Source organism: Streptococcus sp. V940, from assembly GCF_054353495.1.
In genome coordinates this window covers 1052787-1110457 of record NZ_JBTHHZ010000001.1, presented here as the reverse complement: position 1 = coordinate 1110457, position 57671 = coordinate 1052787, and the positions used below count along the sequence as shown (strand labels likewise).

The following is a 57671-nucleotide window of genomic DNA, read 5'->3' as shown; positions in this document are numbered from 1 at the left end:
ATCTCAAAGCTGTGCTTTGAGCAATCTGCAGCTCGATTCCTAGTTTGTTCTTTGATTTTCATTGAGTACACTATTTTCGATTTAATAGATCAAAAAACGAACAAATGTCATGTTTGTTCGTTTTTGCTTGAATGATTAAATTTACAGAGAAAAAACTAAAATATAGAGTAATTTTCCTTATGGGAATATGCTATAATAGAGAAAATAAATACAAGAGGTTTATCATGACAAAACTATACGGAAGTTTGGAAGCAGGCGGTACAAAATTTGTCTGTGCTGTCGGAGATGAAAACTATAATGTTGTAGAAAAGGTACAATTTCCTACAACAACACCTATTGAAACAATCGATAAAACCATTGAGTTCTTCTCAAAATTCGACAATCTTGCAGGACTTGCCATTGGTTCATTTGGTCCAATTGATATCGATAAAAACTCAAGAACTTACGGCTTTATCACAACAACTCCAAAACCTAACTGGGCAAATGTAGACTTGCTTGGTGCTCTTCGTCGCGCTCTAAACGTGCCAATGTACTTCACAACAGACGTAAACAGTTCTGCCTACGGTGAAGTGGTTGCTCGTAATAATGCCGGCGGTCGTATCGAAAACTTGGTTTATTACACAATCGGTACAGGTATCGGTGCAGGTGTTATCCAACGTGGCGAGTTTATTGGCGGTGTTGGTCACCCTGAGATGGGTCATTATTATGTGGCTAGACACCCAATGGATATTGAAAAAGAATTTAAAGGTGTTTGTCCTTTTCATAATGGATGTTTGGAAGGATATGCAGCTGGTCCAAGTTTGGAAGCTCGTACAGGTGTTCGTGGGGAAAACATTGAACTCAACAACTCTGTCTGGGATGTTCAAGCCTACTACATTGCTCAAGCCGCAGTGAATGCGACTGTAACTTTCCGTCCAGATGTCATCGTCTTTGGTGGTGGGGTTATGGCTCAACAACATATGCTTGACCGTGTACGTGAGAAATTCACAGCCCTACTCAATGGCTACCTCCCAGTTCCAGATGTACGTGACTATATCGTGACTCCAGCTGTTGCTGGCAATGGTTCAGCTACACTAGGAAACTTCGTTCTTGCTAAGAGCGTTGCAAAATAAGAATGTAGTAAAACTCCCAACTGAGAAAGTTGGGAGTTCTGTTTTAGTCTTTTTCTATTTTTGTTTCCTGATGGAAAATATTTTGCCAAGTTTCGTGACGGCGCCAGATGCTGGTATGAATGGTATCACCGACTTGGTAGCGGATGAGTTTTGTTTTCTGACTGATAGAAGTTAAATGAAGCTCCTTGATAGCAGAGGTCAGTTCTTTTTCCGCCTTATAGGCATCCTTGTCCAGTTCTTGTCCGTCCTGGCGAATATAAATGAAGTCTTCTGCAAGTAACTCTTCCAGTTGATTTCCTTGGTCGATTAGTTGCTCTCTCATGAGCAATTTTTTATAGACATTATCTAGGATTTCATCCTCAGGGATTGGTGCTGGTTCGATATGAATATCTGTATCAAAGACACCAAATCGTTCTGTCAGCATAGATTCGACCTGGTCCGCAATTTCGTGACTTTCAAAAACAGACAGATCTGGGTTCATTTCCAGAGTGATGTCCAGATAAATATTGCTTCCGTAGGTACGACCCCGTTGTGATTTGACCTTGCTAATCTTAGGGATTTCCATGATAGCCTTTTGATAATCTTCGAGCAAGTGTTCATCAAAACCATCAGAAAGGCTGAAGGATGACTCGATAAAGATATCATAAGCAGTTTTAAGAATAAAGAAGGTAATGATAATTGCAACCAACTTATCCACGATTGGATAATTAAAGCTACTAGCCAGGATAGCAATAGAAGTTCCAAGAGATGTCACGGCATCTGATAAATTATCCTTAGCTGCTGCCTTGAGGGCCTTTGATTTAGCTTGCTTACTCAGATGGGTATTGTAGAGATAAACGGCAAACATGATGATGGCAGAGATGACTCCCAGAGTCGCCCCAAGTGGGTCAATGACCGTTTGCTCTCGGCTGAGTATCTTTTGAATGGTGTCCCGTAGAACATCAAAGCCAACGTAAAACATGATGATGGAAGTGATGAGACTTGCCAAATCCTCTATTTTCCAGTGGCCGAAGCGATGATCTCTATCAGCCGGTTGGCGAGCCAAACGAATCCCGATGAGAAGGGCTACATTTCCAACGATATCTGAAACGTTGTTAAAACCATCAGCTACCAAACTGGATGAATGGAGCAAGTGTCCTGTTGCTAGCTTAGCTGCAGACAAGAATAGATAGGTCAAGATGCTGATAATCGCACCGCGCTCAGCTAATTTTAAGTTTGAAACCGATTGATTCATCTAACTCCCCTTCTAGCATTTTAGTATTCTTTCATTATACTGGTTTTCCAAGGAAAATTCAAATGTGGGAAGTAAGTTAAACACACCTCAAAACTTGAAAACTTTTGAAATTCTGATATAATAGGATTACTCAAGGGAGTAGCTGGCGGGAAACCGCGATAGTGTCGTCATTACGAATTATTTCCGGCACTATATTAAACAGCGAGACTTGTTTTTTTAAAAAACAGGTCTCTTTTTTTGTAAAAAGAGGCCAAAAAGGAGGAGACTGTTTTGTCAAAAGAACAAAATAAAGACTTGTTTTACACACAAACCTCAGAAGAAGTCCTAAAGAACTTGGACTCATCTATCGAAGGTTTGTCAACTGCTCAAGCTCAAGAACGCTTAGCGACTTATGGTCGTAATGAGTTGGAAGAGGGAGAGAAACGTAGCCTACTAGCTAAATTCCTTGATCAATTTAAGGATTTGATGATTATCATCTTGCTTGCGGCAGCGGCACTTTCTGTGATTACAGAAGGAATGGACGGTCTAACGGATGCCATTATCATCTTGGCAGTTGTTGTCTTGAATGCTGCCTTTGGGGTTTACCAAGAAGGGCAAGCAGAAGCAGCCATTGAAGCTCTGAAAAATATGTCTAGCCCGATGGCTCGTGTTCGTCGTGATGGTCATGTTATTGAGATTGACTCAAAAGAATTGGTGCCTGGGGACATCGTCTTGCTAGAAGCTGGAGATGTGGTGCCTGCCGATATGCGTTTGCTTGAAGCTGCGTCTCTTAAAATCGAAGAAGCTGCTCTTACTGGTGAGTCTGTACCGGTTGAAAAGGATATTACTCAAATGGTAGAAGCAGATGCAGGTATCGGGGATCGTGTTAACATGGGTTACCAAAACTCAAACGTAACTTACGGTCGTGGTATTGGTGTCGTGACTAACACTGGTATGTATACAGAAGTTGGTAAGATTGCAGATATGTTGGCTAATGCTGACGAGACAGAGACACCATTGAAGCAAAGCTTGGAACAATTATCTAAGGCCTTGACTTACTTAATCATTGTGATTGCAGTGATTACCTTCTTGGTTGGTGTCTTTGTTCGTGGAGAACATCCATTAGAAGGCTTGATGGTGGCGGTTGCTCTTGCAGTAGCGGCTATTCCAGAAGGGCTTCCTGCCATTGTAACCATCGTTCTATCATTGGGAACAACAACTCTTGCAAAACGGAATTCAATCGTCCGTAAATTACCAGCGGTTGAAACGCTTGGTTCAACAGAAATCATTGCATCTGATAAAACAGGTACCTTGACCATGAACCAAATGACGGTTGAAAAGGTTTATACCAACGGTCAATTGCAAAGCTCTGCAACAGAAATTGCTGCTAACAACAATACGCTACGTATCATGAACTTTGCCAACGATACCAAGGTAGACCCATCTGGCAAATTGATCGGTGATCCAACGGAGACTGCTCTTGTACAGTTTGGTTTGGACCACAACTTTGATGTTCGTGAAGTCTTGAAGGATGAACCACGTGTGGCTGAATTGCCATTTGACTCAGACCGTAAACTTATGTCTACTATTCATAAAGAATCTGACGGTTCTTACTTTATCGCTGTCAAGGGTGCACCTGACCAATTGCTCAAGCGTGTGACACGTATCGAAGTCAATGGGGAAGTTCGCCCCATCACAGAAGAAGATAAACAAGCTATCCTTGCAACCAACAAAGACTTGGCTAAACAAGCCCTCCGTGTCTTGATGATGGCTTATAAGACAAGCGCCGAAATTCCAACCTTGGAATCTGAAATTGTTGAATCTGACCTCATCTTCTCTGGTTTGGTCGGCATGATCGACCCTGAGCGCCCAGAAGCTGCAGAAGCTGTTCGTGTCGCTAAGGAAGCGGGTATCCGTCCAATCATGATCACGGGTGACCACCAAGATACAGCAGAAGCTATTGCCAAACGTCTCGGAATCATTGATCCAAATGACACAGAAGACCATGTCTTCACGGGTGCTGAGTTGAACGAACTTTCTGATGAAGAATTCCAAAAAGTCTTCAAGCAATACTCTGTTTATGCCCGTGTATCACCTGAGCACAAGGTTCGTATCGTGAAAGCATGGCAAAAAGAAGGTAAGGTTGTTGCCATGACAGGTGATGGAGTTAACGATGCGCCATCACTTAAGACAGCTGACATTGGTATCGGTATGGGGATTACAGGTACAGAGGTTTCTAAGGGAGCTTCTGATATGGTCCTTGCCGATGATAACTTTGCAACCATTATCGTAGCGGTAGAAGAAGGACGTAAGGTCTTCTCAAATATCCAAAAATCAATCCAATACCTCTTGTCTGCCAATATGGCTGAAGTTTTCACCATCTTCTTTGCAACCTTGTTTGGTTGGGATGTGCTTCAACCAGTGCATTTGCTATGGATTAACCTAGTAACAGATACTTTACCAGCTATCGCTCTTGGGGTAGAGCCTGCTGAACCAGGTGTTATGACCCACAAACCTCGTGGTCGTAAGTCTAACTTCTTTGATGGTGGTGTTTTCGGAGCAATCATTTATCAAGGAATCTTCCAAACTATGCTAGTTTTAGGTGTTTATGGTTGGGCTCTTCTCTTCCCAGAGCACCAAAGTCATACTGAAATCCATGCGGATGCCCTTACCATGGCTTTTGCAACGCTCGGTTTGATCCAATTGCTCCATGCCTTTAACGTTAAGTCGGTTTACCAATCAATCTTTAAAGTGGGACTCTTTACCAACAAGACCTTTAACTGGTCTATCCCAGTTGCCTTTGTCCTCTTTGTGGTGACGATTTTAGTTCCTGGATTTAATAATCTCTTCCACGTGTCACACTTGAGCTTGACGCAATGGATGGTTGTTGCCGTAGGAGCGCTTATGATTGTAGTCCTTGTTGAGATTGTCAAAGCAGTTCAACGAGCGCTTGGAAAAGATAAAAACGCTATTTAAGCATTATGAAAGTCATCTTCGGATGGCTTTTTGTTTTATATAAAGATAAACTGAAATAATACTCAATGAAAATCAAAGAGTAAACTAGGAAGAGAGCCGCAGACTGTACTTGAGTACGGCAAGGTGAAGCTGACGTGGTTTAAATTTGATTTTCGAAGAGTATAATTTTGTGCTATAATCAAGTAGACTGATATGGTATGGAGGAAAGAATCTTGGAAAAGAAAATTGTAAAAGATATCTTGTTTTTGTCGCAGGTATCCCAGCCTGCTAGTCAGGAAGATTTATCCCTAGCAAAGGATTTGCAGGATACCCTATTGGCTAATCGAGAAACCTGTGTTGGACTAGCGGCCAATATGATTGGGGTACAAAAACGTGTCATTATTTTTAATATCGGAATGATTCCTATGGTTATGTTTAATCCAGTTCTCCAATCTTTTGAAGGAGCATACGAGACAGAGGAAGGTTGTTTGTCTTTGACAGGTGTCAGACCTACAACTCGGTATGAGAAGATTACAGTAAGCTACAGAGACATCCATTGGCAAGAGCAAGCCATTACCTTGACAGGATTTCCGGCTCAGATTTGTCAGCATGAATTGGATCATTTGGAAGGGATTATCATATAGGCTTTGTATCCTAGATCAGGGTACATCCTTCAAGCTTAAGGAAACAACCTCGTTTTTCTTGCACTCTTGTTTGAAATTTGTGATAATAAATGAAAGAATAATAAATGGAGGACAGTCAAATGGGATTTTATCTGATGATTGGTTCGATGTTGCTTGGTCTTTTCGCTTTGAAGATAGGATTTTCTCACCTAAAGGAGAAAAAGGTTACTCTGTCATCTATCTTGGCAAGCTGCCTTGGGACAGCACTAGTTCTCTTTGCAATCTGGTTAGGATTGCCCAAATAATGAAAGAAGCCTCGGTAGTCACCGAGGTTTTTAGGTACAAATCCTTGGTAGTCCTAAAAAAATATGCTACACTAACACTATGAAAATTCTAATCCCAACCGCAAAAGAAATTAATACCGAAATCCCTAGTTTAGAGGCTAAACCGTTGCGTCCTGAAAGTCAGGCAGTGCTGGATGAATTGGCCAGATATTCTGCCCAAGAGCTGGAGAACTTTTACAAAATATCTGCCGAAAAAGCACAAGAAGAGTATGTCCATATTCAAGCCTTAAAAAATGGAACTGCGACAAACTATCCAGCCTTGCACCTCTTTGATGGACTTATGTATCGCAACATCAAACGGGAAGATCTCACCAAAGAGGAGCAAACCTATCTGGAGAAACACCTCATGATAACGTCAGCTCTCTATGGTGTGATTCCAGCCTTTGAACCGATTGCGCCTCATAGACTGGACTTTTTGATGAAGCTTAAAGTTGCTGGGAAAAGCCTGAAAAGTCATTGGAAGGTGGCCTATGAGGAGTCAATGAACGACCAAGAGTTAATCTTTTCTCTCTTGTCATCAGAGTTTGAAACTGTCTTTCCTAAAGAAATCCGTGAGAAAATGGTGACCTTTAAGTTTATGGAAGAGCGAGATGGTAAACTTAAAATCCACTCAACTATTTCTAAAAAAGCTAGAGGGGCTTTCTTAACAGCCTTGATGGAAAATCAGGTAACGTCGGTTGAAGAGATTAAAAAGCTCAGCTTTGCGGGTTTCAATTATCGAGAAGACTTGTCTAGTGAGAAAGAATTGGCTTTTGTAAAATAGATTGAAAATAGAGAGAGTGGGACAGAAATCGGTAATTCGTTAGAATTCGATTTCGTCGTCCCACCTCCGCACAGTTGAGTAGGGCTGTAAAAGCTGATGAAATCAGCGTAGTTAGAGCCCACTCAACCACTGCGTCTTGCTCGACAATCCAAAGACAATTGAGAGGCTAGGACTTTTGTCCCAGCCCTTTTTTGTAATTTGGTGCTCCTATTTTTAGTTTAGAATGGTAGGAATTTTCTCACAATTTTGGTATAATAGGACTATTAGAAAATTTCGAGGAGACAAACATGTCAGTTAAGATTGCTTTACTTGGATTTGGTACAGTAGCCAGTGGTGTGCCATTCTTGCTAAAGGAAAATAGAGAAAAAATTGTTCAAGCAGCCCAGTCAGAAATTGAAGTAGCTAAAGTTTTGGTCAAAGACGATCAAGAGAAAGCCCGCTTGCTTGAAGCAGGAAATGATTTTAATTTTGTAACAAATATCGATGAAATCTTGTCAGACAAAGACATCACGATCGTTGTTGAGTTGATGGGGCGTATCGAACCTGCTAAAACCTTTATCACTCGTGCCTTAGAAGCAGGTAAACATGTCGTGACAGCCAACAAGGACCTTTTGGCAGTTCATGGTGCAGAATTGCTTGAGGTAGCCAAAGCTCACAATGTTGCCCTATACTACGAAGCAGCAGTTGCTGGAGGAATCCCAATTCTTCGTACCTTGGTCAACTCACTAGCATCAGATAAAATCACACGTGTTCTTGGTGTTGTCAACGGAACATCTAACTTCATGATGACCAAAATGGTAACAGAAGGTTGGTCTTATGAAGATGCTTTGGCAGAAGCCCAACGACTTGGCTTTGCTGAAAGCGACCCTACCAATGACGTTGATGGGATTGATGCAGCCTACAAGATGGTCATCCTCAGTCAGTTCGCCTTTGGGATGAATGTCAAGTTTGAAGATGTGGGTCACCAAGGGATTCGCAACATCACTCCAGAAGATGTAGCAGTAGCTCAAGAACTTGGTTATGTTGTAAAACTAGTTGGTTCTATCGAAGAAACGGCTTCTGGTATTGCTGCTGAGGTTACGCCAACCTTCCTTCCTAAAGCACATCCACTTGCAAGTGTTAATGGTGTTATGAATGCTGTCTTTGTGGAGTCTATCGGTATTGGCGAGTCTATGTATTATGGACCAGGTGCTGGTCAAAAACCAACTGCAACAAGTGTTGTGGCTGATATTGCCCGCATCGTTCGTCGTCTGAATGATGGAACAATTGGAAAAGCCTTTAATGAATACAGCCGTCCAGTAGTCTTGGCTAAGCCAGAAGATGTCAAAGCTAACTACTATTTCTCAATCTTGGCTCCAGATTCAAAAGGACAAGTATTGAAATTGGCAGAGCTCTTTAACGCAGAAGATATTTCCTTCAAGCAAATCCTTCAAGATGGTAAGCAAGAAGGCAAGGCTCGTGTTGTCATCATCACTCATAAAATCAACAAGGCGCAACTTGAAAATATTACAGACGCTTTGAAGGCGGTAGCCGAGTTTGAACTTCTCAACACCTTCAAGGTTTTAGGAGACTAAGATGAAGATTATTGTACCTGCTACAAGTGCCAATGTGGGTCCTGGCTTTGACTCGGTTGGCGTAGCTGTAACTAAGTATCTAGAAATTCAGGTTTGTGAGGAACGTGAAGAATGGATGATTGAGCATCAATTAGGCAAATGGATTCCACGTGATGAACGTAATCTTTTGCTAAAGATTGCTCTACAAATTGTTCCAGACCTACAACCCAGACGCCTGAAAATGATTAGTGATATTCCACTTGCGCGTGGACTAGGTTCATCGAGCTCGGTCATCGTTGCTGGGATTGAACTGGCAAATCAACTCGGAAACTTGAAGCTAAGCAAACATGAAAAATTACAATTGGCGACTAAGATTGAAGGGCATCCTGATAATGTTGCACCTGCTATCTATGGTAATCTGGTCATTGCAAGCTCAGTCGAAGGTCAGGTTTCAGCAGTAGTGGCGCCTTTTCCAGAGTGTGCCTTCCTAGCCTACATTCCGAACTATGAATTGCGAACACGAGATAGTCGTGGTGTCTTGCCTAAGAAACTTTCTTATAAAGAAGCTGTTGCAGCAAGTTCTATCGCCAATGTGGCTATCGCAGCTCTACTGACAGGAGATATGGTCAAAGCAGGCCAGGCGATTGAGAGTGACCTTTTCCATGAGCGTTACCGTCAAGAACTGGTGAGAGAATTTGCGACCATCAAGAAAGTTGCCAAGAGAAATGGTGCTTATGCGACCTACTTGTCTGGTGCTGGTCCGACTGTTATGGTCTTGGCTGATCCTGACAAGATGCCTAAGATTAAGGCTGAGCTTGAAAAGCAACCGTTCAAAGGCAAGCTTCATGAGTTGCAAGTAGATACACAAGGCGTTCGCGTCGAAGAAAAATAAACAGAACAATGGGATGGGGAAACTCTCTATTAGAGGGCTTCCTGTCCTTTTTTTGAAAATGAAACATGGGATATGAAATGTTTCCCAGTTTTGTCGACCGCTGGATGGTCAAGGAGGATTTGAAATGGCAGAAATATATTTAGCAGGTGGTTGTTTTTGGGGCTTAGAAGAGTACTTTTCACGTATTTCTGGAGTGCTGCAAACAAGTGTTGGTTATGCTAATGGTCAAGTAGAAACCACCAATTATCAATTGATCAAAGAAACAGATCACGCAGAGACTGTGCAAGTCGTCTACGATGAAAAGGTGGTATCGCTTCGTGAGATCTTGCTCTATTATTTCCGAGTCATTGATCCTTTATCTGTCAACCAACAAGGCAATGACCGTGGTCGTCAGTACCGCACAGGGATTTATTACCTAGATGAAGAGGATTTACCGACTATTAATACAGTAGTTCGTGAACAAGAACTCCTCATCGGTCGTAAAATTGCAGTAGAAGTGGAGAAGCTTCGCCACTATATCTTAGCTGAAGACTATCACCAAGACTACCTCAAGAAAAATCCTGGAGGCTATTGCCATATCGATGTGAGAGATGCTGAGAAACCACTGATAGATGCCGCCAACTATGAAAAACCGAGTCAGGCAGTTTTACGAGAAAGTTTATCAGAAGAGTCCTATAGAGTAACGCAAGAAGCTGCGACGGAAGCTCCTTTTAGCAATGCCTACGACCAAACTTTTGAGGAAGGAATTTATGTCGATATCACGACTGGCGAGCCCCTCTTCTTTGCCAAGGATAAGTTTGCCTCAGGCTGTGGTTGGCCAAGCTTTAGCCGTCCTATTTCCAAGGAACTCATTCATTACTACCAGGACTTGAGTCATGGAATGGAACGTATCGAAGTTCGTTCACGTTCAGGAAATGCACACTTGGGACATGTCTTTACAGACGGACCTCAGGAACTAGGTGGTTTACGCTATTGTATCAATTCTGCATCCTTACGATTCATTGCTAAGGATGAAATGGAAGAAGCCGGCTACGGCTACCTGCTTCCATATTTGAACAAGTAAAAAGAGAGAGTGGGACAGAAATCGTTCATTCGTTAGAATTCGATTTCGTCGTCCCACCTCCGCACAGTTGAGTAGGGCTGTAAAAGCTGATGAAATCAGCGTAGTAGAGCCCACTCAACCACTGCGTCTTGATCGACAATCCAAAGACAATTGAGAGGCTAGGGCTTTTGTCACACTCTCTTCATGTTGAAATAGAAGGGACTCATGAAACACTTACTTTCTTACTTTAAACCCCATAAACAATAAGAAAAGTTGCCTTCGGGTGACTTTTTTGTTACAATAGCTAGAAAAATTATCCAGTATAAATACTTATATAGAAAAGGAGTCTAGGGATGAAAGTCTTTCAGCATGTAAATATCGTGACTTGTGACCAAGATTTCCACGTCTATTTGGATGGGACTTTAGCTATTAAAGAATCCCAAATCGTCTATGTTGGCCAAGAGAAACAAGAAATCTTAGATCAAGCTGAACAGCTTATAGACTATCAGGGTGCTTGGATTATGCCTGGCTTGGTTAACTGCCATACTCACTCTGCCATGACAGGCTTGAGAGGGATTCGTGATGACAGCAATCTCCACGAATGGCTCGAGGATTATATCCGGCCAGCAGAAGCAGAGTTTACACCAGAGATGACCACAAAGGCTGTCAAGGAAGCTCTGACAGAGATGCTCCAATCAGGGACAACAACCTTCAACGATATGTATAATCCCAATGGTGTGGATATAGAGAAGATTTATGAGGCAGTTAAGGCTTCCAAGATGCGTTGCTATTTTTCTCCGACCCTCTTTTCTTCAAAAACTGAGACGACGGATGAGACGATAGCTAGAACTCGAGCTGTCATCGAGACGATCAAAGGTTATCAGGATCCAAATTTCAAGGTGATGGTGGCCCCTCATTCGCCCTACAGCTGTAGTCGAGAATTACTTGAAGCAAGTCTTGACCTAGCAAAAGAAGAAAACATCCCCCTCCATATCCATGTAGCTGAGACACAGGAAGAGTCAGGCATTATCCTGAAACGCTATGGCAAACGCCCATTAGCCTTTCTAGATGAGCTCGGATATTTAGATTATAAAGCTGTCTTTGCTCACGGTGTTGAGTTAAATGAAGCAGAAATTACCCGCTTGGCAGATTCGCAAGTCGCTATCGCTCACAATCCTATCAGCAACCTCAAGCTAGCCTCAGGGATTGCACCAGTCGTCCAACTTCAAAAGGCAGGAGTAGCAGTTGGTATCGCAACAGATTCCGTTGCTTCTAACAACAACCTCGATATGTTTGAAGAAGGGCGTACGGCAGCGCTCTTACAGAAAATGAAGAATGGTGATGCCAGCCAATTTCCGATTGAAACTGCCCTCAAGTCTCTGACGATCGAGGGTGCTAAGGTGTTGGGAATGGAAGATGAAATTGGTAGTCTAGAAGTCGGCAAGCAGGCTGATTTCCTCGTCATCCAACCCCAAGGGAAAATCCATCTCCAACCTCAAGAAAACATGCTGTCTCACCTCGTTTATGCCGTTAAATCCAGTGATGTTAATGATGTCTATATCGCTGGTGAGCAAGTCGTAAAAGACGGACAAGTGCTGACTGTTAACTTGTAAAAAGTAGTATAAATTTACGAAATCTCATAGGAAATCTCTTGTGAGGTTTTTAAATTTTTGCTAGAAATCAGGCGAGTAGATGTCTTGCAGAAATATATTGATACTAAATTAGAGAAACACCTATTAGATAAAAAAAAAAAATTGTGGTATAATAATAAGATGCAAAAAAAGGAGTAACTATGGACATTTCAGAAATTCGTCAAAAAATTGATGCAAATCGTGAAAAATTAGCTTCTTTCAGGGGGTCTCTTTGACCTCGAAGGATTAGAGGAAGAAATTGCCATTTTGGAAAACAAAATGACAGAACCTGATTTTTGGAACGATAATATTGCGGCCCAAAAAACGTCGCAAGAATTGAACGAACTCAAAAATACCTATAATACCTTCCACAAGATGGATGAGTTGCAGGATGAAGTTGAGATTTTACTGGACTTTTTGGCAGAGGATGAATCCGTTAAGGATGAGCTAGTTGAGAAACTCTCTGAGTTAGACCAGATGATGACTAGCTACGAAATGACCCTTCTCTTGTCAGAGCCCTACGATCACAACAACGCCATCCTTGAAATCCATCCTGGTTCAGGGGGGACAGAGGCTCAAGACTGGGGCGATATGCTCCTTCGTATGTATACTCGCTATGGAAATGCCAAAGGCTTCAAGGTTGAGGTCTTAGACTACCAAGCAGGTGATGAGGCAGGAATCAAGTCAGTAACCTTGTCTTTTGAAGGACCAAATGCTTATGGTCTTCTCAAGTCTGAGATGGGAGTTCACCGTTTGGTTCGAATCTCACCATTTGACTCTGCTAAACGTCGCCACACCTCATTTACTTCTGTAGAAGTTATGCCAGAGTTGGATGATACCATCGAAGTTGACATCCGAGAGGATGATATCAAGATGGATACCTTCCGTTCAGGTGGAGCAGGTGGACAAAACGTCAACAAAGTTTCAACAGGTGTCCGTTTGACCCACATTCCGACAGGCATCGTCGTAGCATCAACTGTTGACCGTACCCAGTACGGGAACCGTGACCGTGCTATGAAGATGCTTCAGGCAAAACTCTACCAGATGGAGCAGGAAAAGAAAGCTGCTGAGGTAGACTCGCTCAAGGGTGAGAAAAAGGAAATTACATGGGGAAGCCAAATCCGCTCCTATGTATTTACGCCTTATACAATGGTAAAAGACCATCGTACAAACTTTGAAGTAGCGCAAGTAGATAAGGTAATGGATGGAGACCTAGATGGTTTCATCGATGCTTATCTGAAATGGCGTATCAGTTAAAAGAAAGGAAGTCACATGTCAATCATTGAAATGAGAGATGTTGTCAAAAAATACGACAACGGGACAACAGCCCTACGTGGCATCACTGTAAATATCGATGCAGGAGAATTTGCCTACATCGTAGGACCTTCAGGTGCTGGTAAATCAACTTTTATCCGTGCCTTGTATCGTGAGGTCAAAATCGACAAAGGAAGCTTGCAAGTTGCAGGTTATAACCTCGTTAAAATTAAAAAGAAAGATATTCCGTTCTTGCGTAGAAACGTTGGAGTAGTCTTTCAGGATTACAAACTTTTGCCAAAGAAAACCGTTTATGAGAACATTGCTTACGCCATGGAGGTTGTTGGTGAAAGTCGTCGTAACATCAAAAAACGTGTTATGGAAGTCTTGGACCTTGTCGGTTTGAAGCACAAGGTTCGTTCATTCCCAAATGAACTTTCAGGTGGTGAGCAACAACGTATCGCCATTGCGCGTGCTATCGTAAACAATCCTAAGGTTTTGATTGCCGACGAACCAACAGGAAACTTGGACCCAGATAACTCATGGGAAATCATGAACCTCTTGGAACGTATCAATCTTCAAGGAACAACTGTTTTGATGGCGACCCACAACAGCCAAATCGTAAATACCTTGCGCCACCGCGTTATTGCCATCGAGAATGGTCGCGTGGTACGTGATGAAGCGAAAGGAGAGTACGGATACGATGATTAGTAGATTTTTCCGCCATCTGTTCGAAGCTTTAAAGAGTTTAAAGCGTAATGGATGGATGACCATTGCTGCTGTCAGTTCAGTAATGATTACCTTGACCTTGGTTGCTATCTTTGCTTCAGTTATCTTCAATACTGCGAAATTAGCAACTGATATTGAAAACAACGTCCGTGTCATGGTTTATGTTCGTAAAGACGTTGAAGACAACAGTGAAACCATTGTAAAAGAAGGCCAAACAGTCACGAACAATGACTACCACAAGGTCTATAACGCCCTTAAAGCTCTGCCAGCTGTAAAAAATGTAACCTTCTCAAGTAAAGAAGAGCAGTACCAAAAGCTGACTGAAACTATGGGTGATGAGTGGAAGGTGTTTGAAGGAGATGCAAACCCTCTTCATGATGCCTACATCGTAGATACCAATTCACCAAGTGATGTAAAACCTGTAGCTGAAGAAGCTAAGAAAATCGAAGGTGTCTCTGAAGTTCAAGACGGTGGTGCCAATACCGAACGTCTCTTCAAGTTGGCTTCCTTCATCCGTGTATGGGGATTGGTCATCGCAGGACTCTTGATCTTCATCGCAGTCTTCTTGATTTCAAATACCATCCGTATTACTATTATTTCACGTAGCCGTGAAATCCAAATCATGCGTTTGGTTGGTGCCAAGAACGGTTACATCCGTGGCCCATTCTTGCTAGAAGGTGCCTTTATCGGATTGTTGGGAGCAGCTCTTCCATCAGCATTGGTTTACTTTGTCTATAACCGAGTGTTCCAATCTGTCAACCCATCCTTGGTTGGTCAAAACCTATCTTTGATTACACCGAATACCTTTATTCCATTGATGATCGGTCTCTTGTTCCTCATCGGAATCTGTATCGGTTCACTTGGTTCAGGAATCTCAATGCGTCGATTCTTGAAAATCTAAGTCAAATAACTGGATAAAACACATAAAAAAGTGGGATGTCATCAAGACTTCACAGCTCTTGATGCCCCGCTTTTTCTTTTGGTCTAGGTGCTCAGTCGCTTGCCAATTTTGGGTAAAGAGTGTATGATAGGAAAGGAACTTTTTACTAATATGAAAAATGAACAATGAATGAGGAAAAGATGAAACAATTTTTGGAAAAAGTGAGCATACTCTCCCTATCGTTAGTATTGATCACATCGTTTTCTATTTCTAGTGCCCTACCCGCCATGTTTGACTATTATCAGGGCTATTCGACTGGTCAGGTCGAACTCTTGGTCAGCCTCCCATCCTTTGGGATTATGGCCATGCTTTTATTGAACGGAGTTCTAGAGCGTATTTTTCCTGAACGCCTCCAGTTGACCTTGGGACTTTTAATCTTGTCAATCAGCGGAACTGCACCTTTCTGGTATCAGGGTTATTACTTTGTCTTTGCAACCCGCTTGCTATTTGGGCTTGGAGTGGGAATGCTCAATGCCAAGGCTATTTCGATCATCAGTGAACGCTATCACGGCAAAACCCGTATCCAGATGCTTGGTTTTCGTGGATCGGCTGAGGTAGTAGGAGCATCTATCTTGACGCTGGCAGTCGGGCAATTGTTAGCATTTGGCTGGACAGCAACCTTCCTAGCCTATGCAGCAGGCTTGGTAGTCTTGGTGCTCTTTCTTCTATTTGTCCCTTACAACAAGGAAGAAATTCACGAGTCCAAGCATCAGACAGAAGAAGCAGTAAGATTGACTGCTTCTATGAAAAAGCTCATTTTCTTCCTTGCTATTGCAGCCGCAGTGATTGTATGTACCAATACGGCTATCACCTTCCGTATCCCTAGTCTCATGATTGAGGCAGGGTTTGGAGATGCTCAGTTGTCCAGTTTGGTACTTAGTGCCATGCAGTTGATTGGGATTCTAGCTGGAATCAGCTTTTCTTTCCTGATTTCGACCTTCAAAGAAAGACTTCTATTGGTCGCTGGTGTCACTTTTGGTATCGGGCAAATCATCATCGCTCTTGCTCCATCACTCTGGGTAGTCGTTGCTGGTTCTATCCTGGGAGGCTTTGCCTACAGCATCGCTCTGACGACAGTCTTTCAGTTGATTTCTGAGAGAATCCCTGCAAAACTCCTCAATAAAGCAACTTCCTATGCGGTTTTGGGATGCAGCTTTGGGGCATCTTTAACGCCATTCGTTCTCTCAGGGATTGGTCTGGTGACACAGGATGGTCGTATGACCTTTATCATTCTAGGGGCATGGATGATTGCCACTTCGGTCTTTGTTTCCCTTTTATTGAAAAAAGAAGCCTAACAAAGAAAAAAACTCAAGGAGAATCCTTGAGTTTTTTTGTGTATTAGCCAAACATCTGCCAAAAGTAATCGATGATGTAGGTCAAGCCATAAGTGTAAACGACCAGGGTAAAGGGCTTGGTCAGGATGATAATGGTCATATACCGCTTGAAGCTCATCTTGGTCAGAGCTGCCAACATGCAGAGAAAATCAGCTGGACTAACTGGCCAAATCATCATAAAGATAAAGAATCGGTCAAAGCGATTGCCCTCATCTAACCAACCGATATACTTGTCATAGGTACGCTTGCTGACCATGGACTGGACAAAGGGTGCTCCGTAGAGACGCACCAAGTAAAAGATAATCGCACAACCAATGACAATACCGATATAGTTGTAGATGGTCCCGATGATATGCCCATAGATAAAGACACCTGCAACAGAGGTTAGAGCTCCTGGAATGATAGGAACAACTGTCTGCAAAATCTGTAAAAAAATAAAGAGTGGTGGCCCCCAGATACCCGCCTGTTGGATAAAGGCAGATAGGGTTTCCTTGGAGTGCAAGATACCCGCCTGATAGGCCCAGATACAGAATATTACAGTACCAACTCCACCGACGATGGAGGAAATATGAATGGCTTGCTGTAGAAGGGGAGAAACAGCTTTCATTTCTTTCTCGTGTGACATGTAAACTCCTCTTGTGTAGTATGATTCTACTATACCATATTTTAGGGAGAAAGACTACATGGGATACTTCGTGTGACTTTGCCTCAAGTATGGTAAAATGGAATAAGAAAATGATAGCTTAGAATGAGGAAAATCATGTTAGGATTGAAGTTTAATGGCACTTGGCGCAACTACCAAAAACAGGTCTTGGACAATTTCCAAGAATACCAAGCAGATGGTCATGTCCACTTGGTGGCAGCACCAGGTTCAGGAAAAACAACCATAGGAATCGAGTTGATAGCCCGCTTTGATAGGCCTGCCCTAGTTTTGGTGCCGACGGTGACCATCCGGGAACAATGGGTGGATAGGATTCGCCAGGCCTTTTTAGAGGATGAAAACCAGATCACAAGTCTCGTGTCTCAAAATCTCAAGGACATGAAGCAAATCACCATCGCCACCTATCAAGCCTTTCACAGTGCTATGCAACAGGTGCAATCTCAAGAAGATAACGGCGAGGTTGAGGACTTTGTAGGCTTTGACCTGCTTGCCAGACTCAAAGAAAGGGGGGTCGAAACCCTCTGTCTGGACGAATGCCATCACTTGAGAAATGAATGGTGGAAAAGTCTAGAAGACTTCCGTAAAAACTACCAGCAACTGCAAGTCATCTCTCTCACTGCGACACCGCCTTATGACAGTGAACCAGAACTATGGGATCGCTATCTCCAGATGTGTGGCGAGATTGACCAAGAAATCACAGTTCCAGAACTGGTCAAGGAAGACACTCTTTGCCCTCATCAGGACTTTGTCTATATCTGTTTTCCGACTAAGGAAGAGGACAAGCGCTTGGAAGAGTTTGAAGACACCAAGTGGCAGTATGTCAGCCAACTAGTCGTTGATCCTGACTTCCAAGATTTGATTCGGAGTTCCAAGGTCCTCAAAGGGGAAATTTCTGCGGATATGCTCCTTGAGGATCCCAAGTATCTCTCAGCGCTCCTCATTTATCTACAGGCTCAAAAACAGGAAATTCCCAAGCATCTACGAGACTTACTAGGTGCTGAAGGCTTGCCTGCTCTTAATTACTATTGGCTAGAAGTTCTATTGCAAGGCCTTCTCTATCAGACTCCTGACTGGTATGAGGATCCGCAGGAGACAAAGAAAAAGATAGAAGCTGAACTGAAATCAAGAGGGTTGATTGAAAAACGTCAGGTTTTCTTGGTCAAATCCAAGGCCAATGACCAAATCCTCAACCAATCTCTAGGAAAACTAGCTGGGATTGCATCTATCTTTGAAACCGAGTATGCTAGTCTAGGTCAGGACTTGAGACAGTTGGTCTTGGCGGACTATATCCGTAAGGATTTTGCCAGTTATCTGGGAGATGACCAAGCACCAATCACGCAGTTAGGTGTCCTCCCTTACTTTGAAACCATTCGCAGAAGTGCACAAAAGCAAGGCTTGTCTGTCCCTATAGCAGTCCTTTCAGGTAGTGTCGTGATCATACCCGCGAGTGTCAAGGCAGAACTCGAAGAACTCATCCCAACTACCAATTTAACCTTCTCTGCCATCGGAAAACTCGATCAAGGTGCCTATCTCCAGGTAGGCTTTCCATCCAGCTTTAAGGGGATGGTCGCAGCAGTGACTGAGCTCTTCCAACGTGGTTCTATCCAGGTCTTGGTCGGAACCAAGTCTCTCTTGGGAGAAGGATGGGATGCGCCTTGCGTCAACTCTCTCATCCTCGGAAGTTTTGTCGGAAGCTTTATGCTCAGTAATCAAATGCGGGGCCGTGCCATCCGTATCTGGCCAGGACATCCAGATAAGACCAGCAATATCTGGCACCTAGTAGCCATCAAACCTTACAAAAATCCAGCCTTTTCTAATGAAAATCAAGAAGAACAAGACCTCAATCCATATCAGGACCTGCAAACCCTTGCCCGTCGTATGGACCATTTCCTCGGCTTATCCTATAAGGAAGATACCATTGAAACAGGTCTGGATCGCTTGAACTTTCCTGAGTTCCCATTTAAGAAAAAGAACCTTGAAGACTATAACGAGAAGATCATGGAACTATCCAAGGATCGTGCCTCCCTTCGTAAAAAATGGCAGGAATCTCTCATCGTTGCAGATAAGATTGAGATTGTCAATGAAGTTGCGACCGACAGTAAACGAATCCCTCTGCTTGCCCTAGCGGATGCTGAAAAGTGGCTTCGCTACGCTCTGATGGTATTTGCCATTAGTCTCCTGGCTTATGTCGTTCGACTAACCTTCTTTGCCTTGCCATGGTTGACAGCTCTTTGTGTCCTCTTCCTAGCTATCACAGCCTTTCGCTTTTACAGCTACAAGAGTCCTTATAAACGCTTGCGCCAGATCGGTGAAGCTATTCGCAAAGCCATGGTGACTGCCGGACATTTGTCTGATGACCAGTCGCGCGTGCAAGTCGATGAGGACAAGGACAGCTTTAACGTCTTTGCCTATCTAAAAGGTGGCAGTATGCGAGACAAGGAACTTTTTTCCAAGGCCTTAGGAGAGTTCTTTGCCCCAGTGGACAATCAACGCTACCTCTTAGTCGCTCAAAAAGCACCAGCAGGTCAGTCCAAGTATTTCGTAGTGCCTAGCCTCTTTGAAAAACGCAAGGAAGATGCCCAGCTCTTCCAAAATGCCGTCGCACCACACATAGGCAATTATCAACTCGTCTACACCCGCAACGAAGCAGGCAGAAAAATCCTGCTCGAAGCCAGACTCAAATCCCTAGCCAACAAAAATGACCGCATCATCACTAAGAAAAAGGTCAAAAGTGCTTTGAAATAGAAGGAAGTGAGCGTTTTCTTCTAGGAATATGATATAATAATAGATAATTAAGAATTCGATAAATTGGAGAGATAGTCTGAAAGATATTGTTAGTAAAAATAGACAGTTCTGACTAGCAAAAGGAAGTTTTATGGCAAAGAGAAAAGATTTTTCTGAACTAACCAGGGTACAAATCCCAGCAGCTCTGCATCTCATGCGTATGGGCTATACCTATCTTCCTCGCAATGGGAAGGAGATTGCAGAAAGAGATCCAGATACCAACATCCTTGTATCTGTTTTTAAGGAGCAATTTTTAAAATTTAACAACTACTTGACAGAGGATGACTTTGAGAGAGAACTAGCCAATATCAAGTTGGAACTAGATCAAAACGACTTGGGGCGTTCTTTCTTTAAACGTCTGCAAGGTCAGGAAGATGCCATTTATATTGACTGGGAGCATCCTGAAGCCAATACCTTCCATCTGGCGCTTGAAGTTACTTGCCAAAATGGTCAGGATGAATTTCGTCCGGATATCGTTATTTTTGTCAATGGTTTGCCTCTTTCTTATATCGAAGTGAAACAGCCCAATGCGATTCGTGATGGCAAGACTGGAATTCAGTCAGAGCAGGATAGAACCAGATACCGTTTTGAAAACCGTAAGTTCCGTCGTTTTAACAATATCACCCAGTTGATATCCTTATCTGATAACTTAGCGTATATCAGTGGACAAGGTCAGCAAAAACAGGGTTCTTATTACGGTTCAAACGCCTATTCAAAAACCAAATTTAATGCCTTCAAGGAAGAAAGAGTAGAAGATTTCCTTCATTCCCTTTCCCCTCTAACCGAGGACCAAATCGACTTTGTCCTAGAAGACATGAAGCGCTTTGCCCTCAAGTCCCAGCCAGAGTTTACAACAAATCTAAACCCTGATACACCTTGCAATGCCTTTTTGTCTTCTTTGTACCAGAAGGAACGTCTGCTCTTTATGCTTCGTTTTGGTCTTGTCTATGTAGAAGAAGAGAGTAAGGACGGTCAGATGCAACTGCAGAAGCACGTTATGCGCTATCCTCAGTATTTTGCGACACGTGCTATCGAAGAAACGATCGCAAAAGGTGTCAAGAAAGGGGTTATCTGGCATACCCAAGGTTCAGGTAAGACTGCCTTGGCTTTCTTCAATATCCGCTATCTAACTAACTATTTCTCAAAAGAGGGAATCGTTCCTCAATTTTACTTTGTCGTCGATCGTTTGGACTTGGCAGACCAGGCCTTTAAGGAATTCACCAAACGAGGCCTCAAGGTTAAGCGCATCAATAACCCACAAGAACTCAATCAAAAACAAGACGGCTATGATGTCGCTGTGGTCAATATCCAGAAGTTTAAGGATGATTCAGATCTGACAGACCGCTCTGGCTATGATCTCAACCGCCAAAATATCTACTTTATCGATGAAGCCCACCGTTCTTACAATGAACGAGGTTCCTACTTGCCAAATCTCTATCAGGCAGATACCAAGGCCATTAAGATTGCCTTGACAGGAACGCCCCTCATCACCTATAAGAAAGATGGCAAGACCAAGGAAAGTCATGCGACCACACGTGATATCTTTGGGGATTACATCCACAAATACTATTACAACCAGTCTATCGATGACGGCTTTACCCTACGCTTGATGCGAGAGGACATCGAGACCTCCTATAAGGACAATCTCAGATCCATCAACGAAGAAATCCAACGTGGCGACCTTTCCAAGGAAGATATCTTTGCCCATCCCCACTATGTGGAGCCTATGTTGGACTTTATCATTGAAGACTTTAATCGTGCTCGTAATCTGGTCTTTGATGACCAGACCATCGGTGGCATGATTGTCTGTGACTCGTCCAAGCAGGCGCGTGAGCTTGAAAAGCAATTAGAAGAACGACGTCAAGCTGGCTCAACCACCTTGACTTCCGCTCTCATCCTCCATGATGAGGGAGACAAGGAAGAGAAGAAGGACAAGGTAGACGCCTATAAGGAAGGCAAGATTGACCTTGTCATCGTCTACTCTATGCTCCTGACAGGATTTGATGCACCTCGGCTCAAGCGCCTCTATCTAGGACGCAAGATCAAGGCTCACAACCTTTTACAAACACTAACACGTGTCAATCGCCCCTACAAGGACTATCTCTTTGGCTATGTCATTGACTTTGCGGATATTTCTAAGGAGTTTGACAAGACCAATCGTGCCTATCTGGAAGAACTCAATCAAGAATATGATACGGCGCTAACAGGAGAAAATGGCGAGGATGTTTTTGGTTCTCTCTTTGTGTCAGCAGATGAAATTTCTCAAGAGTTGAGCAAGACCGAGCATATCCTCATCGACTATCCAACGGATAATCTAGAATACTTCTCCCAAGCCATCAATGATATCAAGGATAAGAAGCAGTTAATTGATCTTCGTAAGGCCTTGGAGTCTATCAAGCAGTACTACAATATCGCCCGTCTCCTCGGCTACGACCACCTGCTCCAGCAGATTGACATTGCCCAGATTGCAACCCTGCTCAATGTCCTCTCTAGACGGATGCTGACACTGTCTCTGATAGATAAACCAGATGACTTCTCTAGCCAAATGCTCTTAAATTTAGCTATGTCTGAGACCAGTTTTAGTTTTTTCAAGATTGCAGAAGAAGAACTTCGTCTAGCGGCTAACGACCTGGAAGATTTGAAACGACGAGTGGCAAGTGGGATTAAAAACCAGCGTGATGAAAAGGATCCTGAGTGGGTTTCTCTCTACGAAGAATTTCAACGCATCATGCAAAAACATTTTATCTATGGTCAAGAAGGCTACACAATGGAAAATATCAAGGAAACCCAAAAAGACTATGAAGAACTTTTTAAGTCTGTGGAGGACTATCATACTCGTATGAGACGTTTGACCATGAACTTTAACGGAGATGAAATGGCTGCACGTTCCTATAAGCATGTGACCAACTCGACTATGGTCAGTGATTTTCCTGCTATTTACCATGTTATCAAAGATTCTAAGGTCAAATTAGACCATAGAATCGGTCAAAATCAAGGGGTTCTAGATAATGAGGAATACCTAAAGCGAATGATTCGCGAGCAAGCACGCAAAGAGATGAAAAGTACAGAATCAGCTGGAAATGAAAAGTTGACAAAACAAGACTTCAACAATCTTGTTGAAGCTTTATTTGAAGAATATGAACAGGAATATCAACACTAATGAATGAAACATACAAAGTCCAAGTCCAAGGTTTGGTAGATGATTTGAAAGCTGTCTTTACCCACGCGGGACTAGGAGGAGAAGCGGGTGAGTATAAACTCCTCACCCAGTCCTTCCTCTACAAATTTTTAAACGACAAGTTTTTGTATCAAACCAAGGTGCTGGATGAGTCCAACACCTATGAAAACTTGTTGGCTATGAGTGAGGAAGACTACGACTGGCTCTTGGAGGATATCGGTACCAGCACGGCTTGGCTCAAGCCAGACCAGTTGATAGAAACCCTCCACCGTCAGCAAAATGAGCCGAATTTTTACGAAATTTTTGAAAACACCCTCAACCAGATCGCCATTGACAATAATGATATCTTCTCTGTGCATACAGACGGGGACACAGCTATTCGTCTCTTTGATGAGCGTTTGATTACGGATACTATCTCAGATAGCAGTAAGCGCAACGAGGTGGCAAAAGCCATCATCAATCTCCTTGCACGCGTCAAGTTTGATGAGACCATCTTTTCACAAGGTTTCGACTTTTTCTCCACTCTCTTCGAGTACATGATCAAGGACTACAACAAAGACGGTGGTGGTAAGTATGCTGAGTACTACACACCCCACTCTGTGGCTAAGATTATCGCTGACATTCTGGTGGGATATGACCAGCCATCAAACGTGCGGATCTACGACCCGTCTGCTGGTTCGGGCACCTTGCTTATGAATCTGGCTAGTCGTATCGGTGTGGATAAGACTACTGTTTACAGTCAGGATATCTCGCAAAAGTCATCCAATCTCCTCCGTCTCAATCTGATCTTGAACGGACTGCAACACTCCATTCATAATATCGTACAGGGAAACACCATTATCGCTAACCGTCATCCAGAAAAGATGGACTATATCGTGTCGAATCCTCCTTTCAAGCTGGACTTTTCAGAGTGGCGTGACCAAGTGGAGACCTTGCCAGAAGCCAGTGAGCGTTTCTTTGCAGGTGTGCCAAAGGTTCCTGCCAAGTCTAAGGACAAGATGGCGATTTATGAGCTCTTTGTCCAGCATATTATCTACTCCCTGAAACCAGATGGGCAAGCAGCCGTTGTCTTGCCGACAGGCTTTATCACTGCCCAGTCAGGGATTGACAAGACCATCCGCCAACACTTGGTGGACAATCAAATGCTGGCAGGTGTAGTTTCTATGCCGTCCAATATCTTTGCGACGACCGGTACCAACGTTTCCATCCTCTTTATTGATAAGAAAAACAAGGGAGATGTCGTCCTTATCGATGCCTCAAACCTCGGAACCAAGGTCAAGGAAGGCAAGAACCAAAAGACCGTGCTATCTTCTGAAGAAGAGCAGAAGATCGTCGAGACCTTTATCCAGAAGGAAGCAGTCGAGGACTTTTCTGTCACCGTCTCTTATGAGGATATCAAGGAGAAAAACTACTCTCTCAGTGCAGGTCAATACTTTGATATCAAAATTGACTATGTAGATATCACAGCAGAAGAGTTTGAAGCCAAGATGACCGCCTTTCAAAACAAACTCTCAGACCTCTTCCAGCAATCGCATGCATTGGAGCAGGAGATTGAAGAGCAAATGAAGGGGTTGAAGTATGAGTAGTATAAGGTTAGGGGAGATTGGAAAAATCTCAATGTGTAAGAGGATATTAAAATCTCAGACAAATGAATTTTCAGGAATCCCTTTTTATAAGATCTCAACGTTTGGTGGTACTCCGACAGTCTATATTGATGAAAAGATTTATCGTGAATACAAAGAGAAATATTCATACCCTAAAAAAGGTGATATTTTAATTTCTGCTGCAGGAACAATTGGGAAAACAGTAATATTTGATGGAGAAGATTCGTATTTTCAAGATTCCAATATAGTATGGATAGAAAATGATGAATCAAAGGTAACAAATCAGTTTCTTTATTATTTTTTACAGACAAATCCTTTTATTACTACAAATGGAAGTACCATAAAAAGATTATATAACGATAATTTAAGAGATACTAAGATACCGAATGTTCCTTCAATCCAACAACAAAATCAAATAACAGATATTTTGGGTACTTTGGACAAAAAAATCCAAACCAACAACCAAATCAACCAAGAGTTGGAAGCCATGGCCAAGACCCTCTATGATTACTGGTTTGTGCAGTTTGATTTCCCAGACCAGAATGGCAAACCCTACAAATCATCAGGTGGAAAGATGGTCTATCACCCAGAACTCAAACGCGAAATCCCAGAGGGGTGGGGAGTTGAGAAGTTGTCACATTTTCTCACGATTAAAAACGGTAAAGATCATAAACACTTGCTAGATGGGAAGTTTGCTGTATATGGTTCAGGTGGGATTATGAGAATGGTTACAGACTATTTATATTCAGGTGAGTCGATTCTCTTTCCAAGAAAAGGTACATTAAATAATGTAATGTACGTAAATGAGAAGTTTTGGACTGTAGACACAATGTTTTATTCAGAAGTCAATAAAAACAATTCAGCATTGTATGTATTCTATTCAGTAAAAGATATTGATTTTAATAAATTAAATACAGGAACGGGAGTCCCAAGTATGACTTCTTCAATTTTATATGATTTAAATATAATTGTTCCCGAAGAAAATATTTTAGAAAAATTCAATACGATAGTTAAACAAAACTATGAAACAATCAAATTAAATAGTATTCAAAACCAAGAACTCACCCAACTTCGTGATTGGCTTTTGCCAATGCTGATGAATGGACAGGTTATAATCTAATGTTTAGGAGATAATGATATGAAAAAGAGACTAAGGTTATTTCATTTTTCTAAAGACCAATACGGAGAACCGTATTATTCACCGGGTACAATTTTTGATGATTCTTTTGAAGAATTCAGTAAAATTGTAGAAGATTTAGATTCTAGAATAATTAAATGTATTGATGATAAATATGCTAAGAACTTCAGATTTAAGAGACCTTCTTCACAGATAGTAACAAATGTATCAGAGATTTTTGAAAATGAAGAAAATTTCGATAGAAATTCAGAAGATATTGCAGGTAAGTTTCAAGAATCAATTGGACGTAGATTTCAAAATGATTTTTATTTAGTCGTACTTACAACTGAAATTGACAATAGAGAAATTCTTTTTCTTGTTAAGATGGAGACAGGAACGGCAATTCAAGTTTCTGATGAAAATACATTAAGGACATTGGATAAGATTCTTCCAGATAAGAAATCCAGACTTCAAAAGGCTACTGTAATCTACAAAGATAAAACAATTCAGTTTAAAGATAATAGAGAGGAGCCAAATTCAGAAAGAACAAATATTCACTCAAGAGTATTGGATAGAACCGATGATAATATATCGGGTTATTACTTCAAAGTATTTTTGGATAGTGATAACGTTATAGATGATGAAGATTCAGCAGCTAGAATGGCTATACAAGCGATTGAAACTATCGTTAAACCATACATAAAGTCTGAAGTGAGTCCAGGAATTGTAAAAGAAAAGTTAACAAGTTTTTTATCTCAGAGAAGAGATACATCATTTGAAGGGCTGATTCAAGAGGTTAGCGATGTATTAGACTTTAATATAGAAAATAGAGAAACAGATATAGAAAAATTATCACAGGAAGCTTATGACTTAGCGAAAAGAAAAAATAATACTGTTGTAGCTAGTTTCGTAGCAAAGTTATATCGTCCACCTAAAGTAACATATGTAGCTCAGGGAGATGAACAACAAATTAAAATAAGCTTTCTTAAAAGTCTAGAGAGTCATAGAGATGTTTATTGGGATGATGACGACGACGATTTTTATGTTTTAAAAATTAACAAAGAAGTAATTACTCTGATTGAGAGGTGATTACATTGATAAAACAACTTATTAAGTATGTTAACAATTTTAAAAATGTTACTGGACGTATCAATATTGATTCCAAAGAAAAAAAGATTGTCTATATTTTAGAATTCGAAATTTCAGAAAATGAGTTAGATGATTTTAAGGAAAAGATTAATAGTTATAAAATAAGTGAACTGGAAATAACTTGTAATAATTACCCGTTGGAATTATGTAAAGAAACTAAGGAAATCAATAAGATTGCTGTAACATTGAAACAAAATCAATTTCCTTTAGAGAATCAATTATTATATTTTAGAAACAGTAATGACTTTTACACATTTGAAAAAAAGTTTTTAAAAATCACGACATTTAAAAGTCTCGAAAATAGGAATACAAAGATAAGAATCTGGATTCCAGAAGAAAATAGCGATATATATTCGCCCGTTTTTTCACTTTGTGACGAAAATTTACAGATACCTGATGTATTAATTTCAAAAACAGAGTTTAATCATAATTTTCTATGTTCTCTTCCTAAAATAATTTTAGATAGAAATTTTGACGAATTTAAAATCGAGACACTTGACGGTTTTCTATGTATAGTTTCGGAAAGAAAAATATCCAAGGATGAATATATTATAAGCTTTGAAAAAAATGCTATTTTAGAAATGAATAGTATTGAAATAGATGATATAGATTTATTTGGTGTTCTCAATCAATTATTTGACTTTATTTTTTATGATGACAAAACATATTATGAAAAGTTGATAATTTTTAGAAATGTTTTTTCTGAATTTATCAAGCGACAAAATACAATTAGTAATAAAGATTTTCAGTGTATTTTAAAAGATGTACAATCGAATTATAATTTATTTATCAATGATAAATTGAAAAAGTTTATCTCTGATAAACAAAAGTTAACAGAAGATTTTTCAAAACTGCAAAAAGAGATTTTGATCAGTATAAAAAATATTTCTAATACAATATCTCAGCAATTTTTAGTTTTAATTGTAACAATATTAACTACCTTTATTTTTAAAAATTTTAATACAAGGCTAGCGATGTCCCTAACTGTATATTCTGGAATATTTTATTTAATTTGTATAATTATAGTAAACAAAGCGAGAGGATGGGATTTTGATTCTAAATCTATAATATCAGAGTGTGATACTATTAATAAAAATTATGATATGTTGTACAGTATAGATAAAAGTTATATTAATGATTTGAAAGATTCTGAAAGCTATAGAACTGAATTAGAACGGTTAGAGAAAATTGAAACTTTATATAAAAGGTTTATTTATGGACTCTTATGCATTTTAATAGTTATATTGATTCTGATTTATAAACATAATGAATTGTATACTCAAATTTTTTTATATAAACAAATAGTCGATTTTTTACTACCGTAAAATTTAAAAACAACAATATTCACAGAAAGAAGACATAAATTGGGATGGCTACTTTATATATGCTATATTGTGGAAATTGATTTCACTGAGGTGGAAGAATGGATAAGCGAAGGCAGATTTGGAGACTAAAATGAAAAAGAGTTTTTCGAACTCAGAGAAAGAAATTTTAGGTTTGATTTATATTCCGATTGAGCAAGTTACTAAATTAGTTGGAAGCTCGGTTCAGTATTGTAACAATATTCTTGTCAGAAAGAATGAATCGAATTATTTTGTTGTGAATGATAATATTGCAGAAATTGAATTTCCGGATGAATGTGAAACAGGCTATATTGAGTGCCATTCAAGAGATGATTATAAAAGACCTATTGGAGCTAAATTTTTTATCAAACAAGGAGATGGGGAATATAAGAGAGGTAATACAGTTAACCCTTCTTTTTGGGACATCTTAAACAAAAATCATGATTATGAGAGTTTTTTTCATAGAGGACATATCATAGCATCAGCATTTGGTGGAGATAAAAAAATGCCCAATACCAGAAATAGGGGGAAATTATCCCAGTTCATTCAGACGAAGTGGAGCAACGAGAATGATTATGGGTTAAATCCGTACTGTCAATGGCGTTTTGAAGAGAAAATTAAAGAAAGAGTAGTGACAGATTCAGTTTGTATTGATTCTCGTCCCATTTATCGAAATAAAGCGGATAAGATTCCAATTGGAATTCACATGCAGGCGGTGACAGAGAAAGAGTCGCTATTCAATGTCTTTATTCCTAATATTGATCCAAATATAAAAATAAATTATAAAAATTGCACATTTAAATTAAATAAGTAATTGCATTCAAGTAAAACACAACTTTGTTTCCGTATTTCCTGGGAACTAGTAAAAGTTAAGGAGAAATATGGAAAGCAACAACCAACATGCCCTTTGTCAGCAACTCTGGGCGGAAAATAAATACCTTGTTTTGAGCCATTCCAGCAATATTTACAAGGATATTCGTCAGTATCTCAAGCAAGAAGTGGTGGAGGTGAGTCAGGTTCAAGAGATGATTGACCGTGCCTGTCAGATTCCAGAGCACAGGGGTCAAGTTTGCAACGCCTTCCAGCATATTTGGGGCTATTTTAAAAAGCAAGCTAGCCTTGACGAGCGCAAAGACTATATGCTCTTGCTGGATCGCTATCGCTTTGCTCAAGCTTCCAAGGAAGACTTGATTGCTAAGACGAAAGACTTGCTTGAACGATACCCAAATGCTTATCTGCAACATTCTACCTTGTTGAAAGGAGACTCCCATGAGACTTTGGCATGAGGCTTTGATTTCACAACTGCCCCGCCCTCAGCTCTTGGGACAACATCGAGAGTGCTGTGCCCTTCGTGGCAATGGCTGGGGCAGAAAGCATGCGACGGTTGACTATGTCTTTACCCACTCGCCCTATCACCTCTATGCCTATCATGACTTGATCATGGAGGAGATGGCTGACCGTGGCTATAAGGTAAGCCCAGAGTGGCTGGACAAGAACTACCGTGGCAAGACCTGCCCACCTTATCAAGACTTAGCAGAGGAGAAGTTGGCTAGTCCTATATACAGCGAACATGATGCTGCCTACTATAAGGAGTGTTTAGCTAATCTCCGTGACAAGGGAATCAACCTATAGTCTTTTCTAATAGCAAGCCATAGGTAGCTTTCAATTCAATATTTTTTTGCGAAGAACTAGCAACCTTGAAAGGCTACTAATCTATATCTATCAAAGGATTTGGGGAATCTTCTCCAAATCTTTTTTTGTCTTTTAAATCGAGATATAGTTTCAAACTATATCAAAGCCTAATTTTTTACAATTATACAGACAGTTTCTTTTCTGTTAAGATAGTTTCAACAACAATTTTTGGAGGACAAAACATGTCAACTACAATTATCGGTTTCCCTCGTTTGGGTGAATTCCGCGAATTAAAATTTACAACTGAAAAATACTTTAGAAAAGAAATCTCAGAAGAAGAACTCTTGGCTGCGGCTAAAGAATTGCGTGCAAAACACTGGAACATCGTCAAAGAAAAAGGCATCACTGAAATCCCATCAAATGACTTTTCTCACTATGACAACTTCCTTGATGCTGCTTTCCTTTTCAACGTAGTTCCTGCATCAGTACAAAACTTAGAATTGTCTGATCTTGAACGTTACTTTGCTTTGGGACGTGGTTACCAAGGAGAAAAAGGGGATGTTCGTGCCCTTCCGATGAAGAAATGGTTCAACACTAACTACCACTACATCGTTCCTAAATTTGAAAAAGACACTCAAGTAAAATTGGCTGGTCACAAGATTTTCGATGAGTTCCAAGAAGCTAAAGAATTGGGTCTTAACACTCGTCCTGTCCTTGTAGGTCCATTCACTTTCCTTCAATTGTCAGACTTTGAAGAAGGCGTGAAAGCAGAAGATTTCGTAGATAGCTTAGTAGCTGCTTACCAAGATGTTTTTGCAAAATTGGCTGAACTCGGTGCAACTCGTATCCAACTCGACGAAGCTGCTCTTGTCAAAGACTTGACAGAAGAAGAAAAAGCTCTCTTCTTGAACATCTACAACAAACTCTTGGCTGATAAAAAAGGTCTTGAAGTCTTGCTTCAAACTTACTTTGGAGACGTTCGTGACGTTTACGCTGACCTTGTGAAATTGCCAGTAGATGCGATCGGTCTTGACTTCGTTGAAGGTAAGAAAACTCTTGAACTTGTTAAAGGTGGCTTCCCAGCTGACAAGACTCTTTATGCGGGTATTGTCAATGGTAAGAACATCTGGCGCAACAACTACGAAAAGAGCTTGGCTATTCTTGAGCAAATCCCAGCTGAAAACATCGTTTTGACAAGCTCATGTTCACTTCTTCATGTGCCATTTACAACAGCAAATGAAGACTTTGAACCAGCTATCTTGAACCACTTTGCATTTGCAGTAGAAAAATTGGATGAGATCCGTGACTTGGATGCTATCCGCAACGGTCAAGGTGCAGAAGCTCTTGCAGCAAACAAAGAACTCTTTGCAACTGAACGTGTTGGTGAAAATGCTGAACTTCGTGCGCGTATCGCTGGATTGACTGACGCAGACTACACTCGTTTGCCAGCCTTCGCTGAACGTGAAGCGATCCAAGAAGAAGCTTTCAAACTTCCAGCTCTTCCAACAACTACCATCGGTTCATTCCCTCAAACTAAGGAAGTACGTGCTAAACGTTTGGCCTTCCGTAAGGGTGAATTGTCACAAGAAGAATACGATGCCTTTCTTGCTGAGACTATCGACGAATGGATCAAATGGCAAGAAGAAGTTGGATTTGACGTGCTTGTACACGGTGAATTCGAGCGTAACGACATGGTTGAGTACTTCGGTCAAAACTTGTCAGGTTACCTCTTCTCTAAGAATGGTTGGGTACAATCATACGGTATGCGTGGGGTTAAACCACCAATCATCTGGGGTGATGTGACTCGTCTAAACCCAATCACTGTGAAATGGTCTAGCTACGCACAAAGCCGTACGGACAAACCTGTTAAAGGTATGTTGACTGGACCTGTTACCATCCTTAACTGGTCATTCCCACGTGAAGACATCTCTATCAAGGATTCTACTCTTCAAATCGCTCTTGCTATCAAGGATGAAGTTCTTGACCTTGAAGCTGCAGGCGTGAAAATCATCCAAATCGACGAGGCTGCTCTTCGTGAGAAATTGCCACTCCGTCGTAGCGACTGGTACGAAGACTACCTTGACTGGGCTATTCCAGCCTTCCGCTTGGTACACTCAACAGTAGCACCAGATACACAAATCCACACTCACATGTGTTACTCAGAATTTACAGATATCATCCCAGCTATCGACAACATGGATGCGGACGTTATCTCATTTGAAGCTAGCCGTTCAAATCTTGAAATCTTGGACGAACTCAAAGCTCAAAACTTCCAGACAGAAGTGGGTCCTGGAGTTTACGATATCCACTCTCCTCGTGTGCCTAACGAAGGCGAAATCGACCACACCATCGAAGCCATCCTTGCTAAAGTACCAAGCAAGAAAGTATGGATCAACCCTGACTGTGGTTTGAAAACACGTGGTATCCCAGAAACGAAAGAAAGCTTGATCCGCCTTGTAGACGCTGCGAAAGCTGCGCGTGAGAAATTGTAAGAAAAGACAGTTCTCTCTACACGGTTGATCAGTAAGAAATCAACTAGAAAAGGTTCATACATATGTCACGTCAAACACCGTCCCTCTCATTTGAAGTTTTCCCTCCAAACCCAGAAGTAGGCAATGACAAAATTATTGCAGCCCTGAAAGACATGCAGGGCTTGGCACCACACTTCATCAGTGTGACTGCTAGTAATAATAAATTTAATATCAAAGAGACGACGGTTCGTTTGGCAGACTATATCCAAAATGACTTGGAGATCCCAACCATTGCTCACTTGCCAGCTATCTATTTGACTAAGGATAAGGTGGCTGAGACCATTGCGGATTTGGATAAAGTTGGTGTTCAGAAAATTTTGGCTTTGCGTGGGGATATCATTCCAGGTGTTGAGCCACAGAAGGATTTCCGTTACGCAACAGACTTGATTGAGTTTATTAATGAACAGGCACCACATTTTGATATCATTGGAGCTTGTTACCCTGAAGGACACCCTGATTCGCCAAACCAAATCTCAGATATTCAAAATCTCAAGAGAAAAGTGGATGCAGGATGCTCAAGTCTGGTCACTCAGCTATTCTTTGATAATGAGCGTTTCTACGATTTCCAAGACAAGTGTACCTTGGCAGGGATTGATGTTCCCATTCATGCAGGAATCATGCCAATCCTCAATCGTAACCAAGCGCTTCGTCTCTTGAAGACTTGTGAGAATATCCATCTCCCACGTAAATTTAAGGCTATCTTGGACAAGTATGAGAATGACCCTGAGTCACTCAGAGCAGCAGGACTTGCCTATGCCGTAGACCAAATCGTGGACTTGGTAACGCAAGACGTAGCAGGCGTGCATCTCTACACCATGAACAACGCAGACACTGCTCAGTACATTCACCAAGCAACCCATGCCTTGTTTAATCACCAACCTTAAAATAATCAAAAGCAAACCATTCTTCTTTTCATAGCAGAATGGTTCTTTTTTTATAGAAAAGACCGTACTTTTTAAGAAAAATATGATAAAATAGACTCTGTACGTACTTGATACAAAGATGAGGGTATTTAGGTTATAACGATTTTTTAATAGTCGATTAATTTTTAATCAAAATCTGAAAATTGGTGTCTATAAAAAATACGAACGAAGTGAGTATTAAAAGATATTTCACGCTATAGTGAAATTCCTGGGATTTCTAAAATCATCCACTGGATAATTTTACCTCCCGTCCGCACTGTTTCAGTGAAATATCAAAAAGATTCATAATAGAATTTTGGCCTCATTTCTTAGGAAAAAAGATAAGCTTCCTAGCACTCATCGAGTGCGGCGTCACCTTCCTATTTTTCTACAGAAATGTTCGGCAAACCGAACCGTCCAAAATATCCTGATTTTTGTAGGCAAGGCGTATAATTTTATCAATCCAAAGGGGATTAAAATGACAAAACATGTGTTTCAAACGACTTTTGCGGGTCGTGAGTTGATCGTAGAGACTGGTCAGGTTGCTAAGCAAGCAAATGGCTCTGTTGTGGTACGTTACGGTGAGTCAACTGTCTTGACTGCTGCCGTTATGTCTAAGAAGATGGCAACTGGGGATTTCTTCCCACTTCAAGTCAACTACGAAGAAAAAATGTATGCGGCTGGGAAATTTCCTGGTGGCTTTATGAAACGTGAAGGACGTCCTTCAACAGATGCGACTTTGACAGCGCGTTTGATTGACCGTCCAATCCGTCCCATGTTTGCGGAAGGTTTCCGTAATGAAGTGCAAGTCATCAATACAGTTCTTTCTTACGATGAAAATGCATCTGCACCAATGGCAGCTATGTTTGGTTCATCCTTGGCACTTTCTATCTCAGATATTCCATTTGACGGTCCAATTGCTGGGGTACAAGTGGGTTATATCGATGGCCAAATCATCATCAACCCAACTCAAGAACAAGCAGAGCAATCTCTTCTTGAATTGACAGTAGCTGGTACTAAGCACGCTATTAACATGGTAGAGTCTGGTGCCAAAGAATTGTCAGAAGAAATCATGTTGGAAGCCCTTCTCAAAGGGCACGAAGCTGTCAAAGAATTGATTGCCTTCCAGGAAGAAATCGTTGCGGCAGTTGGTAAAGAAAAAGCAGAAGTTGAATTGCTTCATGTAGATGCTGACTTGCAAGCTGAAATCATCGCAGCCTACAACAGTGACCTTCAAAAAGCTGTTCAAGTTGAAGAAAAATTGGCGCGTGAAGCTGCAACTCAAGCAGTGAAAGACCAAGTCACAGCAGTTTACGAAGAAAAATATGCAGACCACGAAGAATTTGACCGTATCATGCGTGATGTGGCTGAAATCTTGGAACAAATGGAACACGCAGAAGTGCGCCGTTTGATCACAGAAGACAAGGTTCGTCCTGACGGTCGTAAGGTCGACGAAATCCGTCCTTTGGATGCGGTTGTTGACTTCGTTCCCCGTGTGCACGGTTCAGGTCTCTTTACTCGTGGACAAACTCAGGCTCTTTCTATCTTGACTTTGGCGCCAATGGGTGAAACGCAAATCATCGATGGTTTGGATCCAGAGTACAAGAAACGCTTTATGCACCACTATAACTTCCCACAATACTCTGTAGGGGAAACTGGACGTTACGGTGCACCAGGTCGTCGTGAAATTGGTCACGGTGCTCTTGGTGAGCGTGCTCTTGCTCAAGTCTTGCCAAGCTTGGAAGAATTCCCATACGCTATCCGCCTAGTAGCAGAAGTCTTGGAATCAAACGGTTCTTCATCTCAAGCCTCTATCTGTGCCGGAACTCTTGCCCTTATGGCTGGTGGTGTGCCAATCAAGGCACCAGTAGCAGGGATTGCTATGGGACTTATCTCAGATGGTAACAACTATACAGTATTGACAGATATCCAAGGTTTGGAAGACCACTTTGGAGATATGGACTTTAAGGTTGCAGGTACTCGCGACGGGATTACAGCCCTTCAAATGGATATCAAGATCCAAGGGATTACTGCTGAAATCTTGACGGAAGCTCTTGCTCAAGCCAAGAAAGCTCGTTTTGAAATCCTTGATGTGATCGAAGCAACTATTCCAGAAGTTCGTCCAGAATTGGCTCCAACTGCACCGAAAATTGATACCATCAAGATTGATGTTGACAAGATTAAGATTGTCATCGGTAAGGGTGGAGAAACCATCGATAAGATCATCGCTGAAACAGGCGTTAAGATTGACATCGACGAAGAAGGTAACGTATCTATCTACTCTAGCGACCAAGCTGCCATCAATCGTGCTAAAGAAATCATTGCTGGTTTGGTTCGTGAAGCGAAAGTGGACGAAGTCTACCATGCCAAAGTTGTTCGTATCGAGAAATTTGGTGCCTTTGTCAACCTCTTTGATAAGACAGATGCCCTTGTACACATCTCTGAAATGGCTTGGACACGTACCAATAATGTAGAAGACTTAGTTCAAATTGGTGATTTTGTCGATGTGAAGGTTATTAAGATTGATGAAAAAGGTCGTGTAGATGCTTCTATGAAGGCACTCTTGCCACGTCCGCCAAAACCTGAACGTTCAGAAGAAAAAGGGGAAAAAGGTCATCGTCATGGCGATCGTCCTCGTCACCACCACAAGGACCACAAACCTAAGAAAGAAACTACAGAAACACCAAAAGACTCAGAATAAGAAAGGAGAAATGTATGGGATGGTGGCGTGAAACCATTGATATCGTAAAAGAAAATGATCCAGCGGCTCGCACTACCTTGGAAGTCTTGCTGACTTATCCTGGTGTCAAGGCCTTGGCTGCTCACCGTCTCTCTCATTTTCTCTGGAAACATGGCTTTAAGCTTTTAGCTCGTATGCACAGCCAGTTTTGGCGTTTTTGGACGCAGATAGAGATTCACCCAGGAGCTCAGATTGAATCAGGTGTCTTTATTGACCATGGGGCAGGACTTGTGATTGGGGAGACAGCTATCGTTGAAAAAGGTGTTCTTCTCTACCACGGAGTGACTCTCGGTGGGACAGGTAAGGATAGTGGCAAACGCCATCCGACTGTTCGCAAAGGAGCTCTTATCTCTGCTCATGCCCAAGTCATTGGACCTGTAGAAATCGGTGAAAATGCCAAAGTCGGTGCCGCTGCTGTCGTTGTGGCAGATGTTCCTAGCGATGTAACGGTTGTCGGCATTCCTGCTAAGATTGTTCGAGTTCACGGGCAAAAGGATGAACCAACCATTCACGAAGTCGAAGAAAAACGTGAATACTACGTCAATAAACTTGAGCATGCTAGAGAAGCCAGTCACAGGTCGTCGGGGTTGTAGAGAGTAGTAATGCTTTAGGTAGGAGGTTAGGTAAATGCTATTAGAAGAATTCGAAAATGTACCTGCTGTTATCGAACCAACTGATCGAAGTATTCGTGGTGGCGGAGAAATCTGTGATACGATTATTTTATCTTTTAATGGAGAAATCGTTGAACGAGTAAAGCAGTTTGAAGATGTTTACGAAGGTGGCTATCTAACCAATCTAAATGGTAGATTTCCATGGTATATCTATGAAAAAGATGGGAGTAAGGTAGCAGTTGCTATAGCTACGATTGGAGCCCCGATGGTTGTTGGACTCTTAGAAGAACTTAAAGCAAGAGGATTTAAGAACTTTATTGTTTTGGGTTCTTGCGGAGTTCTAGATCAGTCTATTCAGGCAGATAAGATTATCCTACCAAGTTCAGCTCTACGTGATGAAGGTACAAGTTACCATTACGCTCCTGCAAGTGATGAAATAGCTTATGATGAAACTCTACTCTTAACCATAGAAGAAGCTTTAAACAAATCTGATATTGAGCACATTCGAACAAAGGCTTGGACCACAGATGCTTTCTATCGTGAAACAGCTGATAAGGTCAAACGTAGACTTGCAGCAGGTGCGACTGTTGTAGATATGGAAGCCTCAGCAATCATGGCTTGGGCACAATTTCGACAAGCAAAAGTTTATCAATTTTTTTATACAGCTGATTATGTTGACCATCATAATCATGAGTGGGATGCAAGATACGAAGAAAGAAAAGCAGATGCTATGACTTTCTTTGAGATAGCATTAGTAATTGCTAGAGAGTTGGATTGAAACAACTCTTTACGATAAACAAGACACAGAAAGGAGTCAGTGAGTGATTAAAATCTATGACACCATGTCTCGTGATTTGCGAGATTTTGTCCCAATCGAGGACGGCAAGGTTAAGATGTATGTCTGTGGGCCAACTGTATACAATTATATCCACGTAGGGAATGCCCGTTCGACAGTAGCCTTCGATACCATTCGTCGCTATTTTGAATACCGTGGCTACGAAGTAGCCTACATTTCCAACTTTACGGATGTGGATGACAAGATTATCAACCGTGCTAAGGAAGAAGGTATCACACCTCAAGAAGTCGCGGATAAGTACATCGCTGCCTTCCGTGAAGACGTGACGGCTCTTGGTGTTAAGCCTGCGAATCGTCATCCTCGTGTAGTGGAGTTTATGGCTGATATCATCCGCTTTGTGGAAGACTTGATTGAAAAGGGATATGCCTACGAGAGTCAAGGGGATGTTTACTTCCGTGTGGAAAAATCCCATAACTATGCTAAGTTAGCCAATAAAACCCTAGAAGACTTGGAGTTAGGTGCTTCAGGTCGTACCGATGAAGAAACGGCTCGCAAGGAGAATCCTGTAGACTTTGCTCTTTGGAAAGCAGCCAAACCAGGTGAGATTTCTTGGGACAGCCCTTGGGGTCCTGGTCGTCCAGGCTGGCATATCGAGTGTTCGGTTATGTCAACGGAGATTTTGGGTGATACTATCGATATTCACGGTGGTGGAGCTGACCTTGAGTTTCCACACCACACCAACGAAATTGCCCAGTCAGAAGCCAAGACAGGTAAGACCTTTGCTAACTACTGGATGCACAATGGTTTTGTCAACATTGACAATGTCAAGATGTCCAAGTCTTTGGGTAACTTTATTACGGTACACGATGCCCTCGAAACGATCGACGGCCAAGTGCTTCGTTTCTTCTTTGCGACTCAGCATTACCGCAAACCTATCAACTTTACGGAAAAGGCTGTGCGTGATGCCGAGACCAATCTCAAGTATCTGAAGAACACTTATGAGCAACCATTTACTGGAACTGTAGATGCAGAGGAGTTGCAAGCTTTTAAAGATAAGTTCGTAGCTGCAATGGATGAGGATTTCAATACGGCTAATGGTATCACAGTCGTCTTTGAAATGGCCAAGTGGATCAACTCAGGAAACTATGATGCAGCGGTTAAGGAAGCTCTTGCGGCTATGTTAGAGGTCTTTGGTATTGTCTTTGTTGAGGAAGTTTTGGATGAAGAGATTGAAGCCTTGATTCAAAAACGCCAAGAAGCGCGTGCCAATCGTGATTTTGCGACAGCTGACCAAATCCGTGACCAACTAGCTGCTCAAGGAATTAAGCTACTGGATACCAAGGATGGAGTGAGGTGGACACGTGATTGATGTCAATCTCATTAACGGGATTGCGCTAGCCTTTGAAGGAGATGCAGTATACTCTATGTATATTCGCCGTCACCTCATCCTAAAAGGTATGACCAAGCCCAATAAACTCCACCAAGAGGCAACCAAGTATGTGTCGGCCAAGGCTCAGGCACGCTTGATTTCCCTTATGTTAGAAGAAGAAGTCCTAACGGAAAAAGAAGAAGAAATCTATAAACGGGGTCGCAATACCAATAGTCATACCAAAGCAAAAAATGCGGATGTGGTGACCTACCGTATGTCTACAGGTTTTGAAGCGGTCATGGGTTATCTTCATATGACCGAAAATGTGGAGCGCCTAGAAACCTTGATTTCTTGGTGTATCCAAAAAGTGGAGGGCTAGGAAATGATTGCAAAAGAATTACTAGACTGGTTTCCACAAGCTCAAATCGTAGACCAGCCAATTGATAAGGAAGGTTTTCTTACGCTGCCAGTCTCCTCGCAACAGTGGATTTTACTGGAGAAAGTTGGACTAAGTGAACGTGAGAAACAGTTGGTAGCTCTCCTGACCCAGCAAGAGCAAACGATCTCGCTCAATCCTTGGTATAGTTATTTGATTGAGGGCAAGGGACAAGCACCGCAAAGTTTTAAAAAGCTACAAGTTGTCTATTGTCACCTTTCCTATTACCAACAGGAAAACTTGACTTCTTGGTTGGATATGATGAGAACCCTCTTTCCTAATTGCGAGACAGTGCTTCAGGTGGGAGCTCAGGATTACCTGTTTGTTCTCCAACAGGACAAATACACTTCTGTTCGCTCAATCCTAATGGATACCTTGGAAGCTGTAGAGTACGACTTTGGGGTTCGCTTATCCATCATGCTGGGGCAGGTTTGGTCGCAAACAGGAAATCAGAGTTTGATAGACTTAATCAAAGCAGAACGTGACTTGTTCAAAAATTGGTGGCGACAAGGACACCAAGGATTCCATACGTTTTCTCAGCTCTACCTTTGGAGTATGGGTGAAAAAATGGTGGATCTTGGTTTGATCAAAGATTATCTACACCAGATGATTTTGGACCAGGATCAAATTCAGGAAATCATTCTCTCCTTATGGGAAAATAGTGCAGTCCTAACTAAAACAGCACAACAACTGTATTTGCACCGCAATTCTCTCCAATACAAGATTGATAAATGGGAAGAGTTGACAGGGCTTCAGTTGAAAGAATTGACAGATTTGACCTTGTGTTATCAATTGATTTTACCAGATATTATTTAAAGTTTTGTGCAAGTTGCACAGAACTTTTTTATTTTTTTGGTCACCTTGCCATAGAAATGTAAAGCGTTTTCATTTATAATAAAGCTATCAAAAATTAAAGGAGTTCACCGAAATGGTAGAATTAAATCTTAAAAACATTTACAAAAAATATCCAAACAGCGAACACTACTCAGTTGAAGACTTCAACTTGGACATCAAAGACAAAGAATTTATCGTTTTCGTAGGACCTTCAGGATGTGGTAAATCAACTACTCTCCGTATGATTGCAGGTCTTGAAGACATCACAGAAGGTACTGCATCTATCGACGGCGTTGTTGTCAATGACGTAGCTCCAAAAGACCGTGACATCGCCATGGTATTCCAAAACTACGCTCTTTACCCACACATGACTGTATACGATAACATGGCTTTCGGTTTGAAATTGCGTAAATACAGCAAAGACGACATCGACAAACGTGTACAAGAAGCAGCTGAAATTCTTGGTTTGAAAGAATTCTTGGATCGTAAACCAGCTGACCTTTCAGGTGGTCAACGTCAACGTGTTGCCATGGGTCGTGCGATCGTCCGTGATGCTAAGGTATTCTTGATGGACGAACCTTTGTCAAACTTGGATGCAAAACTTCGTGTATCTATGCGTGCTGAAATCGCTAAAATCCACCGTCGTATCGGAGCTACAACTATCTACGTAACTCACGACCAAACAGAAGCGATGACACTTGCAGACCGTATCGTTATCATGTCAGCTACTAAAAACCCTGCTGGTACTGGTACTATCGGACGTGTTGAACAAATCGGTACTCCTCAAGAAGTTTACAAAAACCCAGTTAACAAATTCGTAGCAGGATTCATCGGAAGCCCAGCTATGAACTTCATCAACGTAAAATTGATCGGTGACCACATCGTTGGTGACGCCTTTAACTTGAAAGTTCCAGAAGGTGCTTTGAAAGTTCTTCGCGATAAAGGTTACGAAGGTAAAGAATTGATCTTCGGTATCCGTCCAGAAGACGTGAACGCAGAACCTGCTTTCCTTGAAACATTCCCAGAATCAGTTGTGAAAGCAACTATCTCTGTATCAGAATTGCTTGGTTCAGAATCTCACCTATACTGCCAAGTTGGTAAAGATGAATTCGTTGCTAAGGTTGACGCACGTGACTACTTGCAAGCTGGTGCAACTGTGGAACTTGGATTTGACTTGAACAAAGCTCACTTCTTTGACGTAGAAACTGAAAAGACAGTTTACTAAGATAGATTTGAATAAAACAACACTGCTAGAGTTTTTCTAGTAGTGTTTTTTTATAAAGTTTAGAAACTCGGATAGAAGGAGACTTTACTAGTTTTCTTATTCACTAAAAAGTGTTAAAATGGTAGGAAGAACTGGAGAGTATGCATGCCAAAAGAAGTAATTTATTCTGGCGATGAAGTCGTCGCTTTAACGCAAAAATATTTATCGAAAGAAGATGTGGCTTTTGTCCATAAGGCCTTGGTTTATGCTGTAGAGTGCCACAGTGGCCAATATCGTAAATCAGGCGAGCCTTACATTATCCACCCTATCCAGGTAGCAGGTATCTTGGCTAAGCTCAAGTTGGACGCTGTCACTGTTGCCTGTGGTTTTTTGCATGACGTGGTAGAAGACACAGATGCTACTTTGGATGATTTAGAGCGCGAATTTGGCCATGATGTTCGAGTGATTGTAGACGGTGTTACCAAGCTTGGTAAGGTTGAATACAAGTCTATAGAAGAGCAGTTGGCTGAGAATCACCGCAAGATGCTTATGGCCATGTCAGAGGATATCCGCGTTATCTTGGTCAAGCTCTCTGACCGCCTGCACAATATGCGTACCCTTACTCATCTTCGTAAGGACAAGCAAGAACGTATTTCCCGAGAAACCATGGAAATCTACGCGCCACTTGCTCACCGTCTGGGGATTTCAAGTGTTAAGTGGGAACTAGAGGATCTTTCCTTCCGTTACCTCAATCCGACAGAGTTTTACAAGATAACTCATATGATGAAGGAGAAACGTCAAGAACGTGAAGCCTTGGTCGATGAAGTTGTGACGAAACTCGAGGAGTATTCATCTGAGCGCAATCTTACAGGAAAAATCTATGGCCGTCCTAAGCATATCTACTCTATTTACCGTAAAATGCAGGACAAGAAAAAACGCTTTGAGGAAATCTATGACCTGATTGCCATTCGCTGTATCCTAGATACTCAGAGTGATGTCTATGCGATGTTGGGTTACGTTCATGAGCTATGGAAACCAATGCCAGGACGTTTCAAGGATTATATTGCCAATCGTAAGGCCAATGGGTACCAGTCTATCCATACGACTGTTTATGGACCAAAAGGACCGATCGAGTTCCAGATTCGTACCAAGGAAATGCACGAGGTTGCTGAGTACGGGGTTGCGGCTCACTGGGCCTACAAAAAAGGAATGAAAGGCCAAGTTAATAGTAAAGAATCTGCCATTGGGATGAACTGGATCAAGGAGATGATGGAACTCCAAGACCAGGCGGATGATGCCAAGGAATTTGTAGATACGGTCAAAGAAAACTATCTGGCTGAAGAGATTTATGTCTTTACTCCAGATGGGGCGGTTCGTTCTCTTCCAAAGGATTCTGGACCGATTGACTTTGCCTATGAGATTCATACCAAGATCGGGGAAAAAGCGACTGGTGCCAAGGTCAATGGCCGTATGGTTCCTTTGACAACCAAGCTGAAAACGGGTGACCAGGTTGAAATCATCACCAATCCAAATTCATTTGGACCAAGCCGTGACTGGCTCAATATGGTGAAGACCAGCAAGGCCCGTAACAAAATTCGTCAGTTCTTTAAAAACCAGGATAAAGAATTATCCATCAATAAAGGCCGTGAAATGCTGATTAGTCAGCTCCAAGAAAACGGCTATGTGGCCAATAAATTTATGGACAAGCGCCACATGGATGAAGTCCTTCAAAAAACCAGCTACAAGACAGAAGAAGCCCTTTTTGCAGCCATTGGTTTTGGAGAAATAGGAGCCATTACCGTCTTCAACCGTTTGACGGAAAAAGAACGTCGTGAAGAAGAGCGTGCCAAGGCTAAGGCAGAAGCAGAAGAACTGGTCAAGGGTGGCGAAGTCAAGGTAGAGAACAAGGACACGCTTAAGGTGAAGCATGAGGGTGGAGTTGTCATCCAAGGTGCTTCTGGGCTCTTAGTCCGGATTGCCAAATGTTGTAACCCTGTTCCAGGTGATGATATCGTTGGTTATATTACCAAAGGTCGCGGAGTTGCCATCCACCGTGTGGACTGTATGAACCTTCGTTCACAGGAAAACTATGAGCAACGTCTGCTAGATGTTGAATGGGAAGACCAATTCTCAACCAAGGAATATATGGCTCATATCGATATCTATGGACTCAACCGTTCTGGTCTTTTGAATGATATCTTGCAAGTCCTTTCAAACACAACTAAGAATATCTCGTCAGTTAATGCCCAACCGACCAAGGATATGAAATTTGCCAATATCCATGTATCCTTTGGAATTTCTAACCTTTCCATGCTGACAACGGTAGTTGATAAGATTAAGAGTGTACCAGAAGTCTACTCAGTCAAACGTACAAATGGTTAAGTTGACTCGATAGGTCTAGAAAGGATTTTTTATGAAAATCATTGTTCAGCGAGTCAAGCAAGCTCAGGTCTCCATTGAGGGGCAGGTTTATAGCCAAATCAAGCAAGGTTTATTACTCTTAGTGGGTGTTGGACCTGAGGATCAGCAAGAGGATTTGGAGTATGCAGTCAGAAAACTGGTCAATATGCGGATCTTTTCGGATGACGAAGGCAAGATGAACCTATCTGTTAAGGATATCCAAGGAGAAATCCTCTCTATCTCTCAATTCACTCTGTTTGCTGATACCAAAAAAGGCAATCGTCCAGCATTTACAGGCGCCGCTAAACCAGATATGGCTGAGGCCTTCTATCAAAATTTTAACCAGGAACTAGCCAAAGAGGTTCCTGTTGAAACAGGTGTCTTCGGAGCAGATATGCAGGTAGAACTGGTCAATGATGGCCCAGTAACCATCATCCTTGATACAAAAAATAGATAAGAAAAGCCAAGCTTGTTAGCTTGGTTTTTTTGTTTATCTATAAAATCCCTAAAAGACAAAGCTTCTAGGGATAAGGGGGTCAGTTCATTTTTTCAACATAGAGTTGCTTAGCGATTTCGAGGCTGACTTGAAGTTCTTCGTGGTTATGAATCAGAGTAAAAGTATTACTGAAGCCATCGAACTGCTTGACTTGGAGTTGGTCACCAATATTGATGCCATGTTTTTCCAAATATTGAAGAAGTTCAAAGCTGTCATGAACTCTTGTCAGAAGGTAGGTTCCTGCTTCTTTGATATCAGAAAGTGGTAGGTTATTGATCTCAACCAGAAGTTCACCCTTGGCTGGAATAGTACCACCATGAGGACAGGTCTTTGGAAAACCTAACATACTTTCCAATCTCTCCACAAAAAGGTCTGATACAGTATGTTCTAGAACTTCAGCTTCTTCGTGAATTTGGTCACTGGTATAGTCTAGATGGTGGACCAGGAAAACCTCAATCAGACGATGTTTACGATAAAGCTCTGATACAAGTGTTAGACCAATATCGGTTAGCAAGTATCCTTTTTTCTTGTCTTTTAAGATGAGATTTTCAGACTGCATGCGCTTGATCATTTCGGTTACCGCTGGAGGAGATACCTGCATTCGAGCAGCAATTTCCTTATTGGTAATCTTAGGAACATCCATGCCAATCTCATAAATACATTTTAAGTAGTCTTCTTTATTTGGTGTCATTCGCATTTCCTTGTTTATTATCTCCATCTAGTATACCAAAAAAAGCTAGATTTCTCTAGCTTCTTGCTACAAGAGCTGGACTTAGTTGAGTTCTTTTGCAGCTGCAATAGCGGCTTCAAAGTCTGGCTCGCTATTGATATTATCCACGTATTCGACGTAGCGGATGGTATTATCGGCATCGAGAACAAATACGGCTCGAGCGAGCAGATGCCACTCATTGATTAAGAGGGCGTAATCTCGTCCAAAGGAGTGGTCGAAGTAGTCTGAAAGCATGATGGCGTTCTCAATTCCTTCAGCCCCACACCAGCGTTTTTGAGCAAAGGGGAGGTCCATAGATACCGTTAGGACAACAGTGTTGTCTAAGCTAGCCAATTCTTGGTTAAATCGACGAGTCTGTAGCGAGCAGATATCTGTATCGATAGAAGGAATGACACTCAATATTTTTTTCTTGCCTTCAAAGTCAGCCAGTGTTTTTTTAGAGAGGTCAGTCGTTGTGAGAGAGAAATCAAGTGCCTTGTCTCCTACTTGTAGTTGTTTTCCCGTAAAAGTCACAGGGTTTCCAAGGAATGTAGTCATAAGCTACTCCAATCTTTTTTCTTTCATTTTACCTTTAATGGTCAGAATTTACCAATAATTTGACCGTAAAAAAACGCCAATTCAAGATGACTGACGTTTTTAAAATGATTATTTAGACAAACCTTCAGCAATCTTGTCAAGGTTGTATTTCATCATGTTGTAGTAGCTATCACCTTCTTTACCTTCTTCAGCGATTGAGTCCGTAAAGATTTGTGCGTAAATTGGAATATTTGTGTCTTGTGAAACAGTCTTCATTGGACGGTCATCGACACTTGATTCAACAAAGAGTGATGGAACTTTTGTTTGGCGAAGTTTTTCAACCAAAGTCTTGATTTGGTCAGGTGTTCCTTCCTCTTCGGTGTTGATTTCCCAGATGTAGGCACTTGGGACACCGTAAGCTTTTGAGAAGTATTTGAAGCATCCCTCGCTGGTTACGATGAGTTTCTTGTCCGCATCAATAGCGTTAAATTTCTCTTTGGCTTCCTTGTCAAGCTTGTCTAGTTTTTCAGTGTATTCTTTGAGATTTTTTTCGTAGAATTCCTTGTTGTTAGGGTCTTTAGCGATGAGTTGCTTAGCAATGTTTTGCGCATAAATGATCCCGTTTTCTAGGTTGAGCCAAGCATGTGGGTCTTCTTTCCCTTTTTCATTTTGGCCTTCTAAGTAGATGATATCAACGCCTTCACTAACTGCAAAGTAGTCCTTGTTTTCAGTTTTCTTGGCATTCTCAACTAATTTTGTAAACCAGGCATTTCCACCTGTTTCAAGGTTGATGCCGTTGTAAAAGATTAAGTCGGCCTGCGACGTTTTTTTGACGTCTTCAGGAAGAGGCTCGTACTCGTGTGGATCTTGTCCAACAGGAACGATACTATGAAGATCAATCTTATCTCCAGCGATATTTTTAGTAATATCAGCAATGATAGAGTTTGTTGCTACGACCTTTAATTTTTGGCCAGAAGCTGCATCTTTCTTTCCAGTAGAACATGCTACAAGAGCAATGACAGAAAGAAAGAGAACCAGCAATGCACCTATTTTTTTCATTAGATTCCTCCGAAAGGGTTTCCCTTTATTTATTGATTTTTTTATTTTTCAGCTTCAGATAACGTTGTTTTGGTGCGATAAAGAAACTGATGAGAAAGAAACTTGCAGATGTCAGCACGATACTTGAACCTGCAGCCAGGTTAAAGCTATAACCAATAAAAAGTCCCAAGACAGAAGCTAGAGCTCCCAAGCCTGATGAAAGAAAAATCATGCTCTTAAGACTATTGGCGTAGAGATAAGCTGTCGCAGCTGGGGTAATCAGCATGGCTACGATAAGGATAGTTCCGACACTTTGCATGGCAGTCACTGACACTAGAGTCAAGAGTACCATGAGTAGATAGTGGTAGAAATTAACAGGCATGCCCATAGCCTTGGCTAGGAGTTCATCAAAGGATGTAATCAAGAGTTGCTTGAAGAAAATCCCTATGATCAAGAGAATGAGTGCTCCCATGCCGATAGTAATATACATGTCTATGTCTTGCACGGCCAAGATATTCCCAAAGAGAATATGGAAGAGGTCAGTCGAGCTTTTAGCCACGCTAATCAAGATGATACCTAGAGCCAAGAAAGATGAAAAGGTAATCCCAATGGCAGTGTCGCTCTTGATAATAGAGTTCCCCTTGATGTAGGTGATGATGATAGAGGCAAGCAGTCCAAAGATGATAGCTCCAATAAAGAAGTCAATTCCTAAAATAAAAGAAAGAGCTACCCCTGGTAAGACAGCGTGCGAGATAGCATCCCCCATAAGGGACATCCCACGGAGAATGATAAAGCATCCAACCGCTCCAGCAACAATACCAATCACAACAGCTGTAATCAAGGCATTTTGTAGAAAGTGGAAATTCTGCAATCCATCGATAAATTCTGAAATCATAGGTCACCTCCATTGAAAAAGAGTCGGTCACCATAAGCTTGTTTGAGATTGGCTTGGGTGAAGGTCTCCTTTGTTGGACCAAAGGCTATCAGCTCCTTATTAAGAAGGAGTACCTGGTCAAAATAATGGGCAACCTTGCCGAGGTCATGGTGGACGATAAGGACCGTCTTGCCAGCTTTTTTCAAATCTCTCAGCGTATTCATGATGATTTCTTCACTGACAGAGTCAATCCCCACAAAGGGCTCGTCTAAGAGAATATAATCAGCATCTTGAACGAGACAGCGGGCAATCAAGACACGCTGGAATTGGCCACCAGAAAGTTGACTAATCTGGCGTTCTGCATAGTCTGAGAGTCCAACAATTTCTAGTGCTTCAGCCACCTTTTCCCAGTGCTTTGCCTTCAAGGTGTGAAAGAGTGGAATGGATGGATAGAGTCCCAGAGAGACACACTCTTTTACCTTGATAGGGAAGTTGTAGTCGATATGAATTTTTTGCTCGACATAGGCAACTTTCTTAAGAGATTTTTTCATTTCTTTATCATCGATAAAAGCATGTCCTTCATGTGGGATAATACCCAACATACTTTTTAATAAGGTTGATTTTCCAGCGCCGTTTGGACCAAGAATTCCGGTAATCGTTGGTCCTTGGAGCACTAGTGAAATATCCTTTAGTGCCAACGTTTCTTTGTAGGAGACACTGAGGTTTTCGATACGTATCATACAGTTGTATTCCTCCCGAATTTTAATATACCTTAATTTTATTTTTAAGTCAAGTTAATTTTGGTAAAAATTTAAAATATTAATGTTGAAATCAAATAGGAGGAGACGGCATTTTTAATTGCATTCCCCAGGGATTTTTGCTAAGCTAAGAATAAGTGAAATTAGGAAAGCGAGAACAATATGACACGTTATCAAGATGATTTTTATGATGCCATAAATGGTGAATGGGAAAAGACTGCTGTTATTCCAGCAGATAAATCGAGAACAGGTGGTTTTATCGACCTTGACGAAGAAATTGAAGAGTTGATGCTAACGACGACGGACAAATGGTTGGCAGGAGAAGATGTGCCAGAAGATGCCATCTTAGCAAACTTTGTCAAATACCACGCTATGGTGAGAGATTTCGATAAGCGAGAAGCAGATGGAATTGAGCCAGTCCTTCCTTTGCTTAAGGAATACCAAGATTTGGAAAGTTTTGCGGATTTCGCAAGCAAATTAGCAGAGTTTGAATTAGCTGGTAAACCAAACTTCCTTCCATTTGGTGTTTCACCAGACTTTATGGATGCTAGAACCAATGTTCTCTGGGCTAGTGCACCAGGAACTATCTTGCCTGATACAACCTACTATGCGGAAGACCATCCTCAGCGTGAGGAATTATTGAACCTTTGGAAAGAAAGTACTTCTAATCTCCTCAAAGCCTATAACTTCTCAGATGAAGAAATCGCAGATTTGCTAGAGAAACGATTGGAATTGGACCGCCGTATCGCAGCTGTCGTACTTTCAAACGAAGAGAGTTCAGAGTATGCCAAACTTTACCATCCTTATTCTTATGAAGATTTCAAAAAGTTTGCACCTGCCCTACCTCTCGATGACTTCTTCCAAGCTGTGATTGGACAAACTCCAGATAAGGTTATCGTAGATGAAGAACGTTTCTGGCAAGCAGCAGAGCAATTCTATAATGAAGAAGCTTGGCCTCTACTCAAAGCAAGCTTGATCTTGAGTGTGGTTAATCTTTCAACGAGCTATTTGACAGATGAGATTCGTATCTTGTCAGGTGCCTACGGCCGAGCTCTTTCAGGAGTTCCAGAGGCTCAAGACAAGCGCAAGGCAGCTTACCATTTAGCTCAAGGACCATTCAAACAAGCCCTGGGTCTTTGGTATGCCCACGAAAAATTCTCTCCAGAAGCCAAGGCAGACGTAGAGAAAAAAGTGGCGACCATGATTGATGTTTATAAGGAGCGTTTGGCTAAAAATGACTGGCTGACTCCTGAAACTCGAGAAAAAGCCATCGTCAAACTCAATGTCATCAAGCCTTATATCGGTTATCCAGAAGAACTGCCAGCCCGCTATAAGGACAAGGTTGTAGATAAATCTGCTAGTCTCTTTGAGAATGCTCTAGCCTTTGCGCGTGTAGAAATTAAACACAGCTGGAGCAAGTGGAATCAGCCGGTTGACTACAAGGAGTGGGGAATGCCTGCTCATATGGTCAATGCCTACTACAATCCACAAAAGAACTTGATTGTCTTCCCAGCTGCCATCTTACAGGCACCATTCTATGACTTGCATCAGTCATCTTCTGCCAACTATGGTGGTATTGGTGCGGTTATTGCCCATGAAATTTCTCACGCCTTTGATACTAATGGAGCTTCCTTTGATGAAAATGGAAGTCTCAAGGATTGGTGGACTGAGAGCGATTATGCAGCCTTTAAAGAAAAAACACAGAAGGTTATCGACCAGTTTGATGGTCAAGAATCTTACGGTGCAAAAATCAATGGGAAATTAACTGTATCCGAAAACGTTGCCGACCTTGGAGGAATCGCTGCTGCCCTTGAAGCAGCTAAGAGAGAGCCAGATTTCTCAGCTGAAGAGTTCTTCCATAACTTTGCTCGTATCTGGCGTATGAAAGGTCGCCCAGAGTTGATGAAACTCATGGCTAGCGTTGACGTACACGCGCCAGCTAAACTCCGTGTTAACGTCCAAGTGCCCAACTTCGATGACTTCTTTACAACCTATGATGTCAAAGAAAGCGACGGAATGTGGCGTGCACCAGAAGACCGTGTGATTATTTGGTAATCAAAAAACCAAGGATGATTGTCCTTGGTTTTTATGTTTTAGAAAAATGGATTAAAGGTTTTTTCGTGAGCGATGGTCGTAGCTGGACCATGTCCTGGATAGACATCGTAGTTTGGAAGAGTAAAGAGCTGGGTTTGGACACTATGAAGGAGTTGTTCCATACTACCAGTTGGCAAATCTGTCCGACCAATGGTTTCTCGGAAAAGGGCATCTCCCGTTAAGACCAAGTGTCCATCTGGGAAAACCAATGAAACTCCACCGATAGAGTGGCCTGGCGTTGGTAAGACTGTGAAGCGGAATTCTTCAATCTGGTATTCTTCATGAAAGACATAAGTGTGTTCAGCTGGTTTGCAGATGACATCCGCCATATCATCGTGTCGAGGGAGTCCTGAAAGGTTGTCAACAGGAGTATAGAGCCAAGAAGCTTCACTTTCTGCCACATAGACTGGAGGATTTCCATAAGTATCTCTGACCAAGTCAAGACTCATAATATGGTCGTAGTGAGTGTGGGTCAGAAGAATGGCACAGACCGGTTTGTTGATGGTTTCGATAGTCTTGCGAATGGCCTCCCAGTTGCTACCAGGATCAACCACGATCAGGTGTTGGTCTCCTTCGAGATAATAAGTATTTTCATAGGCAACAGGATTTACGGTTTTATGGATTTTCATAGGATTTCCTCTTTCAAAGAATTTACAATTTCTAGTATAACACAGAAGCACAAAATAAGGAATCGATCAATAAGAAAGTCCCTCCATAAAAGAAGGGACTTTTTAATTCATTAAAAATGATTTTTCCAGGCTTGGAAGCGGGCATCCAGTAGGAGTTGTGTCAGATTTTTTAAGATTTCAACTTGCTCGGGCTCTAGAGTTTGTGCCTGGGAAACAAGTTGTCGAACATGTTCGATCGCGTTTTTTGAAGATAGTTCATTAATGGAGCTAATTCCAGACTCTAGGATGGTTCCAAAGAAGAGATCAAAGTAGAGTTCTAATTCCTCATCGGGAACACTATCCACCCATTCTTTAAGAGTGTCTTTGATTTGGAGACTTTCGCTACTGATGGCCTCTAGTTGGACAAAGTGGTGTCCTTCAGTTAGCCAGCTGAAAGTATTGTGTTGAGCGATACCACCTAAGGCCAGACTGCGCACAACAATAGGAGTATCAGGGACTTCTAGCATCATGCCAATGACAGATCCCTGTGGGACATAGCGGCGAATTTTTGGAATAACATCTTGATAACCAGTGGTTTCAGTCAGATGAGCCTGCAAGCCAGGGGCATCGTAAGTATAAACTGCAGATATTTTTTCTTGCAATTCAGGTTGGATTTGACTTGCAGCATAGACGGCTAGATTTCCACCTTTAGAATGTCCAGCAACCATGACTTTTTGTTTTGGATGTTGGGTAAAGAAATCCTCCAAGTATTCAAGAGCATGTTTTTGGGCAGGGATTTCCTTCATATAGGTCATATGGAAATCTTCCTTCCAGCCAATAATACTGTCGTCTGTGCCACGAAAGACAATGAGATAGGTATCTAGATTCAGACGATAAGTCATAGCAGCGAATTGTTTTTGGAGTTCTACATCAATATCATTAACAAAGTTAGAAAGCTTGCTATTTTTAAAACGCTTGTGTTGGGAGAGTTGGTCTAAGAGTTGTAGACGTTCTTTATTGGTCAACATGGTGCTTTCTCGTGGGACACGTGTTGCGACATCGCTTAAACGATTGACGGATTGGTCTAATAAGTTATCAAAAGGAAGATAAGTCAGCTCTGTCAAAGCAAGTACATCCAGTTCATTTAAGGGAACATCATAAAAAGAATCGTATTGAACATCAGTTAGATAGTCAAAAATATTGGCCATGAGAATTCCTTTCTTAACTTTTATCATATCAGATTTGCATCAATTTCGCTAGTAGTCAGAAGAATTTTGCTATAATATAAAAAAAGGAGGAGCAGATGCATAAGATTTTACTAGTAGAAGATGATCCAGTAATCCGTCAGCAAGTTGGGAAAATGCTCTCTGAATGGGGTTTTGAAGTAGTCATGGTAGAAGACTTTATGGAAGTTCTGACGTTATTTGTTCAGTCTGAGCCTCATCTGGTCCTGATGGATATTGGATTGCCTCTCTTTAATGGTTATCATTGGTGTCAGGAAATTCGCAAGATTTCCAAGGTTCCTATTATGTTTCTGTCTTCAAGAGACCAGGCTATGGACATCGTGATGGCTATTAATATGGGAGCAGACGATTTTGTGACCAAGCCTTTTGACCAGCAGGTCCTCATAGCCAAGGTGCAGGGCTTGTTACGTCGCTCCTATGAGTTTGGGCGGGATGAAAGTCTTTTAGAATATGCAGGAGTTATCCTCAATACCAAGTCTATGGATGTGCATGTCAATGGCAAAGCTATCAGCCTAACCAAGAATGAATTTCAGATTTTACGAGTTTTATTTGAGCATGCAGGAAATATCGTAGCTCGTGATGATTTGATGCGAGAACTCTGGAACAGTGACTTCTTTATCGATGACAATACCTTATCTGTTAATGTCGCTCGCTTGCGCAAAAAACTGGAGGAAGAAGGCTTGATTGGTTTTATCGAAACCAAGAAAGGGATAGGATACGGGTTAAAACATGCTTAATTGGAGACAATTTTTTCTAGCCTATCTTCGCTCACGGATTCGTCTTCTAGTCTTCATTTTTTTGATTAGCTTCCTTGCCCTCGCCTTTCACATTTTATTTACAAATCTAGGTTCTTACTTTCTTTACTTCTTTCTGCTTTGTAGTTTTCTAACCTTTTTATTTTTCATCTGGGATATCCTAGTAGAAGCAGAAGTTTATCGTAAGGAAATGCTTTATTCTGAAAGAGAACCAAAATCTCCTTTAGAATGTGCTCTAGCAGAAAAATTGGACGAACGCGAAGCTGAGCTTTATCAAAAGAAATCAGAAGCGGAAAGCAAGCTAACAGATTTACTAGACTACTATACCTTGTGGGTGCATCAAATCAAGACCCCCATAGCAGCAACCCGTCTATTAGTGGCAGAAGTTTCTGAACGAGAGCTTAAGCGACAATTGGAACAAGAAATTTTCAAAATTGATTCTTATACCAACTTGGTTTTGCAATATCTACGCTTAGAAAGCTTCCATGATGATTTGGTTTTGAAGAAAGAAAATATAGAAGATCTGGTCAAGGAAGTCATTCGCAAATATGCCATTTTCTTTATCCAGAAAGATCTAAGTATTAATCTGCATGACTTGGATAGAAGGATTGTGACGGATAAGAAATGGCTGTTGGTAGTCATTGAACAAATCCTGTCAAATAGCCTCAAGTACACAAATGAAGGTGGGGTTGAAATTTACATGGATGGTTCAGACCTTTGTATCAAAGATACTGGGATTGGTATCAAAAACAGTGATCGGTTGCGAGTCTTTGAACGTGGATTTTCAGGATATAATGGTCGAATGACCCAGCAGTCATCTGGACTTGGGCTCTATCTAACCCAGAAAATTAGCCAAGAATTAGGACATCAGATTCAAATAGAATCCGAGCTTGGGCAAGGAACAACGGTGAGGATTAAGTTCTCTGAAGTGAATTTACTGATTGAATGAAAAGAATTGTGAAGAGCTTGGAAGAAACCTTTCAAGCTCTTCTTTAGACCTTGATATAGTGAGAAAAAAGGCTTCAATTAGATAAAAATGTAATCTTACAAAAATGTAAGATTAAAGGCCTCTTTTGTAAGGTTATGTTATGGCAAGCCATCTTTTTTTGGAGTAAAATTAGAGCATAAAGAAAAAGGAGAGAAACCATGAAAACAATTTTACAAAAGAAACATACAAGTAAGCCGAGTCCAAAGGATATCGAGCGAGTTCAAATCGGCATCGAAATGATGCAAGCTCAGTTTCAATTAATGGGATATTAAAAAGGAGAAGTTAAAATGATACTATTAGATGTAAAACACGTTCAAAAGATTTATAAAACTCGCTTTCAAGGCAACCAAGTAGAAGCCCTGAAAGATATTCACTTTACCGTTGAAAAAGGCGACTACGTTGCTATCATGGGTGAGTCTGGGTCTGGTAAATCTACTCTACTCAATATTCTTGCTATGCTTGACAAGCCAACGCGTGGGCAGGTCTTCCTAAACGGAACTGACACAGCTACCATTAAAAATTCAGAAGCATCAAGCTTCCGTCGTGAAAAGTTAGGCTTTGTCTTCCAAGACTTCAATTTGTTAGATACGCTTTCTGTTAAAGACAATATCTTACTCCCTTTGGTATTGTCTAGAAAGCCTATTACAGAAATGATGAAAAAATTGGTCGTGACGGCCGAAAATCTTGGTATCAATCAATTGCAGGAGAAGTACCCTTATGAAATCTCTGGAGGGCAAAAACAAAGGGTTGCAGTTGCACGGGCTATCATCACAGAACCAGAAATTCTCCTTGCTGATGAACCAACAGGAGCCCTTGATTCCAAGTCATCGGCAGCCTTACTCGATGTTTTTGATGAAATCAATGAACGTGGCCAAACCATTCTCATGGTAACCCACTCAACGGCAGCAGCCAGCAGGGCCAAGCGTGTTCTCTTTATCAAGGACGGCATTCTTTACAACCAAATCTACCGTGGAGACAAGACAGAGCGTCAGATGTTCCAAGAAATCTCTGACACCTTGACTGTTATGGCAAGTGAGGTGAACTAGTATGTTTCGATTAACCAATAAGTTGGCCATTTCCAACTTAATCAAAAACCACAAACTCTATTATCCCTTTGCACTGGCTGTTCTCTTGGCAGTCACCGTCACCTATCTCTTTTACTCTCTAACCTTCAATCCAAAGATTGCAGAAATCCGTGGAGGTGAAACGATTCAAGCTACTCTTGGATTTGGTATGTTTGTCGTCACCCTTGCGTCAGCCATTATCGTCCTCTATGCCAATAGTTTTGTCATGAAAAATCGTTCTAAGGAACTAGGAATTTATGGCATGTTGGGCTTGGAGAAGCGCCATCTGATTAGTATGACTTTTAAGGAACTCTTGATATTTGGGCTTGTAACAGTCACTGCTGGGATTGGGATTGGTGCTCTCTTTGACAATCTGATTTTCGCTTTCTTGCTCAAACTGATGAAATTAAAGGTTGAACTGGTCGCTACCTTCCAGATGAAAGTTGTCATTACAGTACTTGTTGTTTTTGGTTTGATTTTCCTAGGCCTCATGTTCCTGAATGCCCTTCGAATCGCCCGTATGAATGCCCTCCAGCTCTCACGTGAGAAAGCAAGTGGAGAGAAAAAAGGTCGCTTCCTTCTTCTCCAAACCATTCTTGGTTCCATTAGCTTAGGGATTGGCTATTATCTTGCCCTTACGGTAAAAGATCCCCTTACAGCTCTCACAACTTTCTTCCTAGCTGTTTTGCTGGTTATCTTTGGGACCTATCTCTTGTTTAATGCAGGGATTACAGTTTTTCTACAAATCTTGAAGAAAAACAAGAAATATTATTACCAACCAAATAATCTCATCTCAGTGTCTAACTTGATTTTCCGTATGAAGAAAAATGCGGTTGGACTGGCAACTATCGCAATTTTGTCAACCATGGTTTTGGTAACCATGTCAGCAGCGACAAGCATTTTCAATGCCTCAGAAAGCTTTAAAAAAGTTCTAAATCCTCATGATTTTGGGGTTTCAGGGCAAAATGTTGAAAAAGAAGATTTGGACAAACTCTTGAGCCAGTTTGCAAGTGACAAAGGTTATACGATTAAAGAGAAAGAAGTGCTTCGTTATACTTACTTTGGTGTTGCGAACCAAGAAGGAACTAAGTTAACCATTTTTGAAAAAGGACAAAACCGTGTCCAACCCACAACAGTTTTCATGGTATTTGACCAAAAAGATTATGAAAATATGACTGGTCAAAAACTGTCTCTATCAGGAAATGAGGTCGGACTCTTTGCAAAGAATGAGGGAGTTAAAGAACAGAAGGCTCTAACTCTAAATGATCATCAATTTTCTGTAAAAGAAGAATTTAATAAAGATTTCATTGTCAACCATGTCCCAAATCAGTTTAATATTTTGACTGCTGATTACAATTACCTTGTTGTGCCTGATTTACAAGCCTTTTTGGATCAATTCCCAGATTCGGCTATCTATAATCAGTTTTACGGTGGCATGAATGTAAATGCCAGCGAAGAAGAACAACTCAAGGTCGCTGACGAGTATGAAAAATATCTACAAAAGTTTAATGCTCAATTAAACACTGAAGGTAGCTATGTTTATGGTAGTAATCTATCAGATGCTAGTGCTCAGATGAGTGCCCTCTTTGGTGGTGTTTTCTTTATCGGTATTTTCCTATCCATTATCTTTATGGTCGGAACTGTTCTGGTCATCTACTATAAACAAATCTCAGAAGGTTATGAAGACCGTGAACGCTTTGTCATCCTGCAAAAAGTAGGTTTGGACCAAAAACAAATCAAGCAAACTATTAACAAGCAGGTCTTGACCGTCTTCTTCCTCCCTGTAATCTTTGCCTTTCTTCACTTGGCATTTGCCTATCATATGTTAAGTTTGATTCTTAAGGTCATTGGGGTAGTAGATACAGCAATGATGTTAAGTGTAACACTCTCTATTTGTGGTATCTTTGCTCTCATCTACGTACTTATCTTTATGATTACTTCAAGAAGCTATCGCAAGATTGTTCAAATATAGAGACAGAAGCATCAAAAAATCAACAACTGAAATAGTTGTTGATTTTTAGGTGGCTGAGATTTTGTTCCAGGTTAAATGGTTTATTTCTCAACACGCGATTTGTTGGCGATATCAGCTAGGATTGCTGCTACAAACTCACCATGTTTAAACATTAAACTGCATCTTCTTATATAGGAGATGCAGTTTTTTGTTCTTAGAAAAAGGTAACTGGAATTTCTTCCTTTCTCTATCTTTTAAATTGATTGAGTTCTTCATAAAAAGGTTGTAAAATTTTTGATATAATATCAAGGATGGACTGATGGATAGTAAAAAGATAATGTTCAAAAGAATGACAGGTGAGAATTAAAAATATGTCAAATTGGACAGATGTCTCTCTACCATCATCCATGCAGAAACAAGATTATATGAAATAAAAGGAGTAACCAATGTCCGGAAACTATTCAACACGTGAATACCGTGAGAAATTATATGATGACCTTCATGTTCGATTAAGAGATACAGTGATTTTGATGTGTGCGATTTTTATTGCCTCTATAGGTCTAAATATGAATTCAACAGCTGTCATTATAGGAGCCATGCTGATTTCCCCTCTTATGACACCGATTGTTGGACTGGGGTTTGGTTTAGCTATTTTTGATACGCGTTTAATCAAGCAATCTCTAGAGGTTTTATTTACTCAAGTATTGGTCAGTTTGCTTGTATCGACTCTGTATTTCTGGATTTCTCCCTTATCTTATGCAAGTAGCGAGTTGATTGCACGAACCTCTCCAACCATTTGGGATGTTCTCATTGCTATCGCGGGTGGGATAGCAGGTTTCATTGGTTCAAGGAAAAAAGAAGCAAACAATATCGTACCAG

Annotated in this window: 48 protein-coding genes; 39 read left to right on the top strand and 9 right to left on the bottom strand. The window is 41.3% G+C overall.

All coding sequences use genetic code 11. The features are described from left to right. Positions 1 to 224: 224 nt before the first annotated feature. Positions 225 to 1112, top strand: a complete 888-nt coding sequence (gene scrK, locus ACXYSM_RS05505) for a fructokinase ScrK (protein ID WP_458634641.1) — start codon at positions 225 to 227, stop codon at positions 1110 to 1112. Between the two features lie 43 nt (positions 1113 to 1155). Here the strand turns inward: scrK and ACXYSM_RS05500 are convergent, their stop codons facing one another. Beyond that, positions 1156 to 2346, bottom strand: coding sequence for a cation diffusion facilitator family transporter (locus ACXYSM_RS05500; protein ID WP_458634640.1), 1191 nt, complete (start codon positions 2344 to 2346; stop codon positions 1156 to 1158). A gap of 270 nt (positions 2347 to 2616) precedes the next feature. On the opposite strand from ACXYSM_RS05500, the gene ACXYSM_RS05495 reads away from it, so the two are divergent. The 12 genes from ACXYSM_RS05495 (at position 2617) to ACXYSM_RS05440 (ending at position 16346) form a co-directional block, all read left to right on the top strand. Next, positions 2617 to 5301, top strand: a complete 2685-nt coding sequence (locus tag ACXYSM_RS05495) for a cation-translocating P-type ATPase (RefSeq protein ID WP_458634639.1) — start codon at positions 2617 to 2619, stop codon at positions 5299 to 5301. A 212-nt stretch (positions 5302 to 5513) separates the two neighbouring features. Further along, positions 5514 to 5924, top strand: coding sequence for a peptide deformylase (locus ACXYSM_RS05490; RefSeq protein WP_458634638.1), 411 nt, complete (start codon positions 5514 to 5516; stop codon positions 5922 to 5924). Between the two features lie 119 nt (positions 5925 to 6043). Continuing rightward, complete coding sequence (locus tag ACXYSM_RS05485) at positions 6044 to 6208, top strand: DUF3953 domain-containing protein (RefSeq protein WP_458634637.1); 165 nt, start codon at positions 6044 to 6046, stop codon at positions 6206 to 6208. 79 nt (positions 6209 to 6287) lie between these two features. After that, positions 6288 to 7010: a peroxide stress protein YaaA gene (gene yaaA / locus ACXYSM_RS05480; protein ID WP_458634636.1), complete on the top strand. Its 723-nt coding sequence runs from the start codon at positions 6288 to 6290 to the stop codon at positions 7008 to 7010. Between the two features lie 287 nt (positions 7011 to 7297). Then, positions 7298 to 8584 carry a homoserine dehydrogenase gene (locus tag ACXYSM_RS05475; protein WP_458634635.1) on the top strand — a complete coding sequence of 429 codons (1287 nt, stop codon included), beginning with the start codon at positions 7298 to 7300 and terminating at the stop codon, positions 8582 to 8584. A gap of 1 nt (position 8585) precedes the next feature. Further along, positions 8586 to 9455 carry a homoserine kinase gene (gene thrB / locus ACXYSM_RS05470; RefSeq protein WP_458634634.1) on the top strand — a complete coding sequence of 290 codons (870 nt, stop codon included), beginning with the start codon at positions 8586 to 8588 and terminating at the stop codon, positions 9453 to 9455. Between the two features lie 124 nt (positions 9456 to 9579). Beyond that, positions 9580 to 10518 (top strand): peptide-methionine (R)-S-oxide reductase MsrB, encoded by a 939-nt coding sequence (msrB, locus tag ACXYSM_RS05465; RefSeq protein WP_070677658.1) that lies wholly within the window; start codon positions 9580 to 9582, stop codon positions 10516 to 10518. A gap of 332 nt (positions 10519 to 10850) precedes the next feature. Continuing rightward, positions 10851 to 12110, top strand: coding sequence for a TRZ/ATZ family protein (locus ACXYSM_RS05460; RefSeq protein ID WP_458634633.1), 1260 nt, complete (start codon positions 10851 to 10853; stop codon positions 12108 to 12110). Between the two features lie 179 nt (positions 12111 to 12289). Next, positions 12290 to 13385 (top strand): peptide chain release factor 2 gene (gene prfB / locus ACXYSM_RS05455; protein WP_115253954.1). Its coding sequence is split into 2 segments (ribosomal slippage): positions 12290 to 12361 and positions 12363 to 13385, totalling 1095 coding nucleotides; the frame shifts between segments, so codons are not numbered across the junction. Positions 13386 to 13400: 15 nt separating this feature from the next. Continuing rightward, positions 13401 to 14093 carry a cell division ATP-binding protein FtsE gene (gene ftsE / locus ACXYSM_RS05450; RefSeq protein ID WP_004251332.1) on the top strand — a complete coding sequence of 231 codons (693 nt, stop codon included), beginning with the start codon at positions 13401 to 13403 and terminating at the stop codon, positions 14091 to 14093. Further along, positions 14086 to 15012 (top strand): permease-like cell division protein FtsX, encoded by a 927-nt coding sequence (gene ftsX / locus ACXYSM_RS05445; RefSeq protein ID WP_458634632.1) that lies wholly within the window; start codon positions 14086 to 14088, stop codon positions 15010 to 15012. Before ftsE ends, ftsX begins: the two co-directional genes overlap by 8 nt. 179 nt (positions 15013 to 15191) lie before the next feature. Continuing rightward, positions 15192 to 16346, top strand: a complete 1155-nt coding sequence (locus tag ACXYSM_RS05440; RefSeq protein ID WP_458634631.1) for an MFS transporter — start codon at positions 15192 to 15194, stop codon at positions 16344 to 16346. A 43-nt stretch (positions 16347 to 16389) separates the two neighbouring features. On the opposite strand, the gene ACXYSM_RS05435 is transcribed toward ACXYSM_RS05440, so the two are convergent. Further along, positions 16390 to 17010 (bottom strand): TVP38/TMEM64 family protein, encoded by a 621-nt coding sequence (locus ACXYSM_RS05435; RefSeq protein WP_195183990.1) that lies wholly within the window; start codon positions 17008 to 17010, stop codon positions 16390 to 16392. Positions 17011 to 17145: 135 nt separating this feature from the next. Between ACXYSM_RS05435 and ACXYSM_RS05430 the strand changes: the two genes are divergently transcribed. From ACXYSM_RS05430 to dtd, 20 genes are all read left to right on the top strand, one after another. After that, positions 17146 to 19791 (top strand): DEAD/DEAH box helicase family protein, encoded by a 2646-nt coding sequence (locus ACXYSM_RS05430; RefSeq protein WP_458634630.1) that lies wholly within the window; start codon positions 17146 to 17148, stop codon positions 19789 to 19791. A gap of 130 nt (positions 19792 to 19921) precedes the next feature. After that, positions 19922 to 22990 carry a DEAD/DEAH box helicase family protein gene (locus ACXYSM_RS05425; RefSeq protein WP_458634629.1) on the top strand — a complete coding sequence of 1023 codons (3069 nt, stop codon included), beginning with the start codon at positions 19922 to 19924 and terminating at the stop codon, positions 22988 to 22990. Continuing rightward, the gene (locus ACXYSM_RS05420) at positions 22990 to 24594 is read left to right on the top strand and encodes an HsdM family class I SAM-dependent methyltransferase (RefSeq protein ID WP_458634628.1); all 1605 of its coding nucleotides are present in this window, start codon (positions 22990 to 22992) and stop codon (positions 24592 to 24594) included. The genes ACXYSM_RS05425 and ACXYSM_RS05420 overlap by 1 nt, the downstream gene beginning before the upstream one ends. Next, positions 24587 to 25732: a restriction endonuclease subunit S gene (locus ACXYSM_RS05415; protein WP_458634627.1), complete on the top strand. Its 1146-nt coding sequence runs from the start codon at positions 24587 to 24589 to the stop codon at positions 25730 to 25732. Before ACXYSM_RS05420 ends, ACXYSM_RS05415 begins: the two co-directional genes overlap by 8 nt. 18 nt (positions 25733 to 25750) lie before the next feature. Then, on the top strand, positions 25751 to 26818 hold the full coding sequence (locus ACXYSM_RS05410; RefSeq protein ID WP_458634626.1) for a hypothetical protein: 1068 nt from the start codon (positions 25751 to 25753) through the stop codon (positions 26816 to 26818). Further along, positions 26815 to 28203 carry a hypothetical protein gene (locus ACXYSM_RS05405; protein ID WP_458634625.1) on the top strand — a complete coding sequence of 463 codons (1389 nt, stop codon included), beginning with the start codon at positions 26815 to 26817 and terminating at the stop codon, positions 28201 to 28203. Before ACXYSM_RS05410 ends, ACXYSM_RS05405 begins: the two co-directional genes overlap by 4 nt. Before the next feature lie 130 nt (positions 28204 to 28333). Continuing rightward, the gene (locus ACXYSM_RS05400) at positions 28334 to 29035 is read left to right on the top strand and encodes a DNA/RNA non-specific endonuclease (RefSeq protein WP_458634624.1); all 702 of its coding nucleotides are present in this window, start codon (positions 28334 to 28336) and stop codon (positions 29033 to 29035) included. Between the two features lie 67 nt (positions 29036 to 29102). Continuing rightward, the gene (locus ACXYSM_RS05395) at positions 29103 to 29507 is read left to right on the top strand and encodes a YbgA family protein (protein ID WP_458634623.1); all 405 of its coding nucleotides are present in this window, start codon (positions 29103 to 29105) and stop codon (positions 29505 to 29507) included. Next, a complete protein-coding gene (locus ACXYSM_RS05390) occupies positions 29491 to 29853 on the top strand; it encodes a TIGR02328 family protein (RefSeq protein WP_458634622.1) in 363 nt (120 codons plus the stop codon). The genes ACXYSM_RS05395 and ACXYSM_RS05390 overlap by 17 nt, the downstream gene beginning before the upstream one ends. Before the next feature lie 242 nt (positions 29854 to 30095). Next, positions 30096 to 32345 carry a 5-methyltetrahydropteroyltriglutamate--homocysteine S-methyltransferase gene (gene metE, locus ACXYSM_RS05385; RefSeq protein ID WP_458634621.1) on the top strand — a complete coding sequence of 750 codons (2250 nt, stop codon included), beginning with the start codon at positions 30096 to 30098 and terminating at the stop codon, positions 32343 to 32345. 62 nt (positions 32346 to 32407) lie between these two features. Continuing rightward, positions 32408 to 33268: a methylenetetrahydrofolate reductase [NAD(P)H] gene (gene metF / locus ACXYSM_RS05380; RefSeq protein ID WP_320693958.1), complete on the top strand. Its 861-nt coding sequence runs from the start codon at positions 32408 to 32410 to the stop codon at positions 33266 to 33268. Between the two features lie 496 nt (positions 33269 to 33764). After that, positions 33765 to 35987 carry a polyribonucleotide nucleotidyltransferase gene (pnp, locus tag ACXYSM_RS05375; protein WP_458634620.1) on the top strand — a complete coding sequence of 741 codons (2223 nt, stop codon included), beginning with the start codon at positions 33765 to 33767 and terminating at the stop codon, positions 35985 to 35987. Positions 35988 to 36001: 14 nt separating this feature from the next. Further along, positions 36002 to 36619 carry a serine O-acetyltransferase gene (gene cysE, locus ACXYSM_RS05370; RefSeq protein ID WP_004251281.1) on the top strand — a complete coding sequence of 206 codons (618 nt, stop codon included), beginning with the start codon at positions 36002 to 36004 and terminating at the stop codon, positions 36617 to 36619. A 34-nt stretch (positions 36620 to 36653) separates the two neighbouring features. Continuing rightward, positions 36654 to 37415 carry a nucleoside phosphorylase gene (locus ACXYSM_RS05365; RefSeq protein WP_254723961.1) on the top strand — a complete coding sequence of 254 codons (762 nt, stop codon included), beginning with the start codon at positions 36654 to 36656 and terminating at the stop codon, positions 37413 to 37415. 43 nt (positions 37416 to 37458) lie between these two features. Then, a complete protein-coding gene (cysS, locus tag ACXYSM_RS05360; RefSeq protein ID WP_458634619.1) occupies positions 37459 to 38802 on the top strand; it encodes a cysteine--tRNA ligase in 1344 nt (447 codons plus the stop codon). Further along, a complete protein-coding gene (locus ACXYSM_RS05355) occupies positions 38795 to 39181 on the top strand; it encodes a Mini-ribonuclease 3 (RefSeq protein WP_004251273.1) in 387 nt (128 codons plus the stop codon). Before cysS ends, ACXYSM_RS05355 begins: the two co-directional genes overlap by 8 nt. 3 nt (positions 39182 to 39184) lie before the next feature. Next, positions 39185 to 40054, top strand: a complete 870-nt coding sequence (locus ACXYSM_RS05350; RefSeq protein ID WP_458634618.1) for a helix-turn-helix domain-containing protein — start codon at positions 39185 to 39187, stop codon at positions 40052 to 40054. Between the two features lie 112 nt (positions 40055 to 40166). Then, entirely contained in the window at positions 40167 to 41297 is a 1131-nt protein-coding gene (locus tag ACXYSM_RS05345) for an ABC transporter ATP-binding protein (RefSeq protein WP_074324849.1), read from the top strand. Positions 41298 to 41441: 144 nt separating this feature from the next. Further along, positions 41442 to 43658 carry a RelA/SpoT family protein gene (locus ACXYSM_RS05340; RefSeq protein ID WP_004251252.1) on the top strand — a complete coding sequence of 739 codons (2217 nt, stop codon included), beginning with the start codon at positions 41442 to 41444 and terminating at the stop codon, positions 43656 to 43658. 31 nt (positions 43659 to 43689) lie between these two features. Next, positions 43690 to 44133, top strand: coding sequence for a D-aminoacyl-tRNA deacylase (gene dtd / locus ACXYSM_RS05335; RefSeq protein WP_458634617.1), 444 nt, complete (start codon positions 43690 to 43692; stop codon positions 44131 to 44133). A 79-nt stretch (positions 44134 to 44212) separates the two neighbouring features. On the opposite strand, the gene ACXYSM_RS05330 is transcribed toward dtd, so the two are convergent. From ACXYSM_RS05330 to ACXYSM_RS05310, 5 genes are all read right to left on the bottom strand, one after another. Continuing rightward, positions 44213 to 44863, bottom strand: a complete 651-nt coding sequence (locus ACXYSM_RS05330; RefSeq protein WP_458634616.1) for a metal-dependent transcriptional regulator — start codon at positions 44861 to 44863, stop codon at positions 44213 to 44215. An 81-nt stretch (positions 44864 to 44944) separates the two neighbouring features. Continuing rightward, positions 44945 to 45439 (bottom strand): thiol peroxidase, encoded by a 495-nt coding sequence (gene tpx / locus ACXYSM_RS05325; protein ID WP_458634615.1) that lies wholly within the window; start codon positions 45437 to 45439, stop codon positions 44945 to 44947. Positions 45440 to 45547: 108 nt separating this feature from the next. Continuing rightward, positions 45548 to 46477 (bottom strand): metal ABC transporter substrate-binding lipoprotein, encoded by a 930-nt coding sequence (locus ACXYSM_RS05320; protein ID WP_458634614.1) that lies wholly within the window; start codon positions 46475 to 46477, stop codon positions 45548 to 45550. 25 nt (positions 46478 to 46502) lie between these two features. Then, positions 46503 to 47351, bottom strand: coding sequence for a metal ABC transporter permease subunit (locus ACXYSM_RS05315; protein WP_458634613.1), 849 nt, complete (start codon positions 47349 to 47351; stop codon positions 46503 to 46505). Continuing rightward, complete coding sequence (locus ACXYSM_RS05310; RefSeq protein WP_458634612.1) at positions 47348 to 48070, bottom strand: metal ABC transporter ATP-binding protein; 723 nt, start codon at positions 48068 to 48070, stop codon at positions 47348 to 47350. Before ACXYSM_RS05310 ends, ACXYSM_RS05315 begins: the two co-directional genes overlap by 4 nt. A gap of 180 nt (positions 48071 to 48250) precedes the next feature. Between ACXYSM_RS05310 and ACXYSM_RS05305 the strand changes: the two genes are divergently transcribed. Beyond that, the gene (locus tag ACXYSM_RS05305) at positions 48251 to 50143 is read left to right on the top strand and encodes a M13 family metallopeptidase (RefSeq protein ID WP_458634611.1); all 1893 of its coding nucleotides are present in this window, start codon (positions 48251 to 48253) and stop codon (positions 50141 to 50143) included. A gap of 38 nt (positions 50144 to 50181) precedes the next feature. Here ACXYSM_RS05305 and ACXYSM_RS05300 read toward each other — a convergent pair whose 3' ends face one another. Beyond that, positions 50182 to 50811, bottom strand: coding sequence for an MBL fold metallo-hydrolase (locus ACXYSM_RS05300; protein ID WP_458634610.1), 630 nt, complete (start codon positions 50809 to 50811; stop codon positions 50182 to 50184). 110 nt (positions 50812 to 50921) lie between these two features. Further along, positions 50922 to 51998, bottom strand: a complete 1077-nt coding sequence (locus ACXYSM_RS05295; protein ID WP_373075756.1) for a DUF2974 domain-containing protein — start codon at positions 51996 to 51998, stop codon at positions 50922 to 50924. Positions 51999 to 52093: 95 nt separating this feature from the next. Between ACXYSM_RS05295 and ACXYSM_RS05290 the strand changes: the two genes are divergently transcribed. The 5 genes from ACXYSM_RS05290 to ACXYSM_RS05270 form a co-directional block, all read left to right on the top strand. Continuing rightward, positions 52094 to 52771, top strand: a complete 678-nt coding sequence (locus ACXYSM_RS05290; RefSeq protein WP_458634609.1) for a response regulator transcription factor — start codon at positions 52094 to 52096, stop codon at positions 52769 to 52771. Then, positions 52764 to 53738, top strand: a complete 975-nt coding sequence (locus ACXYSM_RS05285) for a sensor histidine kinase (RefSeq protein ID WP_458634608.1) — start codon at positions 52764 to 52766, stop codon at positions 53736 to 53738. The genes ACXYSM_RS05290 and ACXYSM_RS05285 overlap by 8 nt, the downstream gene beginning before the upstream one ends. Before the next feature lie 326 nt (positions 53739 to 54064). Further along, complete coding sequence (locus ACXYSM_RS05280) at positions 54065 to 54823, top strand: ABC transporter ATP-binding protein (RefSeq protein ID WP_458634607.1); 759 nt, start codon at positions 54065 to 54067, stop codon at positions 54821 to 54823. Between the two features lies 1 nt (position 54824). After that, entirely contained in the window at positions 54825 to 56813 is a 1989-nt protein-coding gene (locus tag ACXYSM_RS05275; RefSeq protein WP_458634606.1) for an ABC transporter permease, read from the top strand. Between the two features lie 425 nt (positions 56814 to 57238). Next, the coding region (locus tag ACXYSM_RS05270) for a DUF389 domain-containing protein (RefSeq protein WP_458634605.1) at positions 57239 to 57671 on the top strand (433 nt) is incomplete at its 3' end.

Excerpts from the sequence above, each read along its gene's own strand:
- scrK (WP_458634641.1), top strand. The coding sequence starts at position 225 with ATGACAAAACTATACGGAAGTTTGGAAGCAGGCGGTACAAAATTTGTC.
- ACXYSM_RS05500 (WP_458634640.1), bottom strand. The coding sequence starts at position 2,346 with ATGAATCAATCGGTTTCAAACTTAAAATTAGCTGAGCGCGGTGCGATT.
- ACXYSM_RS05485 (WP_458634637.1), top strand. The coding sequence starts at position 6,044 with ATGGGATTTTATCTGATGATTGGTTCGATGTTGCTTGGTCTTTTCGCT.
- yaaA (WP_458634636.1), top strand. The coding sequence starts at position 6,288 with ATGAAAATTCTAATCCCAACCGCAAAAGAAATTAATACCGAAATCCCT.
- ACXYSM_RS05475 (WP_458634635.1), top strand. The coding sequence starts at position 7,298 with ATGTCAGTTAAGATTGCTTTACTTGGATTTGGTACAGTAGCCAGTGGT.
- thrB (WP_458634634.1), top strand. The coding sequence starts at position 8,586 with ATGAAGATTATTGTACCTGCTACAAGTGCCAATGTGGGTCCTGGCTTT.
- msrB (WP_070677658.1), top strand. The coding sequence starts at position 9,580 with ATGGCAGAAATATATTTAGCAGGTGGTTGTTTTTGGGGCTTAGAAGAG.
- ACXYSM_RS05460 (WP_458634633.1), top strand. The coding sequence starts at position 10,851 with ATGAAAGTCTTTCAGCATGTAAATATCGTGACTTGTGACCAAGATTTC.
- ftsE (WP_004251332.1), top strand. The coding sequence starts at position 13,401 with ATGTCAATCATTGAAATGAGAGATGTTGTCAAAAAATACGACAACGGG.
- ftsX (WP_458634632.1), top strand. The coding sequence starts at position 14,086 with ATGATTAGTAGATTTTTCCGCCATCTGTTCGAAGCTTTAAAGAGTTTA.
- ACXYSM_RS05440 (WP_458634631.1), top strand. The coding sequence starts at position 15,192 with ATGAAACAATTTTTGGAAAAAGTGAGCATACTCTCCCTATCGTTAGTA.
- ACXYSM_RS05435 (WP_195183990.1), bottom strand. The coding sequence starts at position 17,010 with ATGTCACACGAGAAAGAAATGAAAGCTGTTTCTCCCCTTCTACAGCAA.
- ACXYSM_RS05430 (WP_458634630.1), top strand. The coding sequence starts at position 17,146 with ATGTTAGGATTGAAGTTTAATGGCACTTGGCGCAACTACCAAAAACAG.
- ACXYSM_RS05425 (WP_458634629.1), top strand. The coding sequence starts at position 19,922 with ATGGCAAAGAGAAAAGATTTTTCTGAACTAACCAGGGTACAAATCCCA.
- ACXYSM_RS05420 (WP_458634628.1), top strand. The coding sequence starts at position 22,990 with ATGAATGAAACATACAAAGTCCAAGTCCAAGGTTTGGTAGATGATTTG.
- ACXYSM_RS05415 (WP_458634627.1), top strand. The coding sequence starts at position 24,587 with ATGAGTAGTATAAGGTTAGGGGAGATTGGAAAAATCTCAATGTGTAAG.
- ACXYSM_RS05410 (WP_458634626.1), top strand. The coding sequence starts at position 25,751 with ATGAAAAAGAGACTAAGGTTATTTCATTTTTCTAAAGACCAATACGGA.
- ACXYSM_RS05400 (WP_458634624.1), top strand. The coding sequence starts at position 28,334 with ATGAAAAAGAGTTTTTCGAACTCAGAGAAAGAAATTTTAGGTTTGATT.
- ACXYSM_RS05395 (WP_458634623.1), top strand. The coding sequence starts at position 29,103 with ATGGAAAGCAACAACCAACATGCCCTTTGTCAGCAACTCTGGGCGGAA.
- ACXYSM_RS05390 (WP_458634622.1), top strand. The coding sequence starts at position 29,491 with ATGAGACTTTGGCATGAGGCTTTGATTTCACAACTGCCCCGCCCTCAG.
- metE (WP_458634621.1), top strand. The coding sequence starts at position 30,096 with ATGTCAACTACAATTATCGGTTTCCCTCGTTTGGGTGAATTCCGCGAA.
- metF (WP_320693958.1), top strand. The coding sequence starts at position 32,408 with ATGTCACGTCAAACACCGTCCCTCTCATTTGAAGTTTTCCCTCCAAAC.
- pnp (WP_458634620.1), top strand. The coding sequence starts at position 33,765 with ATGACAAAACATGTGTTTCAAACGACTTTTGCGGGTCGTGAGTTGATC.
- cysE (WP_004251281.1), top strand. The coding sequence starts at position 36,002 with ATGGGATGGTGGCGTGAAACCATTGATATCGTAAAAGAAAATGATCCA.
- ACXYSM_RS05365 (WP_254723961.1), top strand. The coding sequence starts at position 36,654 with ATGCTATTAGAAGAATTCGAAAATGTACCTGCTGTTATCGAACCAACT.
- ACXYSM_RS05350 (WP_458634618.1), top strand. The coding sequence starts at position 39,185 with ATGATTGCAAAAGAATTACTAGACTGGTTTCCACAAGCTCAAATCGTA.
- ACXYSM_RS05345 (WP_074324849.1), top strand. The coding sequence starts at position 40,167 with ATGGTAGAATTAAATCTTAAAAACATTTACAAAAAATATCCAAACAGC.
- ACXYSM_RS05340 (WP_004251252.1), top strand. The coding sequence starts at position 41,442 with ATGCCAAAAGAAGTAATTTATTCTGGCGATGAAGTCGTCGCTTTAACG.
- dtd (WP_458634617.1), top strand. The coding sequence starts at position 43,690 with ATGAAAATCATTGTTCAGCGAGTCAAGCAAGCTCAGGTCTCCATTGAG.
- ACXYSM_RS05330 (WP_458634616.1), bottom strand. The coding sequence starts at position 44,863 with ATGACACCAAATAAAGAAGACTACTTAAAATGTATTTATGAGATTGGC.
- tpx (WP_458634615.1), bottom strand. The coding sequence starts at position 45,439 with ATGACTACATTCCTTGGAAACCCTGTGACTTTTACGGGAAAACAACTA.
- ACXYSM_RS05320 (WP_458634614.1), bottom strand. The coding sequence starts at position 46,477 with ATGAAAAAAATAGGTGCATTGCTGGTTCTCTTTCTTTCTGTCATTGCT.
- ACXYSM_RS05315 (WP_458634613.1), bottom strand. The coding sequence starts at position 47,351 with ATGATTTCAGAATTTATCGATGGATTGCAGAATTTCCACTTTCTACAA.
- ACXYSM_RS05310 (WP_458634612.1), bottom strand. The coding sequence starts at position 48,070 with ATGATACGTATCGAAAACCTCAGTGTCTCCTACAAAGAAACGTTGGCA.
- ACXYSM_RS05305 (WP_458634611.1), top strand. The coding sequence starts at position 48,251 with ATGACACGTTATCAAGATGATTTTTATGATGCCATAAATGGTGAATGG.
- ACXYSM_RS05300 (WP_458634610.1), bottom strand. The coding sequence starts at position 50,811 with ATGAAAATCCATAAAACCGTAAATCCTGTTGCCTATGAAAATACTTAT.
- ACXYSM_RS05295 (WP_373075756.1), bottom strand. The coding sequence starts at position 51,998 with ATGGCCAATATTTTTGACTATCTAACTGATGTTCAATACGATTCTTTT.
- ACXYSM_RS05290 (WP_458634609.1), top strand. The coding sequence starts at position 52,094 with ATGCATAAGATTTTACTAGTAGAAGATGATCCAGTAATCCGTCAGCAA.
- ACXYSM_RS05285 (WP_458634608.1), top strand. The coding sequence starts at position 52,764 with ATGCTTAATTGGAGACAATTTTTTCTAGCCTATCTTCGCTCACGGATT.
- ACXYSM_RS05280 (WP_458634607.1), top strand. The coding sequence starts at position 54,065 with ATGATACTATTAGATGTAAAACACGTTCAAAAGATTTATAAAACTCGC.
- ACXYSM_RS05275 (WP_458634606.1), top strand. The coding sequence starts at position 54,825 with ATGTTTCGATTAACCAATAAGTTGGCCATTTCCAACTTAATCAAAAAC.